This is a genomic window from Variovorax sp. UC122_21, from assembly GCF_044056785.1.
GTDB lineage: Bacteria > Pseudomonadota > Gammaproteobacteria > Burkholderiales > Burkholderiaceae_C > Variovorax.
Map to the genome: position 1 here is coordinate 4,149,547 of NZ_CP172004.1, position 57,012 is coordinate 4,206,558.

At 69.7% G+C, this 57,012-nt stretch carries 44 protein-coding genes and 11 pseudogenes (2 of these 55 cut by a window edge); 34 read left to right on the plus strand and 21 right to left on the minus strand.

The genetic code is table 11. From position 1 onward, the window contains the following. The 8 genes from ACHMXE_RS32175 to ACHMXE_RS32210 all read right to left on the minus strand — a co-directional run. Window positions 1–634: the 5' portion of an ABC transporter ATP-binding protein gene (locus tag ACHMXE_RS32175; RefSeq protein ID WP_203205255.1), read on the minus strand. The gene continues 71 nt to the left of window position 1, outside the view; 634 of the gene's 705 nt are visible here — the first part of the coding sequence; its start codon is at window positions 632–634; the stop codon falls past the left edge of the window. Beyond that, complete coding sequence (locus ACHMXE_RS32180) at window positions 627–1,397, minus strand: ABC transporter ATP-binding protein (RefSeq protein WP_395348077.1); 771 nt, start codon at window positions 1,395–1,397, stop codon at window positions 627–629. Before ACHMXE_RS32180 ends, ACHMXE_RS32175 begins: the two co-directional genes overlap by 8 nt. Further along, entirely contained in the window at window positions 1,394–2,392 is a 999-nt protein-coding gene (locus tag ACHMXE_RS32185; RefSeq protein ID WP_395348078.1) for a branched-chain amino acid ABC transporter permease, read from the minus strand. Before ACHMXE_RS32185 ends, ACHMXE_RS32180 begins: the two co-directional genes overlap by 4 nt. After that, entirely contained in the window at window positions 2,392–3,264 is an 873-nt protein-coding gene (locus tag ACHMXE_RS32190; protein ID WP_057595671.1) for a branched-chain amino acid ABC transporter permease, read from the minus strand. Before ACHMXE_RS32190 ends, ACHMXE_RS32185 begins: the two co-directional genes overlap by 1 nt. Window positions 3,265–3,430: 166 nt before the next feature. Further along, the gene (locus ACHMXE_RS32195; protein ID WP_209540961.1) at window positions 3,431–4,615 is read right to left on the minus strand and encodes an ABC transporter substrate-binding protein; all 1,185 of its coding nucleotides are present in this window, start codon (window positions 4,613–4,615) and stop codon (window positions 3,431–3,433) included. Between the two features lie 267 nt (window positions 4,616–4,882). After that, window positions 4,883–5,872: a PDR/VanB family oxidoreductase gene (locus ACHMXE_RS32200; protein ID WP_395348080.1), complete on the minus strand. Its 990-nt coding sequence runs from the start codon at window positions 5,870–5,872 to the stop codon at window positions 4,883–4,885. 35 nt (window positions 5,873–5,907) lie between these two features. Further along, complete coding sequence (locus ACHMXE_RS32205) at window positions 5,908–6,684, minus strand: GntR family transcriptional regulator (RefSeq protein WP_395348081.1); 777 nt, start codon at window positions 6,682–6,684, stop codon at window positions 5,908–5,910. Next, window positions 6,681–7,787, minus strand: a complete 1,107-nt coding sequence (locus tag ACHMXE_RS32210; protein WP_395348082.1) for a Rieske 2Fe-2S domain-containing protein — start codon at window positions 7,785–7,787, stop codon at window positions 6,681–6,683. The genes ACHMXE_RS32205 and ACHMXE_RS32210 overlap by 4 nt, the downstream gene beginning before the upstream one ends. A 156-nt stretch (window positions 7,788–7,943) precedes the next feature. Between ACHMXE_RS32210 and ACHMXE_RS32215 the strand changes: the two are divergent. The 3 genes and pseudogenes from ACHMXE_RS32215 to ACHMXE_RS32225 all read left to right on the plus strand — a co-directional run bounded on the left by ACHMXE_RS32215 (window position 7,944) and on the right by ACHMXE_RS32225 (window position 11,185). Continuing rightward, window positions 7,944–9,066: pseudogene (locus ACHMXE_RS32215) on the plus strand (5-methyltetrahydropteroyltriglutamate--homocysteine S-methyltransferase). A 27-nt stretch (window positions 9,067–9,093) separates the two neighbouring features. Continuing rightward, window positions 9,094–9,759, plus strand: a complete 666-nt coding sequence (locus tag ACHMXE_RS32220) for a glutathione S-transferase family protein (RefSeq protein WP_395348083.1) — start codon at window positions 9,094–9,096, stop codon at window positions 9,757–9,759. 46 nt (window positions 9,760–9,805) lie between these two features. Then, a complete protein-coding gene (locus ACHMXE_RS32225; RefSeq protein WP_395348084.1) occupies window positions 9,806–11,185 on the plus strand; it encodes a phospholipase D-like domain-containing protein in 1,380 nt (459 codons plus the stop codon). On the opposite strand, the gene ACHMXE_RS32230 is transcribed toward ACHMXE_RS32225, so the two are convergent. Continuing rightward, entirely contained in the window at window positions 11,163–11,804 is a 642-nt protein-coding gene (locus ACHMXE_RS32230; RefSeq protein ID WP_395352894.1) for a TetR/AcrR family transcriptional regulator, read from the minus strand. The genes ACHMXE_RS32225 and ACHMXE_RS32230 overlap by 23 nt on opposite strands. A 209-nt stretch (window positions 11,805–12,013) precedes the next feature. Between ACHMXE_RS32230 and ACHMXE_RS32235 the strand changes: the two genes are divergently transcribed. The 6 genes and pseudogenes from ACHMXE_RS32235 (at window position 12,014) to ACHMXE_RS32260 (ending at window position 18,791) form a co-directional block, all read left to right on the plus strand. Continuing rightward, complete coding sequence (locus ACHMXE_RS32235) at window positions 12,014–13,030, plus strand: HlyD family efflux transporter periplasmic adaptor subunit (RefSeq protein ID WP_395348086.1); 1,017 nt, start codon at window positions 12,014–12,016, stop codon at window positions 13,028–13,030. 240 nt (window positions 13,031–13,270) lie between these two features. Beyond that, entirely contained in the window at window positions 13,271–14,974 is a 1,704-nt protein-coding gene (locus ACHMXE_RS32240; protein WP_395348088.1) for an ATP-binding cassette domain-containing protein, read from the plus strand. After that, a pseudogene (locus ACHMXE_RS32245) lies at window positions 14,971–16,102 on the plus strand (ABC transporter permease). The gene ACHMXE_RS32240 and the pseudogene ACHMXE_RS32245 overlap by 4 nt, the downstream one beginning before the upstream one ends. A 13-nt stretch (window positions 16,103–16,115) precedes the next feature. After that, window positions 16,116–17,234, plus strand: coding sequence for an ABC transporter permease (locus tag ACHMXE_RS32250; protein ID WP_395348089.1), 1,119 nt, complete (start codon window positions 16,116–16,118; stop codon window positions 17,232–17,234). 32 nt (window positions 17,235–17,266) lie between these two features. Further along, window positions 17,267–17,902: pseudogene (locus ACHMXE_RS32255) on the plus strand (TolC family protein); the annotation flags it as partial. Between the two features lie 79 nt (window positions 17,903–17,981). Beyond that, the gene (locus ACHMXE_RS32260; protein ID WP_395348091.1) at window positions 17,982–18,791 is read left to right on the plus strand and encodes a TolC family protein; all 810 of its coding nucleotides are present in this window, start codon (window positions 17,982–17,984) and stop codon (window positions 18,789–18,791) included. An 897-nt stretch (window positions 18,792–19,688) separates the two neighbouring features. Here ACHMXE_RS32260 and ACHMXE_RS32265 read toward each other — a convergent pair. Continuing rightward, window positions 19,689–19,871, minus strand: coding sequence for a hypothetical protein (locus ACHMXE_RS32265; RefSeq protein WP_395348093.1), 183 nt, complete (start codon window positions 19,869–19,871; stop codon window positions 19,689–19,691). 77 nt (window positions 19,872–19,948) lie between these two features. Here ACHMXE_RS32265 and ACHMXE_RS32270 point away from each other — a divergent pair, with 77 nt between their 5' ends. Next, entirely contained in the window at window positions 19,949–20,770 is an 822-nt protein-coding gene (locus ACHMXE_RS32270) for an Ig-like domain-containing protein (protein WP_395348094.1), read from the plus strand. A gap of 34 nt (window positions 20,771–20,804) precedes the next feature. Here the strand turns inward: ACHMXE_RS32270 and ACHMXE_RS32275 are convergent, their stop codons facing one another. Continuing rightward, window positions 20,805–21,005, minus strand: a complete 201-nt coding sequence (locus ACHMXE_RS32275) for a hypothetical protein (RefSeq protein WP_395348095.1) — start codon at window positions 21,003–21,005, stop codon at window positions 20,805–20,807. Between the two features lie 131 nt (window positions 21,006–21,136). Then, window positions 21,137–21,706: a LysR family transcriptional regulator gene (locus ACHMXE_RS32280; protein WP_395348096.1), complete on the minus strand. Its 570-nt coding sequence runs from the start codon at window positions 21,704–21,706 to the stop codon at window positions 21,137–21,139. A 94-nt stretch (window positions 21,707–21,800) separates the two neighbouring features. Between ACHMXE_RS32280 and ACHMXE_RS32285 the strand changes: the two genes are divergently transcribed. From ACHMXE_RS32285 to ACHMXE_RS32295, 3 genes are all read left to right on the plus strand, one after another. Continuing rightward, entirely contained in the window at window positions 21,801–22,925 is a 1,125-nt protein-coding gene (locus tag ACHMXE_RS32285; protein ID WP_395348098.1) for a TauD/TfdA family dioxygenase, read from the plus strand. A 56-nt stretch (window positions 22,926–22,981) separates the two neighbouring features. Beyond that, window positions 22,982–23,935: a tripartite tricarboxylate transporter substrate binding protein gene (locus ACHMXE_RS32290; RefSeq protein WP_395348099.1), complete on the plus strand. Its 954-nt coding sequence runs from the start codon at window positions 22,982–22,984 to the stop codon at window positions 23,933–23,935. A 127-nt stretch (window positions 23,936–24,062) separates the two neighbouring features. Continuing rightward, complete coding sequence (locus ACHMXE_RS32295) at window positions 24,063–25,472, plus strand: MFS transporter (protein WP_395348100.1); 1,410 nt, start codon at window positions 24,063–24,065, stop codon at window positions 25,470–25,472. On the opposite strand, the gene ACHMXE_RS32300 is transcribed toward ACHMXE_RS32295, so the two are convergent. After that, a complete protein-coding gene (locus ACHMXE_RS32300; RefSeq protein ID WP_395348102.1) occupies window positions 25,456–26,589 on the minus strand; it encodes an ROK family protein in 1,134 nt (377 codons plus the stop codon). The genes ACHMXE_RS32295 and ACHMXE_RS32300 overlap by 17 nt on opposite strands. A 109-nt stretch (window positions 26,590–26,698) precedes the next feature. On the opposite strand from ACHMXE_RS32300, the gene ACHMXE_RS32305 reads away from it, so the two are divergent. Beyond that, complete coding sequence (locus ACHMXE_RS32305; protein ID WP_395348103.1) at window positions 26,699–28,270, plus strand: glycine betaine ABC transporter substrate-binding protein; 1,572 nt, start codon at window positions 26,699–26,701, stop codon at window positions 28,268–28,270. On the opposite strand, the pseudogene ACHMXE_RS32310 reads toward ACHMXE_RS32305, so the two are convergent. Beyond that, a pseudogene (locus ACHMXE_RS32310) lies at window positions 28,260–29,159 on the minus strand (LysR family transcriptional regulator); the annotation flags it as partial. The gene ACHMXE_RS32305 and the pseudogene ACHMXE_RS32310 sit on opposite strands and share 11 nt — an antisense overlap. A 104-nt stretch (window positions 29,160–29,263) precedes the next feature. Between ACHMXE_RS32310 and ACHMXE_RS32315 the strand changes: the two are divergent. After that, entirely contained in the window at window positions 29,264–30,469 is a 1,206-nt protein-coding gene (locus ACHMXE_RS32315; protein WP_395348104.1) for a CynX/NimT family MFS transporter, read from the plus strand. Between the two features lie 22 nt (window positions 30,470–30,491). On the opposite strand, the gene ACHMXE_RS32320 is transcribed toward ACHMXE_RS32315, so the two are convergent. The 7 genes and pseudogenes from ACHMXE_RS32320 to ACHMXE_RS32350 all read right to left on the minus strand — a co-directional run bounded on the left by ACHMXE_RS32320 (window position 30,492) and on the right by ACHMXE_RS32350 (window position 37,765). After that, on the minus strand, window positions 30,492–31,928 hold the full coding sequence (locus tag ACHMXE_RS32320) for an aldehyde dehydrogenase family protein (protein WP_395348105.1): 1,437 nt from the start codon (window positions 31,926–31,928) through the stop codon (window positions 30,492–30,494). 56 nt (window positions 31,929–31,984) lie between these two features. After that, the gene (gene gudD / locus ACHMXE_RS32325; RefSeq protein WP_395348106.1) at window positions 31,985–33,331 is read right to left on the minus strand and encodes a glucarate dehydratase; all 1,347 of its coding nucleotides are present in this window, start codon (window positions 33,329–33,331) and stop codon (window positions 31,985–31,987) included. A gap of 150 nt (window positions 33,332–33,481) precedes the next feature. Then, a pseudogene (locus ACHMXE_RS32330) lies at window positions 33,482–34,460 on the minus strand (Bug family tripartite tricarboxylate transporter substrate binding protein). Window positions 34,461–34,476: 16 nt separating this feature from the next. Next, a pseudogene (locus ACHMXE_RS32335) lies at window positions 34,477–34,931 on the minus strand (nuclear transport factor 2 family protein). Window positions 34,932–34,935: 4 nt separating this feature from the next. Continuing rightward, window positions 34,936–35,895: a 5-dehydro-4-deoxyglucarate dehydratase gene (kdgD, locus tag ACHMXE_RS32340; RefSeq protein WP_395348107.1), complete on the minus strand. Its 960-nt coding sequence runs from the start codon at window positions 35,893–35,895 to the stop codon at window positions 34,936–34,938. 55 nt (window positions 35,896–35,950) lie between these two features. Continuing rightward, window positions 35,951–36,940: a tripartite tricarboxylate transporter substrate binding protein gene (locus ACHMXE_RS32345; RefSeq protein WP_203205227.1), complete on the minus strand. Its 990-nt coding sequence runs from the start codon at window positions 36,938–36,940 to the stop codon at window positions 35,951–35,953. A 96-nt stretch (window positions 36,941–37,036) separates the two neighbouring features. Then, complete coding sequence (locus ACHMXE_RS32350) at window positions 37,037–37,765, minus strand: FadR/GntR family transcriptional regulator (RefSeq protein WP_395348108.1); 729 nt, start codon at window positions 37,763–37,765, stop codon at window positions 37,037–37,039. Between the two features lie 244 nt (window positions 37,766–38,009). Between ACHMXE_RS32350 and ACHMXE_RS32355 the strand changes: the two genes are divergently transcribed. From ACHMXE_RS32355 to dnaK, 19 genes and pseudogenes are all read left to right on the plus strand, one after another. After that, entirely contained in the window at window positions 38,010–38,759 is a 750-nt protein-coding gene (locus tag ACHMXE_RS32355; RefSeq protein WP_209540985.1) for an amino acid ABC transporter permease, read from the plus strand. Further along, window positions 38,756–39,413, plus strand: a pseudogene (locus ACHMXE_RS32360) (amino acid ABC transporter permease). Before ACHMXE_RS32355 ends, ACHMXE_RS32360 begins: the two are co-directional and overlap by 4 nt. Window positions 39,414–39,432: 19 nt before the next feature. Next, window positions 39,433–40,212 carry an amino acid ABC transporter ATP-binding protein gene (locus ACHMXE_RS32365; protein ID WP_395352896.1) on the plus strand — a complete coding sequence of 260 codons (780 nt, stop codon included), beginning with the start codon at window positions 39,433–39,435 and terminating at the stop codon, window positions 40,210–40,212. Window positions 40,213–40,269: 57 nt separating this feature from the next. After that, on the plus strand, window positions 40,270–41,064 hold the full coding sequence (locus ACHMXE_RS32370; protein ID WP_395348110.1) for a transporter substrate-binding domain-containing protein: 795 nt from the start codon (window positions 40,270–40,272) through the stop codon (window positions 41,062–41,064). A 13-nt stretch (window positions 41,065–41,077) separates the two neighbouring features. Further along, window positions 41,078–41,890: an NAD(P)-dependent oxidoreductase gene (locus ACHMXE_RS32375; RefSeq protein WP_296778278.1), complete on the plus strand. Its 813-nt coding sequence runs from the start codon at window positions 41,078–41,080 to the stop codon at window positions 41,888–41,890. Between the two features lie 14 nt (window positions 41,891–41,904). Next, window positions 41,905–42,794: pseudogene (locus ACHMXE_RS32380) on the plus strand (SMP-30/gluconolactonase/LRE family protein). A gap of 64 nt (window positions 42,795–42,858) precedes the next feature. Further along, the gene (locus tag ACHMXE_RS32385) at window positions 42,859–43,836 is read left to right on the plus strand and encodes a TRAP transporter substrate-binding protein (protein WP_209540988.1); all 978 of its coding nucleotides are present in this window, start codon (window positions 42,859–42,861) and stop codon (window positions 43,834–43,836) included. A gap of 142 nt (window positions 43,837–43,978) precedes the next feature. Beyond that, window positions 43,979–44,467, plus strand: coding sequence for a TRAP transporter small permease (locus ACHMXE_RS32390; protein WP_395348111.1), 489 nt, complete (start codon window positions 43,979–43,981; stop codon window positions 44,465–44,467). A gap of 9 nt (window positions 44,468–44,476) precedes the next feature. Next, window positions 44,477–45,772: a TRAP transporter large permease gene (locus ACHMXE_RS32395; protein WP_209541015.1), complete on the plus strand. Its 1,296-nt coding sequence runs from the start codon at window positions 44,477–44,479 to the stop codon at window positions 45,770–45,772. Further along, the gene (gene garD, locus ACHMXE_RS32400) at window positions 45,772–47,331 is read left to right on the plus strand and encodes a galactarate dehydratase (protein WP_203205220.1); all 1,560 of its coding nucleotides are present in this window, start codon (window positions 45,772–45,774) and stop codon (window positions 47,329–47,331) included. The genes ACHMXE_RS32395 and garD overlap by 1 nt, the downstream gene beginning before the upstream one ends. 2,165 nt (window positions 47,332–49,496) lie before the next feature. Next, window positions 49,497–50,258, plus strand: a complete 762-nt coding sequence (locus ACHMXE_RS32405; RefSeq protein ID WP_395352898.1) for an SDR family NAD(P)-dependent oxidoreductase — start codon at window positions 49,497–49,499, stop codon at window positions 50,256–50,258. A 30-nt stretch (window positions 50,259–50,288) separates the two neighbouring features. Further along, window positions 50,289–51,269, plus strand: coding sequence for a Bug family tripartite tricarboxylate transporter substrate binding protein (locus ACHMXE_RS32410; RefSeq protein ID WP_395348112.1), 981 nt, complete (start codon window positions 50,289–50,291; stop codon window positions 51,267–51,269). Continuing rightward, window positions 51,266–52,351 (plus strand): lactonase family protein, encoded by a 1,086-nt coding sequence (locus ACHMXE_RS32415; protein WP_395348113.1) that lies wholly within the window; start codon window positions 51,266–51,268, stop codon window positions 52,349–52,351. The genes ACHMXE_RS32410 and ACHMXE_RS32415 overlap by 4 nt, the downstream gene beginning before the upstream one ends. Window positions 52,352–52,384: 33 nt before the next feature. Further along, window positions 52,385–53,374, plus strand: coding sequence for a Bug family tripartite tricarboxylate transporter substrate binding protein (locus ACHMXE_RS32420; protein WP_395348114.1), 990 nt, complete (start codon window positions 52,385–52,387; stop codon window positions 53,372–53,374). Window positions 53,375–53,520: 146 nt separating this feature from the next. Further along, window positions 53,521–54,372, plus strand: coding sequence for an archaetidylserine decarboxylase (asd, locus tag ACHMXE_RS32425; protein ID WP_209541022.1), 852 nt, complete (start codon window positions 53,521–53,523; stop codon window positions 54,370–54,372). Window positions 54,373–54,567: 195 nt separating this feature from the next. Beyond that, window positions 54,568–54,870 (plus strand): annotated as a pseudogene (locus ACHMXE_RS32430) (winged helix-turn-helix transcriptional regulator); the annotation flags it as partial. A 277-nt stretch (window positions 54,871–55,147) separates the two neighbouring features. Next, window positions 55,148–55,498, plus strand: a complete 351-nt coding sequence (locus ACHMXE_RS32435; protein WP_057594512.1) for an FKBP-type peptidyl-prolyl cis-trans isomerase — start codon at window positions 55,148–55,150, stop codon at window positions 55,496–55,498. A 237-nt stretch (window positions 55,499–55,735) separates the two neighbouring features. Next, window positions 55,736–56,300, plus strand: a pseudogene (gene grpE, locus ACHMXE_RS32440) (nucleotide exchange factor GrpE). Window positions 56,301–56,426: 126 nt separating this feature from the next. Next, window positions 56,427–57,012: pseudogene (dnaK, locus tag ACHMXE_RS32445) on the plus strand (molecular chaperone DnaK); it runs 1,357 nt beyond the window's last position.

Below are 57,012 nucleotides of genomic sequence, written 5' to 3' on the forward strand. Positions count from 1 at the left end.
GCACGACGGTTCCGTGGTCGAGCACCACGGCCTCGTCGGAGATCGCGAGGATCGCCTGCGGATGCTGTTCGACCACGATCGCGGCCAGGCCCTCGTCGCGCGTGATGCGGCGGATGGCGCGCAGCAGCTCCTCCACGATGATCGGCGCCAGGCCCTCGAGCGGCTCGTCGAGCAGCAGCAGCCTCGGGTTCAGCACCAGCGCGCGGCCCACGGCCAGCATCTGCTGCTCGCCGCCCGAGAGCTGGGTGCCGAGGTTGGTCTTGCGCTCGGCCAGGCGCGGGAACATCTCGTAGACGCGGCGCGGATTCCACGGCCCGGGCCGCTCCACGGCCGTGAGGTTCTCGTGCACGGTGAGCGACTTGAAGATGTTGCGCTCCTGCGGCACCCAGCCGATGCCGGCCGCCGCGCGCTGGTGCGGCGCGAGCCGGTGCAGCGCCTGGCCGCCGAGCGCGATGCTGCCGCCATGCTGGCGCGTGGCGCCCGCCAGGGTGTTGATCAGCGTGGTCTTGCCGGTGCCGTTGCGGCCCAGCAGCGCGAGCGTGCGGCCCTCGCCGAGCGCGAAGGACACGTCGTGCAGCACCACGGCCTCGCCGTAGCCGGCGCTGAGGTTCTCGATGCGCAGCAGCTCAGACATGGGCGGCCTCCGCGGACTGGCCATGGCCGAGGTAGACCTCCTTGACCCGCGGGTCGTTGGCGATGGCCTCGGGATCGCCCTCGGTCAGCAGGGTGCCGTTGACCAGCACCGTCATGCGGTCGGCGAAGCTGAACACCAGGTCCATGTCGTGCTCGATCAGCAGCACCGACACGTCGGTCGGCAGCGCGGCCACGGTCTGCAGCAGCTCCTCGCGCTCGCCCGCGGGCACGCCGGCCACGGGTTCGTCGAGCAGCAGCACGCGCGGCTCGCAGGCCAGCGCGATCGCGATCTCGAGCAGCCGGCGCTTGCCGTAGGCCAGGTGCTTCGTCTGCTGGTGCGCCACGTCTGCCAGGTGGAACTGCTCGAGCAGCTGCCCCGCGCGCTCGGCCACCGCCTGGGTCGCGCCGAGCGGGCGCCACCATTGCGCGCCGATGCCCTGGTGCTGCGACACGACCAGCGCCAGCGTCTCCAGCGGCGTCATCGAGTCGAACAGCTGGTTGATCTGGAAGGTGCGCACCAGCCCGCGCGCCACGCGCTTGTGCGGCGCGAGGCGCGTGATGTCCTCGCCGAGCAAGGTGATGCGGCCCTCGGAGGGCGTGAGCACGCCCGTGAGCTGGTTGATCAGGGTGGTCTTGCCGGCGCCGTTCGGGCCGATCAGCGCATGGCGCGCGCCGCGCCTGAGCTCCATCGAGACGTTGTTGGTGGCGGTGATGCCGCCGAAGCGCATCACCAGGCCATGGGTGGAAAGCACGGTGTCGGTCATGCCGCACCGCCCTTCTTGCCGGCACCGAACCAGGTCCAGGGCTTGAGCAGCCGATCGCGGCCCACGAGCACCAGCAGCACCAGGATCAGGCCGATCCAGAACATCCAGTACTGCGGCGTCACCGACGACAGCCAGGTCTGCAGCAGCTTGAAGACGATGGCGCCCGCGACGCCGCCGTAGAGCCAGCCCACGCCGCCGATCACCAGCATCAGCAGCACGTCGGCCGAACGGTCGAAGGCCAGCACGTCGAGCGAGGCGAAGCCGGTGGTCTGCGCGAGCAGCGCGCCCGCGGCACCGGCCACGCCGGCCGCCACGGTGTAGATCACCGCGAGCCGCGACACCACCGGGATGCCGATCGCCATGGCGCGCAGCCGGTTGTCGCGGATCGCCTTGAGCGTGGCGCCGAAGGGCGAATGCACGAGCCGGCGCATGACGAGGAACAGCACCAGCATCACGGCGAGCGAATACCAGGCGGCCGTGCGGCCGTAGAGATCGAACTCGAACAGGCCGAGCACCGGCCCCATCACCACGCCCTGCAGGCCGTCGGCGCCGCCGGTCAGCCAGTCGAGCTTGTTGGCGAGCTCGAGCAGCAAGAGCGCGGTGCCGAGCGTGACCATCAGCCGCGTGAGGTCGCTGCCGCGCAGGATGGTGACGCTGGCCACCAGCCCGAGCAGCGCCGACAGCACGATGGCGAACAGCAGGCCCACAGTCGGGTCGGGCATCACCAGCTTGGCGAACAGCGCCGCGGCATAGGCGCCGAAGCCGAAGAAGGCCGCATGGCCCAGCGAGACGATGCCGGTGTAGCCGAGGATCAGGTCGAGCGACATCGCGAACAGCGCGACGATGGCGATCTCGTTGACCAGCAGCGAGTGCGAGGGCGTGATCAGCGGCAGCGCGAAGGCCACGGCCCACACGACGAACTCGACCGGATGCCAGCGCGCCTTGCGCAGCAGCGGCGACTGGAAGTCGGAGGAGGAAGAAGCAGGCGCGCCCATCAGCGGCCTCCCTTGCGCGTGAACAGGCCCTGCGGGCGCCACATCAGGATCAGGATCATCAGCAGGTAGACGGTGAAGGCGCCCATCTTCGGAATGAAGTACTTGCCGGCCACGTCGGCAATGCCCAGCAGCAGCGCGGCCGCGAGCGGGCCGGTGATCGACGAGGTGCCGCCGACCGAGACCACGATCAGGAAATAGATCATGTACTTGAGCGGGAAGGTCGGATCGAGGCCGAGGATCTCGGCGCCGAGCGCGCCGCCCAGCCCCGCGAGCCCCGAGCCGACCGCGAAGGTCAGCAGGAACACCACGTTGACGTTGATGCCCAGGCCCGCGGCCACGCGCGGGTCGTCGACCGCGGCGCGCAGCCGGCTGCCGAAGCGGGTCTTCGAGAGGATCAGCTGCAGCACCACGGTGAGCACCGCGCAGACCGCGATGATGAACAGCCGGTAGTGGCCCATGCCCAGCATCAGCGCGCCGTCGCCGAGCTCGGTGCGCCCGCGCAGCCACTCGGGCAGCTGCACGTTCTGCTGCGAGGAGCCGACGAAGTAGTCGATGGCGGCCACCGCCATGAAGGCCAGCCCGATCGAGAACAGCACCTGGTCGAGGTGCGGCTTGCCGTACATGGGCCGGTAGAGCGTGCGCTCGAGCAGCGCGCCGGCCAGCGCCACGACCACGAAGGCCAGCGGCAGGCACAGCATGAACGGCACGCCGAACTTCTGCATCGCGAACACGGTGAGATAACCGCCCGCCATCGCGAAGGCGCCGTGCGCGAGGTTGATGAAGTTCATCAGCCCCAGCGTCACGGCCAGCCCCACGGCGAGCACGAACAGCAGCATGCCGTAGGCGATGCCGTCGAAAAGAATGGTGAGCATGGGAGTTCTGAAAACCGCCGGTTCTCTCTATCGCCGTTTCGGATTCGCGCCCCCACCGTTCAGGCTGAGCCTGTCGAAGCCGGGGCGCCGCCTGCGCAAGCCTTCGACAGGCTCAGGCCGAACGGCCCGGGGGCTCCGAGCGGCCGGGAATCCGGCCGGTCGGACCTTACTTCGCCTTTCCCGGGTCCTTCACGCCCTTGATCACGTCGAACTCGACGTTGTAGAGCTGTCCGTCCTTCTTCTCGACCTTGCGCAGGTACACGTCCTGCACCACGTCGCGGGTCTGGGCGTCGATCAGCACCTGGCCGCGCGGGCTTTCGAAGACCTGGCCCTTCATGCCGGCCAGGAGCGCCTCGCCGCCGCCCTGGCCCTTGCTGGTCTTGAGCGCCTCGTAGATCACGCGCATGCCGTCGTAGCCGCCCACGGCCATGAAGTTGGGGCGCAGCTTGGGGTTGGCCTTCTCGAAGGCCTCGACGAACTTCTTGTTGGCGGCCGAGGGATGGGCGGCCGAGTAGTGGTGCGAGGTGACCACGCCGAGCGCGCCGTCGCCCATGTCGTTGAGCTGGTCGTCGTCGGTCACGTCGCCGGTGGCGATCAGCTTGATGCCGGCCTTGTCCATGCCGCGCTCGAGGAACTGCTTCATCACGGCCGCGCCCGCGCCCGAGGGCACGAAGACGAACAGCGCGTCGGGCTTGGCGTCGCGCACCTTCTGCAGGAAGGGCGCGAAGTCGGGGTTGCGCAGCGGCACGCGCAGCTTGTCGATCACCTTGCCGCCGTTGAGCGCGAAGCGCTCGCTGAAGAACTTCTCGGCATCGTTGCCGGGGCCGTAGTCGCTGACCAGCGTGACCACCGTCTTGATGCCGTTCTTCGGCGCCCAGTCGCCCATCGGCACCGAGACCTGCGGCAGCGTGAAGCCGCTGCGCACGATGAAGGGCGAGGCCTCGGTGATGCTCGAGGTGGCCGCGGCCATCACGACCTGCGGCGTCTTCGACTGGGTGGCGATCGGTGCCACCGCGAGCGCCAGCGGCGTCAGGCCGAAGCCCGCGAGCACATTCACCTTGTCGTTCACCACCAGCTCCTGCGCCAGGCGCTTGGTGACGTCGGGCAGGCCGGTGTCGTCCTTGACGATCAGCTCGATCTTCCTGCCGGCCACGGTGTCGCCGTTCTGCGCCATGTACAGGCGCGCGGCGGCCTCGATCTGGCGGCCGGTCGACGCCGACTGGCCGGTCATCGGCAGGATCAGGCCGATCTTGAACTTGTTGTCCTGGGCCTGGACGGCCGTCACGGACAGCGCGCCGGAAAGCGCGAGCGCGGCGAGGCTCGCGGACTGGATGAGTTGACGCCTTTGCATGAGTTCTCCTTTGGGGGCGACGAGCGGAATCGGCCTATTTTTCAACACTTTGCAACATTCCTTGTCGCGGACCTTCACCTAGGCGCGGGCCCGCGCGGCGCTTTGTTGCGCGATAGACAAATGAACTGCGCGATGATCGCGCAACGGGGGGTGAGTCGGGATCTCGCACCACCGTTCAGGCTGAGCTTGGCCTGTCCTGAGCTTGTCGAAGGATCGAAGCCTTGCACCCGGCTTCGACAAGCTCAGCCCGAACGGTTGGGGGAGCGATCAACCATCCGCGCGGTACGCGGAATCGAGCGTGAGCGTACCCACCGCGCGCGACACGCAGGCGCAGATGCGGGTGGTGGCCTGCTTCTCGTGCGCGCTGAGGAACACGTCGCGGTGGTCGATCTCGCCGTCGACGGCCAGCACGTCCATCGCGCACAGCCCGCATTCGCCGCGCCGGCAGTCCCACAGGGTCTGCACGCCGGCCGCGTCGAGCGCATCGAGCAGCGAGCAATCGGCCGGCACGGTGATCGCGAGGTCGTGCCGCGGCACGCGCACGGTGAAGGCCTGCGCGGCCAGCCGGCCGCTGCTGCCGAAGGTCTCGAAGCGCAGGTCGGCCGCCGCGCGGCCGGCCGCCGCCCAGGCGCGCTGCACGGCCTCGAGCATCGGCGCCGGGCCGCAGGTGTAGAGCTGGCCGCCCGCGGGCAGCGCGGCGATGGCGGCCGCGAGGTCGATGGCCGCGGCGCCTTCGTGGGTCTGCAATGCCGTCTCGCCCAGCGATGCACGCAGTTCGTCGAGGTAGGCGAACTCGCCCGCGTGGCGCGCGCCGTAATGCATGGCCAGCGGCACGCCGCTGCGCCGCGCATGCGCGCCCAGCCGCTGCGCCATGCCCACCAGCGGCGTGATGCCGATGCCGCCCGCCACCAGCAGATAGCCCGGCGCCGACAGGTCGAGCGCGAAGTGGTTCTGCGGCGCGCTGACCTGCAGGCGGTCGCCCACGGCCAGCCGCCACATCGCGAGCGAGCCGCCACGGCCGTCGTCGAGCCGCTTGACGGCGATGCGCCAGCCGCCGTGCTCGCCCTGCCCCACGAGCGAATACGAGCGCGTCTGCAACTGGCCCTGCGCGCTCGTCACCTGCACCTGCAGATGGGCGCCGGGCTCGTGGCCGCCGGCCGTGCCCACCTCGGGCCGCAGCTCGAATTCGCGCACGGTGGGCGTGAGGTCGCGCAGCGCCACCACCTGCGCCTGCATCCATTGGAGATCGCTTTTCATCGGGGAACCAACGCCGGAAAGAAGAAGGAAGCCGCTCAGCCGCGGCGGCGGATCAGCTGCACGCCGGGCAGCGGCCGCTGCTGCTCGGTGGGCGCGCCATGCAGCGCCTCGCGCAGGTTGCGCCGCGCGATGCGGCTGTGCTCGCGCATCAGCGCCTCGGCGCGCGAACCCTCGCCGGACTCGATGGCATCGAGCACCTGCACGTGCTGGTCCTGCGCGATCACCAGCATGTCGCGCGCGGCCGGCGAATTGGCCTGCACGATCACGAAGCCCGAGGGCGAGGCGAACGGCAGGTTGATCACGCGCTCGAGCTGCTGCGCGATGACCGGGCTGCCGGCCATCTCGCACAGCAGCGCATGGAAGCGTTCGTTGTGCGTCACGTAGCGCGAGAAGGCGGCGTCGTCGAGCGCGGGCTCGCGCAGCAGCTCGTCGATGCGCTGCAGGCAGCCGCGCGCCTCGCGCAGCACCACGGGCGCCGCGCCGCGTTCGGCCGCGAGCCGCGCGACCAGCCCCTCGAGCGTGCCGCGCAGCTCGATGGCGTCGGCCACGTCGCGTTCGGAAAAAGTGCGCACCGCGTAGCCGCCGTTGGGCAGGGCCTCGAGCAGGCCTTCCTGCTCGAGCCGCATCAGCGCGGTGCGCACCGGCGTGCGCGACACGCCGAGCTGCTCGGAGATCGCGACCTCGGCGATGCGCGCGCCGCCCGGCAGCTCGCCGGCCAGGATCATCTCGCGCAGCCGCAGCTGCGCCTTCACGGCCTGCGAGGCGCCGCTGTCGCCGGGCTCGCCGGCGCTGCCGCTGGCGGCGACCTTCATGCGGCCTGCCGCTGGTCGACGTGGATTGGGATCGCGGCGCGCGCGGGCCGCTCCTTGTCGACCATGCGGTCGATCAGCCGCCGCGCCCACATCGAGCCGGCGTCGATGTTGAGGTTGTAGAAGCGGTGGTCGGGATGCTCGTCGATCGCCTTCTGCTGCGCCTCGAGCACCAGCTCGTCCTCGCGGAAGATGCCCGAGACGCCCTCGCGCAGCTCGTGCGTGAGGCGCTGCTCGCCCAGGCAGTAGTTGCGCGCGAAGGCCCAGAAGTAGAGGCAGGTCTTGTCGGTCTCGGGCGTGATGGTGTTGAGCACGTAGCCGTTGACGCCCTTGCCGCGGTCGCCCGGGTTGCCGTTCTTCGGCACCGCGCCGCTGCCGGCCTCGGCCACGCCGACGTCGATGTTGACGGTGCACGGCGCCTCGAAGCGAATGATCTGCCAGCGGTCGACCTTGCCCGCGTAGCCGCGCGCATGGCGGATCTGGCCGCCCCAGAACGGCGGTGCCTCGATGTTCTCCATCCAGCGCGTGACGGTGGCCGAGCGGTCGCCATGGGTGGCGACGAAGGGCGCCTCGGCCACCTCGCGGTTGCCGATCGAGGAGCCGTGCACGAAGGTCTCGTGCGTCAGGTCCATGAGGTTGTCGACCACCAGCCGGTAGTCGCAGTTCACGCGGATCATCTTGCCGTCGCCGGCCCAGGCCGGGTCGTCGTTCCAGTGCATGTCGGGCACCAGCGCGGGATCGGCCAGCGCCGGATCGCCGGGCCAGATCCAGATGAAACGGTGCTTCTCGGCCACCGGGAAGCTGCGCACGCAGGCCGAGGGGTTGAGCGTCTCCTGGCTCGGCATGTGGGTGCATCGGCCCTGGCTGTTGTAGACCAGGCCGTGGTAGCCGCAGACCAGCTCGTCGCCCTCGAGCCGCCCCATCGACAGCGGCAGCAGCCGGTGCCAGCAGGCGTCCTCGAGCGCGGCCACCTGCCCATCGGTGCGGCGGAACAGCACCAGCTTCTGGTTGCAGACCGTGCGCGGCAGCAGCGCATGGCGCACCTCCACATCGTAGGCGGCGGCATACCAGGCGTTGAGCGGGAAATGGGGCGATCGCGTGTCCATGGATACTCAATGTATACAGAAACACGAGAATTTCCAGCCAATTCGGGCAATTCAAGGGAAAACACCGATCTCCCTGTACACATCAACGTCGCCAAACAAGGCGATACGATGTTCCGTTCCACCCCTTTCGTTCAGACAAGCCGGAGTTCCATCCTCATGTCACAGCACGCCACCCTGCCCGCCCGCTACGACCACGTGGGCAGCTTCCTGCGTCCCCAATACCTGCTCGAAGCCCGCGAGCAGAAGGCCAGGGGCGAGATCACGCCCGAGCAACTGCGCACGGTCGAGGACAAGGCCATCGCCGAGATCGTCAAGTTCCAGGAAGACATCGGCCTCAAGAGCATCACCGACGGCGAATTCCGCCGCACCTACTTCCACATCGACTTCCTCGACCAGCTCGGCGGCGTGAAGACCGACATCCCGGTCACGATCCGCAAGCCCGACGGCAGCGAGGAACTGGCGCCGCCCGCGATGCGCGTCATCGACAAGGTGCGCCACGTCAAGAACATCCAGCTCGCCGACTTCGAGTACCTCAAGAGCCAGGTCTCGGCCGGCCGCACGCCCAAGGTCACGATCCCCTCGCCGACCATGCTGCACTTCCGCGGTGGCCGCGCCGGCATCAGCAAGGAGGCCTACCCCGAGCTCGACCCCACGTTCTACGACGACGTGGCCCAGGCCTATGGCGACGAGCTGCGCTCGCTGGCCGCGGCCGGCTGCACCTACGTGCAGATGGACGACACCAACCTCGCCTACCTCTGCGACGAGCACATGCGCGAGGCGGCCCGCAAGCGCGGCGACGACCCGAACGAGCTGCCGCACCGCTACGCCGCCTTCATCAACAAGGTGGTGGCGCAGAAGCCGCCGGGCATGCTGCTGGCCATGCACCTGTGCCGCGGCAACTTCAAGAGCACCCATGCCCGCGGCCGGCAACTACGAGCCGGTGGCCGAGGCGCTGCTCAAGGAAATGGACCTCGACGCCTACTTCATGGAGTACGACGACTCACGCTCGGGCGACTTCAAGCCGCTGCGCTTCCTGCCCAAGGGCAAAACCGTGGTGCTGGGCCTGGTGACCACCAAGTTCGGCCAGATGGAGGACAAGGACGAGCTCAAGCGCCGCATCGAGAACGCCGCCATGTACGCGCCGCTCGAGCAGCTCGCGCTGTCGCCGCAGTGCGGCTTCTCGAGCACGGTGCACGGCAACAACATCGCGGTCGAGGCGCAGCGCGCCAAGCTGCGGCTGGTGGTCGAGACCGCGCAGGAGGTCTGGGGATCGACCTGAGCCGCGCTTTCTGCTGAACTCGGGGCCATGACGACCCACATCTTCTCCGGCCCCCTCAGCATGTTCGGCGCCAAGGTGCAGATCGCGGCGCTCGAGAAAGGCATCGCCTTCGAGCTCGTGATGGTGCCCTTCGACCGCGACGACAACTACCGCCCCAGGCACCCCGAGGTGCTGCGCATCAACCCCAAGGGCCAAGTGCCGGTGCTGATCGACGACGCGGTCGAGCTGTTCGACTCGACCCAGATCTTCGAGTACCTCGAGGACCGGCATCCACAGCCCGCGCTGTGGCCCGCCGAACCGGCCGCGCGGGCCCGCGCGCGCCAGCTCGAGCACCGCTCCGACGAGGTCTTCTTCCCGCAGGTGGTCAGGCTCTTCGGCCTGCAGGAGGCGATGCAGAGCCCGCCCGCGGTGGAGGCCTGCGCCGCCTGCGCGCGCTTCTACGGCCAGCTCGACACCCTGCTGGCCGACGGCCGCGCGTTTCTGGCCGGCGACTACGGCTATGCCGACATCGCCTTCTACATGGCCCATGTGTTCGCCGACCGCAAGGGCGCGGGCATGACCGCCGAGACGCCGCGGCTCGTGGCCTGGCGCGACCGCGTCGGCGAGCGGCCCGCGGTGCGCGCGGTGGTCGATCCGATGATGGACTTCCTGGCCTCGCAGGGCCGCGGCGTGCCGGCCTTCCTTCGGCGCTGAGGGGGCAAGCGCGGCGGCGCGCGGCGGCCTCAGGCATCATCGGCCCATGCCGAAAAACGGGTTCGACTGGCTCCCCTCTCCGTCCCAGCATTTCCTCGTCGTCACCTTCGCGCTGCTGGTCTACGTGCTGACCACCCGCGCACGCCGCGAGCAGCGCGCGCCCACCACCGCCATCGCGTGGGTCATGGGCCTGGTGCTGCTGCCCTACCTGATCCTGCCGATGTACCTGCTGTTCGGCCAGCGCAAGCTGCGCCCCGCGGGTTCGCCGCGGCCGCCGCGCTCGGCGCCGGCCGGCCACTGGGCCGCCGACCTGATCGAGAGCTTCGGCCTGGCGGCGCCCGGGCGCAGCGCGATCCGACTGCATGCCGACGGCGAGCATGCGCGGCTCGCGCTGTTCGAGGTGATCGACGGCGCGCGCGAGCGGCTCGACGTCTGCACCTTCATCATCGGCAACGACGAACTCGGCCGCTCGGTGATCGAGCGGCTCGCGCGGCGCGCGCGCGAGGGCATCAAGGTGCGCGTGCTGCTCGACGGCTTCGGCGCGCTCACGCTGCCGCGCCACCACTTCGACCGGCTGCGCGCGGCCGGCGGCGAGGTGGCGGTGTTCCGGCCCTTCTTCAGCCTGCGCCGCATCGGCCCGCGCAACCTGCGCAACCACCGCAAGTTCACCATCGCCGACGACGGCTGGCTCTGGTCGGGCGGGCGCAATCTCGCCTGCGAGTACTTCAACGGCGACGCCGCCCATCCCGAGGCCTGGCACGACCTGTCCTTCGACCTGCGCGGCAGCGTGGCGGCCGCCGCCGCGCGCCAGTTCGATCACGACTGGGCCTCGGTGCGCAGCCGCAAGCCGCGCGCGATCACGGCCGAGGACGTGCCCGAAGGCCCCGGTGCCGCGATGGCGCAGTTCCTGCCGAGCGGCCCCGACCAGACCGAGGACACCGCGCATGCGCTGCTGATCGACGCCTGCTTTCGTGCCGAGCACCGGCTGCTCGCGATCACGCCCTACTTCGTGCCCGGCGACGGCCTGCGCGACGCGCTGCGGCTGGCCGCGCGGCGCGGGGTGCAGGTCACGATCGCGATCCCCGCGCAGTCGAACCACCGGCTGGCCGACTTCGTGCGCGCGCGTGCCATGCGCGACCTGGCGCGCGCCGGCGTGAGCTTTCGCATGCTGCCGTTCATGGCCCATGCCAAGGCGGTGGTGGTCGACGACCAGCTCGCGATGTGCGGCTCGATCAACCTCGACCTGCGCAGCCTGCTGCTGAACCACGAGGCCAATGTCGTGTTCTACGGCGAGCACGAGATCGAATGGCTGGCCGAGTGGATCGAGACCACGGCCTCGGCCGGCGAGGCCTATCGCGCGCGGCGCCCGGGCCTGCTGCGCGACGTGGCCGAGGGGCTGCTGCTTACCGTCGCCTTCCAGCTCTGACGGGCGCGGCGGGCGCGGCGGCGGTCTGGCCGCCCGCCTCCCGCGCCACCGCCTCGAGGCCCGCGAGCACGTAGCGCATCAGGTCGTCGACCAGCGCCTCGGTGTCGCGCACCGCGGGCAGCACGCGCTGGCCCAGCTCCTTGGGCGCGACCATCATCACGATGCACGGCAGCACCGTGAACATCACGCTGCGCTGCACCGAGGGATGGTCGTCGGGCAGGCCCATGATCTCGCCGATCAGCCCGCGCACCACCTTGGCCTTGGGCAGCACCGCCTTCTGGATCAGCACCGGCAGCGCGCTCGACGGCGACAGCGCCTCGCGCAGCATCACGCGAAAGCCCCAGGGCGCCTGCGGCTGGTGGCCCATCTCGACCAGGTGGCCGAGGAAGGCGCGCAGCCGCTCGCGCGGATCGGCGCCGCTGCCGGCCTGCGCCACCAGTTCGTCGACGCTGACGATCTGGCGGTGCGCCTCGACCAGCACCGCCTCGTAGAGGCCGTCGCGGCCGCCGAAGTGGTAGTTGACCGCCGCCATGTTGGTGCCGGCGCGGGTGCAGATCTCCTTGCTGGTGCTGGCCGCGAAGCCGCGTTCGGCGAACAGCCGGCCCGCGGTCTCGAGGATGTGGGCGCGGGTCGTGTTGCCGTCGGTGCGCGGCGCGCGCGCGCGGTCGGTTCGGCCTCGGCGGCAGACGGTGCGGAGGAAGCGGTCGGACGAGGAGAACGGGAGCGGCTGGCCATGGCGCGAGCCTACCCCAACTTTCGGCCTACTTCAAATTCAAATTTGAATTTGATACGATCCCGGCCGCTCCTTCCGCTTTCGCCCAAAACGCCATGACCCAAAAACCCCTGATCGCCCTCGCCGTCGTCGTGCTGGCCGCCGCGGCCGCCGGCGCCTGGTACTTCGGCCGCTCGCCGGCACCGTCCGACCGCATCGTGCTCTACGGCAACGTCGACCTGCGCCAGGTGTCGCTGGCCTTCAGCGGCAGCGAGCGCGTGGCCGAACTCGCGGTGCGCGAGGGCGATCGGGTGCGCGCCGGCCAGGTCATCGGCCGGCTCGACACCCGCACCCTGGCGCTGCGCGTGGCGCAGTCGCAGGCGCGCATCGGCGTGCAGGAACAGGCGCTGCTGCGGCTGAAGACCGGCAGCCGGCCCGAGGAGATCGCGCAGGCCGAGGCCCAGGTGAGCGCCGCCCAGGCCGATGCCGAGCTCGCGGCGCAGCAGCTCGCACGGCTGCAGGCCATCGGCCAGTCGACCGCGGGCCGCGCGGTGAGCCAGCAGGACCTCGAGAGCGCGCAGGCGCGGCGCAAGGTCGCGCAGGCCCAGCTCGACAACGCGCGCAAGGCGCGGCAACTGGTGGTGAGCGGGCCGCGCAAGGAGGACATCGGCCAGGCCCAGGCCCAGCTCGAGGCGGCGCGCGCCGAGCTCGCGCTGATGAAGCACGAGCTCGAGGAGGCCGAGCTCAAGGCGCCGATCGACGCCGTGGTGCGCGCGCGGCTGCTCGAGCCCGGCGACATGGCCTCGCCGCAGCGCCCGGCCTTCACGCTCGCGATCACCGATCCCAAGTGGGTGCGGGCCTACGTGGCCGAGCCCGATCTCGGCCGCATCCAGGCCGGGCAGGAGGCCAGCGTGACCACCGACAGCCAGCCCGACCAGACGATCGCGGGCAAGGTGGGCTACATCGCCTCGGTGGCCGAGTTCACGCCCAAGACCGTGCAGACCGAGGAGCTGCGCAGCAGCCTCGTCTACGAGATCCGCGTGATGGTCGACGACAGGGAGGACCGGCTGCGGCTGGGCATGCCGGCCACCGTCACGCTGCGGCTGGACGCCGCTTCGACGACGGGCCGGTGATGCCGTTCGCCGACCACCGCTGCGCATTCCTCCCTCCCCCGCTGGGGGAGGGCCGGGGGGGGGGCTCCGGGCCGCACCATCGCTGCGAGCCGTTCCACCGCCCACGGCCCCCATCCCGGCCTTCCCCCAGAGGGGGAAGGAGCAAGACCCGGAAGGGACGCTGAATGCCGAGCCCCTTCCCCGCCGTCCTCGGCGCGCGGCCTGCACAAGCGCTTCGTCGTCAAGCCCGCGAAGAAGACCGTGCACGCGCTCGACGACATCGCGCTCGAGGTGCCGCCCGGCACGCTGACCGCGCTGGTCGGCCCCGACGGCGCCGGCAAGACCACGCTGCTGCGGCTGATGGCCGGCCTGCTGCGCGTCGATGCCGGCGAGCTGCGCGTGCTCGGCATCGACGTGGCCGCCGACCCGCAGGCGGTGCAGGACCGCATCAGCTACATGCCGCAGCGCTTCGGCCTCTACGACGACCTCAGCGTGCAGGAGAACCTCGACCTCTATGCCGACCTGCACGGCGTGCCGCGCGACGAGCGGCGCGCGCGCTACGGTCGGCTGATGGAGATGACCGACCTCGGCCGCTTCACCGACCGGCCCGCGGGCAAGCTCTCGGGCGGCATGAAGCAGAAGCTCGGGCTGGCCTGCACGCTGGTGCGCTCGCCCGAGCTGCTGCTGCTCGACGAGCCCACGGTGGGCGTCGATCCGCTGTCGCGGCGCGAGCTGTGGCAGATCGTGCAGCAGCTGGTGGACGACGAGAAGCTCTCGGTCATCGTGAGCACCGCCTACCTCGACGAGGCCGAGCGCTGCGCGCGCGTGTTCGTGCTGCGCGAGGGACGGCTCGTGGCGCAGGGCGCGCCCGAAGAGATCCGCGACCGCGCGCAGGGCCTGTGCTTCGTGGCGGCGCCGCCGGCCGGCGAGGCGCCGCGGCGGCTGCAGGCGCGGCTGCTTGATGCGCGCGCCCAGATCGTGGACGCGGTGCCGCAGGGCGGCGAGGTGCGCTTCGTGCGGCGCGACAACACGGACCAGGCAGGCATCGAAGCACTGCTCGAGGGCGCGGCCGCCGAACCCGTGGCGCCGCGGCTCGAAGACGGCTTCATGACGCTGCTGCGCACGCAGGAAAAGCCGGCGCCGAAGCCCGCCGAGCCGATCGCGCGGCAGCCGGCGCCCTCCTCCTCCACGCCCGGCGACACCGTCATCGCGGTCAAGGACCTGGTGCGCCGCTTCGGCGACTTCACCGCCGTCGCCAGCACCAGCTTCAGCGTGCGCCGCGGCGAGATCTTCGGACTGCTGGGCCCCAACGGCGCGGGCAAGACCACCACCTTCCGCATGCTCTGCGGCCTGCTGCCGGCCAGCGGCGGGCAGCTGCGCGTGGCCGGCGTCGACCTGCGCCATGCGCGCGCGCAGGCGCGCCGGCGCATCGGCTACGTCTCGCAGAAGTTCGCGCTCTACGGCAACCTCAGCGTGCGCGAGAACCTCGAGTTCTTCGGCGGCGCCTACGGCCTGCGCGGGGCGCGGCTGCGCGAGCGCATGGACGCGGTGCTGCGCCAGTTCGACCTGGCGCGCGAGATCGACGCGCCCAGCGGCCAGCTGCCCGGGGGCTACCGCCAGCGCCTGGCGATGGCCACCGGCCTGCTGCACGAGCCCGAGATCCTGTTCCTCGACGAGCCCACCAGCGGCGCCGACCCGCTCGCGCGGCGCGAGTTCTGGCGCCGCATCACCGCGCTGGCCGAGACCGGCACCACGGTCGTGATCACCACCCACTTCATGGAAGAGGCCGAGTACTGCGACCGCATCGTGATCCAGGACGCGGGGCGGCTGCTGGCCATCGGCACGCCGCGCGAGGTGCGCGCGCAGGCGCTGGGCGACGCACACGGCGAGCACGATGCGCGCCGCATCGACATGGAGCAGGCCTTCATCGGCATCGTCGAGAAGGCGCGCAAGGAGAAAACATGAGCGGCTTCTGGTCCCGCCTGGTCTCGCTCACGCGCAAGGAGTTCCGGCAGCTGCTGCGCGACCGCAGCAACCTCGCGATCGGCATCCTGCTGCCGATGGTGCTGATCCTGATCTTCGGCTACGGCATGTCGCTCGACGTCAAGCATGCGCCGGTGGCGATCGTGTTCGAGGACGCCTCGCCCGGCGCGCAGGAGGCGATGGCCGGGCTGCAGCTCTCGCCCACGCTCGCACCGATACCGCTGGCCTCGATGCACGATGCCGAGCAGCTGATGCGCGAGCGCCGCATCGACGCCATCGTGCGTGTGCCCTCGGACTTCTCGCGCACGCTCGCGGCCGGCCAGGCGCGCGTGCAGGTGATTGTGCATGGCGCCGACGCGGGCCGCGCGACCATCGTGCTGCAGTACCTCAACGCGGCCATCGGCCAGTCGGCGCTGCGCCAGGCCGACCGCGGCGGCAACGCCAGCGCCGCGCCCGCCATCGGCAGCGTGACGGTCGAGCAGCGCATGTGGTTCAACGCCGCCAACACCAGCACCTGGTACCTGGTGCCGGGGCTGATCGTGCTGATCATGACGCTGGTCGGCGCCTTCCTCACCGCGCTGGTGATGGCGCGCGAATGGGAGCGCGGCACGCTCGAGGCGCTGTTCGTCACGCCGGTGCGGCCGGTCGAGATCCTGCTGGCGAAGATCGTTCCCTACTTCGCGGTCGGCATGCTGGGGCTGGCGCTGTGCCTGCTGGCCGCGCGCTTCCTGTTCGCGGTGCCGATGTACGGCTCGCTGGTCGTGGTGGTGCTGAGCTCGATGCTCTACCTGGTCGTGGCGGTGAGCCTGGGCCTGGTGATCTCTTTCGATCACGCGCAACCAGTTCCTCGCCAGCCAGGTGGCGCTGATCGCCACCTTCCTGCCCTCGATGATGCTGTCGGGCTTCCTGTTCGACCTGCGCAACACGCCGCTGGCGGTGCAGGTGATCGGGCATGCGCTGCCGGCCACCTACTTCATGGAGCTGGTCAAGACGCTGTTCCTCGCGGGCGACGTCTGGCCGCTGATCTGGCGCGACTGCGCCATCCTCGCCGCCTATGCGGTGGGCCTGCTGGCGCTGGCGCGCGCGGTCACGCGCAAGCGCCTGGACTGAAAGGACCCGCACCATGTTCGACTTCCTGCTGCGCATCGCCAACCTCTGCCGCAAGGAACTGCTCGCGATCCTCAAGGACCCCGCGAGCCGCGTGATCCTGGTCGTGCCGGCGCTGATGCAGAGCCTGATCTTCGGCTATGCCGCCACCTACGACCTGAGCAACGTGCCCTATGCGCTGCTCGACCAGAGCCATGGCGGCGCGGCCACCGAGCTGGTCGCGCGGCTCGACGGCACCGGCGTGTTCCACCGCGTCGCCACGCTGCGCACGCAGGCCGACATCCGCGAGGTCATCGACACGCAGAAGGCGCTGCTGGTGGTGCAGCTCGGCCCCGACTTCGAGCAGCGGCTCGCGGCCGGCCAGCGCGCGCCGGTGCAGCTGATCCTCGATGCGCGCAACTCCAACACCGCGGGCTCGGCCGCGGGCTACGTGGGCGCGGTGGTGGAGCACTACAACGCCGAGCTGCGCAGCCGCGCGGGCCTGGCGCCGGCGCCGCTGGCCGTGGAATCGCGCGCCTGGTTCAACCCCAACCTCGAGACGCGCTGGAACCTGCTGCCCGGCATGATCGCCGCGCTCAGCATGGTGCAGACGCTGCTCTTGACCGCGCTGTCGGTGGCGCGCGAGCGCGAACAGGGCACCTTCGACCAACTGCTGGTGACGCCGATGTCGCCGCTCGAGATCATGGTCGGCAAGGCGCTGCCGCCGGTGCTGGTGGGGCTGGTGCAGTCCTCGCTGGTGCTGCTGGTGGCACGCTTCTGGTTCGGCATCCCGATGGCGGGCTCGCTGTTCACGCTCTACACCGGGTTGGTGTTCTTCACCGTCGCGAGCGTGGGCATCGGGCTGTCGATCTCGGCCGTGTCGGCCAACATGCAGCAGGCCATGCTCTACACCTTCGTGCTGCTGATGCCGATGATGCTGCTGTCGGGCCTGACCACGCCGGTGCGCAACATGCCCGAGCTGCTGCAGATGGCCACGCTGGCCAACCCGCTGCGCTTCGCGATCGACCTGGTGCAGCGCGTCTACCTCGAGGGCGTCGGGCTCTCGACGGTGGCGGCCAATCTCGTTCCGCTCTCGGTCATCGCCGTGGTCACGCTGCCGCTGGCCGCCTGGTTGTTCCGGAACCGGCTCGCCTGAACGCGCGCCATCCCACGTCTGGAGAAGAAGACATGTCCATCCCTCATGCCCTCGCGCCGCTGGTGCTCGCCCTCGCGCTGTCGGGCTGCGCGGTCGGCCCCGACCATCGGCCCGCCGAGCCGCAGGCCCCCGCCGACTGGTCGGCCTGGCACGGCGGCGCCGATGCGCTGCTGGGCGCCGAACGGCGCGCCGGCGCCTCGGCCGCCACCAGCGACTGGCAGGCCTTCGGCGATCCGCTGCTCGAGCGCCTGCAGGCACGCGCGCTCGCGGCCAACCACGACCTGCAGACGGCCGCCTTGCGCTTCGCGCAGAGCCGCGCCCAGCGCAGCGCGACCGCGGCGCAGCGGGGACCGCAACTCGAGGCGAGCGCGGGCGTGAACCGCCAGCGGCAGAGCGAGAGCGGCGCGGCCACGCGCATGATCGACGCGATCGGTTCGTCGGCCAGCAACCGCGAGCAGCTGATCCGCTCGCTGTCGCAGCCCTTCGACCTCTACCAGGCCGGCTTCGACGCCTCGTGGGAGATCGACCTCTGGGGCCGCGTGCGGCGCGCGGTCGAGGCCGCCGATGCCGACAGCGCCGCCTCGGCCGCGCTGCTGCGGCAGGCGCAGCTCAGCGTGCAGGCCGAGGTCGCGCGCAACTACGTCGAGCTGCGCGGCAGCCAGCGCGAGCTGCAACTGGCGCGCGCCGACCTCGCGGCCGCCGGCGAGTCGCTCGAGCTGGTGCAGGCCCCGCGCGCGCGGCGGCCTCGTGACCGAGCTCGACCCGGTGCGCCAGCGCGGCCTGCTGGCCGAGCTGCGCGGCCGCATCCCGGCATTGCTGCAGCAGGAGGCGCAGGCGATGAACCAGATCACGCTGCTGCTCGGCGCCGCGCCGGGCGCGCTCAATGCCGAGCTCGCGGCGCCGGCCGATGCCACCGCGCAAGACCGCGCCCTGCCCGAACTCGCGCTGGGCCTGCCGGCCGAACTCGCGCGGCGGCGGCCCGACATCGCCGCGGCCGAGGCCCAGCTGCATGCGGCCACCGCGCGCGTGGGCGTGGCGGTGGCCGAGCTCTATCCGCGCGTGACGCTGGGCGCGCGCTTCGGCAACGAATCGGTGGGCCACGAGCGCTTCGGCGACTGGGGCAGCCGGCAGTGGCAGGTCGGCCCCTCGCTGAGCCTGCCGATCTTCGACATGGGAAGGCGCCGCAGCACCGTGACCCTGCGCGAGTTGCAGCAGCAGGAAGCGGCGGTCGCCTTCCAGCAGACGGTGCTCAAGGCCTGGCACGAGATCGATGGCGCGCTCAGCGCCTATGCGGCCGAGCGCCGCCGCCAGGCCGAGCTGGCCGAGCGCGAGCGCGAGAGCGCCGATGCGCTGGCGCTCGCGCAGGCGCGCTACGCGGGCGGGCTCACCGATTTCGGCGTGGCGCTCGATGCCCGCCGCACCCTGCTGCAGGCCCAGCGCGACCGGGCCCAGAGCCGCAGCCGGCTGGCCGTGGACTGGGTCGCGGTCTGCAAGGCGCTGGGCAGCGCGCCGCCCCAGGAAGCGGTCGCCGCGGCGGCATCGGGGCCGCCAATTTGATACATTGCAACAACGTTTGAAACACAAACACACAATCCATCTAGAATTACTACCGGTTTCGGTAGTTGACGGATGGGTCTTGCCCGCGCGCCCCTGAGGCGCGGCCCGATCGGCGCTCCCGGCACCCCCTGCATCGCAGGGCCGCCCGACGGGGGTCGCGCACGGCGAACGGCCGGCTCCCGGCGCCGACCGTTCGCGCTTTGCGCCCCCGCCGCGGGGAAGACCGATGCGAGCCTTCTCCTCGCTGCAAGCCGGCGCACGCCGGCTGTGCGCCGCCCTGCTGGGGGCGGTGACCCTGCTGGTCGCATCGCCCTCGGGCGCGGTCGTGCTCGACGAGATCGGCCGTGGCACCGCCAGCGTCCACCGGCTGAAGTTCTTCGTCGATCCGCAGCTCGCGGCCGAGATCGGCGGCGCCGAGGCCGGCCGCCGGCTGGCGCAGTACGTGGCCGACGTGAACACCGTCTTCACGCGCGAATCGGTGCGCGGCTTCGGCTTCGATCCCGCCGCCGACCTGCAATGGATCGCACCGGCCCAGGCACCGCAATGCAGCCTCAACGGCCTGGTCAACGGCGAGATCGCGGTCTGCATCAACAAGTCGACGCGCGGCTACAGCCACGGCGGCCTGACGATGAGCTGGACCTTTCCGGCGCGCGGCGCGACCTGGAACCTCAACTGGACCGCGATCCACGATCCGCTGCGCCTGTCGCGCGCCATCGCGCCCGGCGCCGTCGAGTCGACCGAGAAGGACTACCTCGGGCGCCAGCTCAAGACCCTGCTGCACGAGCTCGAGCACGTGTTCGGCGCCGGCTCGGGCGAGTACTACAACGCGATCGCGGTGGCCGACACCACCGACGTCGCGCCCAAGGCCGACCTCGACCTCACCAAGCCCGCCGACCGCTACTGGTGGCCGCGCCAGCACTGGCGGCTCGATCCGCTGCTGGGCACGGTGTTCGAGGAACGCTTCGACCCCGCGGCCAACCGCGTGGCCACGCTCGAGATGATCCGTTTCACCGAGGGCACGAAGGCCAACCTCGACACCGACTGGAGCAACTGGCCCAAGCTCGGCAGCTCGAAGTTCATGGCCGGCACCACCGCCACCCAGGTGCGCGTGAGCGAGCGCGAAGGCGGCGCGGCGCTGCCTGGCGCGCAGGTCTCGGGTGTGGCGCGATCCGGGCGCGGGCAAGCCGCTGGAGCCGATCGCGCAGGGCGTGTCGGACGCGGGCGGGCGCTTCGTCTTCGACTGGCGCTGCGGCTTCACCTGCTTCGCGGTCGGCAAGACCAACCTGCTGGTGAAGGCGCAGGCACCGGGCCGCGCGCCGGGCGCGAGCTGGTTCACCATCTTCGATGCCTTCGAGCAGAAGGCGGTGCGCGGCCAGGCCATGTTCTCCATCGACCTGCCGCTGGGCCTGCCCGACGAGCACAAGCCGGTGGTCTCGCTGGCCGCCCCGGCCATGGCCACCGTGGGCCAGCCGGTGACGCTGGCGCCGGTGGCGGTCGACAACGTGGGCGTGTGGGGCCTCAAGGTGATGGGCGCGCAGAGCCTGCCGATCTGCAGCTTCACCGCCCCGCCCTACACCTGCAGCTGGACGCCGACCGCGCCCGGCATGCAGACCATCCGCGTGATCGCGATGGATGCGGCCGGCAACACGGCGGTGGCCTCGGCCAACGTGATGGTCAACCCGCCGGCCGACACGCTGCCGCCCGCCGTGGCCTTCGTCGCGCCGCCGACCGCCGCCGCCGGCCTGCCGCTGCGCCTGGCCGCGAGCGCGGCCGACAACGTGGCGGTGGCCGAGCTCAAGTTCATCGCCGACGGCCGCACCGTCTGCACGCTGCGCGCCGCGCCCTACGTGTGCAACTGGACGCCGGCGCGCGCCGGCCATGCGGTGATCGAGGTGCGTGCCTCGGACGCGGCCGGCAACATCGCGGCGGTGTCGGGCGGCGTGCGCGTCGAGGGCGGCTTGCGGCCCGAGGACTTGTAGGGCGGCTTGCGGCCCGAGGACCTGTAGCGCGGCCCTACATGCCGCGGTCGCTGCGCTGCCGCTGCGCCGTCATCAGCGCCGTGTGCATCGCCTCGCGCATGGCCGCCAGCGTGCGGCTGTCGTCGTCGGTCTTGCGCGTGACCAGCGACAGCTGCAGCATCGGCGCGCCGCGGCCGAGCCGCACGATGCGCACCGGGTAGGTCGCCACCAGCCCCGGGTCCGCGATCTGCACCACCGAGATGCCCGAGACCGCCGCTGACCATGGCCACGATGGCGGGCGTGCTGTCGAACTCCAGCGTGCCGCGCTTCTCGCGCACCTGCGTGCTCACGAAGCGCGCGGCCAGCGTGCCGGTGACGGTGGAGCGGTCATAGCGGATCCAGTCGTACTGCTTGAACAGCGCGGCCACGGAGCTTTCGGTGGCCGTGGGCGGCGCCACCCAGCACCAGCTCGCGCCGCAGCATCGGCTGCCAGCGCAGCCGTGCCGAACCGCCGCTCTCGGGCTGCGCCACCAGCGCCGCATCGAGATCGCCGGCCTTCACCGCCGCGATCAGCGACGCGCTGCGGCCGCGCGCCGGGCGCAGCTCCAGCCGCGGATAGCGCTCGCGCAGCAGCCGCATGGTGGCGGGCAGCACGATGGGCTGCATCGACTCGATGACGCCCAGCCGCACGCTGCCCTCGATGCTCACGGTCGCGCGCTTGCGCAGCGACTCGAGTTGCTGCAGCGCATCGCGCATGACCGAGGAGACCTCGTGCGCCAGCTTCATCGGCTTGACCTGCAGGCCCGAGCGGTCGAACAGCGGCTGGCCCAGGTAGGCCTCGAGCTGCTTCATCTGCATGCTGATGGCGCTGGGCGTGAGGTTCATCTCGTGCGCGGCAGCCGCCAGGGTGCCGCCGCGCAGCACGGCGTCGAGCGTGGAGAAGGCATCGATCTTCATCAAATTTCCTTATCTAAGACTTGAAATAGTGTCGCTTTTTCTTTGCATCGTGCGGTCCTAGACTTTTTCGAACGACACCCGAGGACCCGATCGAATGAAAGACACGCAACCCGCCGCCCCCCTTGCCTGGACCGCCGAAGAGGTGCGCCAGGACAGCTCCTGGATCCAGCGCCTCAGCGAGACGGAGGTCGACGGCTTTCGCTCGGCGCTGCGGCATGCGGCCGCGCTCGGCAAGCCGCTGCTCTCGATGACGCAGGCCGACTTCCCGCTGCCCGCGGCCTCGCGCGAAGCGCTGGCCCGCGCCATCGCGACCACGCAGGGCCGCTGGGGCATGTGCCTGCTCAAGGGCTTCCCGGTCGACGAATGGAGCGAGGACGAGACGCGCACCGCCTACTGGGGCATGAGCCTGCACATGGGCGTCGGCCGCACGCAGAACCGCGCCAGCCAGGTCATGAACGACGTGCGCGACGAAGGCGGCGACTACAAGGTCAAGGGCGGCCGCGGCTACAACACCAGCGCCGGCCTCGACTTCCACCAGGACTCGTGCGACGTGGTGGGCCTGCTGTGCCGGCGCACGGCCAAGAGCGGCGGCACCAGCAAGGTCATCAGCTCGATCCGGCTGCGCGACGAGGTGCAGCGCCTGCGCCCCGACCTGATCCCGGTGCTGCAGCAGCCCTTCTTCCACAGCTACCAGGGCACGCAGGATCCGTCGCAGCCGCCGTTCTACCGCTGCCCGATCTTCGGCAGCGACCCGGTGCATTTCGCCGCGCGCACCAACCGCAAGAACACCGATGCGGCGCAGCGCGACTTCCCCGAGGTGCCGCGCCTCACGCCGCTGCAGGTCGAGGCCCTCGACCTGCTCGACGAGCTGATGCCGAGCCCGCTGCTGTGCTATTCGATGACGCTGGAGCGCGGCGACCTGCAGCTGCTCAACAACTACGTGACCCTGCATTCGCGCACGCCCTTCGAGGACTTCGAGGCGCCCGACGACAAGCGCCACCTGCTGCGCCTGTGGCTCGCGATCCCCTCGTCGCAACCGCTGCCCGCCGCCTTCGAGGAGTACTACGGCGACGTGCGCGCCGGCGCGGTGCGCGGCGGCGTTCGCGGCAGCGCGATCACGTCCGAGTTCCTGGCCTACGAGCAGCGGCAGGCCCAGGCCCTGAACATGCGGCTCGAGCCCTGGCGACCGAAGCGGCTGGCGGCGGACGCCCTGGCCTGAACCGCGCGCCGGCACCGGCCGGCCCGGCCCCCGATGACAACGAAAGAGAGACAAGCATGCTTCGACGCAGATTCATCGCCGCGGGCGCCAGCGCCTCGGCACTCGCGAGCTTCGGCGTTCGCGCGCAGCAGGTCACGCGCCTGCTCGTGGGCGCGACACCGGGCGGCGGCACCGACATCGTGGCGCGCGCGCTGGCGCAGGAGCTCACCACGCGCCTGGGCCACCAGTTCATCGTCGACAACCGCCCGGGCGCGGCCGGCAACATCGCGGCACTGGCCGTGGCCAAGGCGCCCACCGACGGCAGCACGCTGCTGCTGAGCTACACCAGCCACGCCATCAATGCCTCGCTGTACTCGAACCTCCCCTTCGATCCGCTGAAGGACTTCACGCCGCTCGCCGGCATCGCCAGCCTGCCGGCCATCCTGATCGCGCGGCCCACGCTCCAGGCCAACGACGTGCGCGAGCTGATCGCGCTGGCGAAGCGCGAACCGGGCAAGCTCAACGTGGCGATCGCGGGCATGGGCAGCGCCAACCACCTGGCGGGCGAGATGCTCAAGCGCGACGCGGGCATCGACATCGTGGGCGTGCCCTACAAGGGCACCGGGCCGGCCATCGCCGACGTGGTGGCGGGACAGATCGACCTGGCCTTCGCGGGCGTCGCCACGGTGCAGCAGCTCGTGAAGGCGAAGCGCCTCAAGGCCCTGGGCGTGACGAGCGAGAAGCGCCTGGCTGCCTTTCCCGACGTGCCGGCCGTGGCCGAGGTGTTGCCCGGCTATGCGTACAGCTCGTGGTATGGCCTGTTCGGGCCGGCGCAGATGCCAGCGCCGCTGGTGGCGCGCATCGCCGACGCCGCGCGCGCCGCGCTGGGCTCCGAGCTCATGCGCGCGCGCTTCAGGGACGAGGGCCTGGTGCCGATGGGCACCGGCCCCGACGAGTTCGGCGCCTTCGTGCGCAGCGAGATCACGCGCTGGGGCAAGGTGGTGGCGGCGACCGGCGCCAAGCCCGAGTGAGCGGCGAGCGGGCGCCGCGGGCCGCGACGCGCTTCTCCGAGCGCCTGCAAGGGTTTCCCCTTAAGACTAGCCTTCGCATCCTCCCACGGCGTCGCCGGACGCCGCAGCCCTCTTCTTTCCGCGAGCGATGGCCTCCCTGTTTTCCCGTCAAGAGATCCATGCGGTCGGCCCGGGCCTGCCGGCCCACGAACGCTTCGGTTCGCTGCTCGCCGTCATGCTGGGCGTGTGCGTGGCCAGCCTCGACACCGCGATCGCCAACACCGCCCTGCCCACCATCGCCAACGAACTGCGCGTGAGCGAGGCCGCCTCGACCTGGGTCGTCAGCGGCTACCAGCTCGCGATGGTGGCCGCGCTGCTGCCGGCCGCAGCGCTCGGCGACGTGCTCGGCCACCGGCGCGTGTTCCTCTGGGGCCTGGTGCTGTTCACCGTGTCCTCGCTGGGCTGCGGCCTGGCCGATTCGCTGCCCGCGCTGGTCGGCTGGCGCGTGGTGCAGGGCCTGGGCGCCGCCGGCGTGATGGGCGTGAACGGCGCGCTGGTGCGCGTCATCTACCCCTCGGGCATGCTGGGGCGCGGGCTGGGCGTGAACGCGCTCGTCGTGGGGCTGGCCTTCGCGGGCGGGCCCACGGCGGCATCGCTGGTGCTGCTGCTGGGCTCGTGGCACTGGCTGTTCCTGATCAACGTGCCGATCTGCGCCGTGGCGGTGTTCTACGGCCTGCGCTTCCTGCCGGCCACCGAGCGCCACGGCCACGGCTTCGACGGCCTGGCCGCGCTGCTGTGCGCCGCCGCGCTCGCGCTGCTGGCCTCCACGCTCACCGAGGCCGCGCACCAGGCCACCGCCGAATCGGTGGTCGTGCAGGCGGTGCTGGGCTTCGGGCTGCTGGCCTGGCTGCTCAAGCGCCAGTCCGGGCATCCGGCGCCGATCCTGGCCGTGGACCTGCTGCGCAATCCCGTGTTCGCGCTGTCGGCGGCCACGGCCGTGTGCTCGTTCGCGGCGCAGGCGCTGGCCTTCATCTCGCTGCCCTTCCTGTTCCAGGCGCTGCTCGGCTATTCGCAGGTCGAGACCGGCTTCCTCATCACGCCGTGGCCGCTGGTGGTGGCCGCGATGGCGCCCGTGGCCGGGCGCCTGTCGGGACCGTTACGAGTCGGGCATGCTCTGCGGCGTCGGTCTGGCGCTGCTCGCGCTGGGCCTGCTGTCGCTGGCGCTGCTGCCGCCGCACCCCACGGTGGCCGGCATCGTCTGGCGCATGGCGCTGTGCGGCGCGGGCTTCGGTTTCTTCCAGTCGCCGAACCTGCGCGCCATCATGGGATCGGCACCGGCCTCGCGCAGCGGCGGCGCCAGCGGCATGGTCGGCACGGTGCGCCTGCTGGGCCAGTCCTCGGGCGCGGCGCTGGTGGCGGCCTGCTTCCATGTGTCGAGCACGAATGGCGCGGTGTACGCGCTGTGGCTGGGCACCGCGTGCGCGGCGAGCGCCGCCGTGTTCAGCTTCATGCGGCTCCGGCGGCGGGCGCTGGCGGTCTAACTACTTCCGGTTGGTGAAGCTGGCGTTGCCCAGCCCGGTGCCGATGGTCAGCACCGCCCAGTGGCCGACGTCGCGCATGAACGGCAGTTCGCTCAGGCCCTGCACCACCGCGTCGTTGTGCATCAGCACCAGCGTCGGCCCCGAGCCGATCATCGGCATGCGGCGCCACAGCGCGCTCGGCAGATGGAAGTTCTCGCTCTCCCAGTCGCCCGGCAGGTTCTGCGCGCCGCGCGCGATCGAGCCGTCCTTGCGGATCAGGCCCGGGCAGGCGATGCCGATGAAGGGCGCGAGCCGGATCTTCTTGCGCTCGGCATAGCGCACCATGTCCTCGAGCATGCCGGCCACGTGCTCGACGAAGTTGGTGCGGCTGGGCTTCTCGTCGGCATGGCGCCACTTCTCGCGCCGCACCACCTTCGCGAGCGAGAAGTCGCGCGCCTTGCGGTGGCGCGTCTTCACGATGCCGCAGCGCACGTTGGTGCCGCCGATGTCGATCGCGAGAATCGCGTCGTGCTTCTTGAGCATCTCGGGCGGCGTCAGGTGCACCCAGCCGATCAGCCCGCCGTCGTCGACCTCGTGCGAGAGCCGGCCGAGCTGCACGTGCACGCCCATCTCCTCGAGGATGGCGCCGGCCTCTAGGATCGCACGCTCGCCGGCCTCGCTCTCGGGAAAGCCGCCGCCCACCACGATGCGCTCGACCTTCTCCCACGAAGGCTGGCGCAGGAAGCGCTGGATCACGGCCGCGAGCTCCTGCGCGAACTCGCCGATCGCGCTGTGCATCACGTTGGCCGCGTCGCTGACCTTCTGGCCGCGCAGCAGCCGGTCGAGCTCCTTCTTGCTCATGTCGCGCGAATGCCGCAGGCCCAGCGGATCGGTGCCGTCGCTGCGATGCTTGCGGCGCCAGCGCTCGAGCAGCGCGCGGAACGCGGTCTGGCTCGCCTGGTCGCCGATGAAGCCCTCGTTGTCGCGCAGCTGCAGGCTGTAGCCGTCGACCTGCAGCTTGGGCAGTTCGCGCAAGCCGTGGACGTCGGGGCCGGGAAGATCGATGCGCGACGCGGACTCGCCGGCCTCGCGCTTGCTCCTGGGCGTTGCCGTTTCGGGCTTCGGCTTCTTGTTCGCGGTCGTGGACTTCTTCATGGACCCAGTGTGGCCGCGCCCAGGGCCGCGCCGCATCGGCGCCGCGCACGGCAGGCTGTAGGACGCCGACGGGTACGCCGCGCACGGGCTTGTCTATACACTGCCCGCGATGCACCCGCCCCACTCCCTCCGGCGCGTCGCGCTGCCCCTCGTGCTCGTGCTGCTGGCAGTCATCGCCTGCCTGTGGTCGGCGGCACCGGCCCGCGCGGCCACCGACGACGGCACGCTGCGCGTCGGCTCCAAACGCTTCACCGAGTCGTACATCCTGGCCGAGCTGCTCGCGCAGACCGCCGCGCCGCACCTCGCGAACAAACCGGTGGTGCGCCAGGGCCTGGGCAACACGGCGATCGTCTACGAGGCGCTGCGTTCGGGCGCGATCGACCTCTATGCCGAATACACCGGCACCATCGCGCTCGAGATCCTCAAGGGCTCGCCCGCGGCCACGCGCGAGCAGATGAACGCCTCGCTCGCGCCGCTGGGGCTGGGCGTGGCGATACCGCTGGGCTTCAACGACGGCTATGCGCTCGCGGTGCGCGCGGCCGATGCCGACCGGCTCGGGCTGCGCAGCCTCGGCGACCTCGCGAAGCATCCCGAGCTGAAGCTAGGCCTGTCGAACGAATTCATCGGCCGCGCCGACGGCTGGAAGGGCCTGGCCGCGCGCTACGGCTTCACGCAGACGCCCACCGGCCTCGACCATGGCCTGGCCTACGACGCGATCGGCGCGAAGCAGGTCGACGTGATCGACATCTACACCACCGACGCCAAGATCGACCACCTGGGCCTGCGCGTGCTCGAGGACGACCGCCAGTACTTCCCGCGCTACGACGCGGTGGTGCTCTACAAGCTCGACCTGCAGCAGCGCCTGCCGCAGGCCTGGGCCGCGCTGCAGAAGCTCGAGGGCCGCGTCGACGAGCACGCGATGATCGCGATGAACGCGCGCGCCGAGCTGCAGAGCGTGCCCTTCGACACCATCGCGCGCGACTTCCTCGCGAGCGCCGGCAAGGACGGCGCCGCGCCGCAGGACACGCGGCGCGGCTTCACGGCCAAACTCTTCGGCCCCGATCTCTGGCAGCTCACGCGCCAGCACCTGCTGCTGGTGGCGCTGTCGGTGGGCGTGGCGATCCTCATCGGCGTGCCGATCGCGATCCTGGTGTTTCCGCACCTGCGGCTGCGCGCCCTGGTGCTGGGCGTGGCGAGCCTGATGCAGACCGTGCCCTCGCTGGCGCTGCTCGCGGTGCTGATCTCGATGCTCGGCGCCATCGGCACCCTGCCCGCGCTGATCGCGCTCACTCTCTATTCGCTGCTGCCGATCATGCGCAACACCGTGACCGGCCTGGCCGAGGTGCCCAACGGCCTGCGACTGGCCGGCACCGCGCTCGGCATGACCTCGAAGCAGAGCCTGCGGCTGGTGCTGCTGCCGCTGGCGCTGCCCACGCTGCTCGCGGGCGTGCGCACCGCCACGGCGATCGCCATCGGCACCGCGACCATCGCGGCCTTCATCGGCGCGGGCGGCTTCGGCGAACGCATCGTGACCGGGCTCGCGCTCAACGACCGCGAACTGCTCGTGGCGGGCGCGCTGCCGGCGGCGGCGCTGGCGCTGCTGAGCGAGGGCGTGTTCGAGCTGGTGGAGTTCTGGCTGCGCCGGCGCCGCCGCGCGCCGCCGGCATCGTCAGTGCCTTGAGACCCTCGCGCAGCAGCCGCGCGCCCACGCCCAGCGGCTTGTCGGCGCGGTGGCAGAAGTAGGCACGGTGGCCGGTCTCGCCGTCCACGCCGAGGCGGCCCACGGGCAACTGCACCAGCGTGCCCGCGGCGATGTCGGCCGCCACCAGCCATGACGGCATCTTTCCCCAGCCGAGCCCGGCGCGCAGCAGCGCGAGCTTGATCTGCATGTCGCCCGCGCGCCAGGTGGTGGGCGAGAGCACGTCGAAGTCCTGGCCCGCGCTGAGCGCGCTCGCATCCTCCACCACGATCTGCAGGTGCCGCGCGGCCGCGTCGTCGAGCGAGCCGCGGGCCTTCTTCCTCGCGAGCATCGCCAGCGGATGCGCGGCGGCCGCCACCGCCACCATCGACAGCGGCATCAGGAACTCGCGCGCGATGCGCTCGTCGAGCTGCGAGAAGGCCGAGATCGCGATCTCGCAGCGGCCGCTGTGCAGCGCCTCGATCGGCGCGCCCATCGAGCCGTACTCGATGCGCATCGCGATGCCCGGATGCACCGCATGCACGCCGCGGATGGCGGCCGCCACGAGGTCGATCGGGAACAGCGTGTCGACCGCGATCGAGAGGCCGAGCTCGATGCCCTGCTCGATCCCCTGCGCACGGGCGCGCAAGGCATCGACCTTCGCGAGGATCTGCCGCACGTCGCCCAACAGCGCCTGGCCCGCGGGCGTGAGCACCGGCTTGTGGCCCGAGCGGTCGAACAGCCGCACCTGCAGCTGCTGCTCGAGGTTGGCGACGGCCTGGCTCACGGCCGACTGCACGCGGTGCAGCCGGTCCGCGCCCGCGCGGAAGCTGCCGGTCTCGGCCACCACCACGAACATCTGCATCTGGGACAGCGTGAGCGCATCCAGCATGGGCGTCTCCTTTCTCGAGCAATGCGAGTCGATCGGTTTGATCGATGAAGTCGACCAATATTATTTGCTTTCATCGATCGGGTCCGAAGGCCAGACTGGCGCCCATGCATTCCACGTCCGCGCCGCTGCCCTCCTCCGCCTCTTCCTCCACCACCACCGCCTGGACCGGCGTCGCCCTGGTCGTTGCCACGGGCGTGATGGCCGCGCTGCAGGTCGGCAAGGTCGCGATCGCGGTGCCGCAATTGCGCGAGGACTTCGGGCTCGGCCTGTCGGCGATCGGCTGGCTGATGGCGGTGTTCTCGCTGCTCGGCGTGTTCGGCGCGGTACCGGTCGGCGCCTGGATCGCGCGCGCGGGCGACCGTCGGCTGCTCGCGACCGGCCTGCTGGCTCTCGCGGTCGGCAGCACCATCGGCGCGCTCGCCGGCAGCCTGGCCGCGCTGCTGTTCGCGCGCGTGGTCGAGGGCCTGGGCTTCCTGCTGATTGTGATCGCCGGGCCCGCGCTGCTGCAGCGCATCGTCGCGCCCGCCGCCAAGGACCTGGCCTTCGCCATCTGGAGCTGCTTCATGCCGGTCGGCATCGCGATCGCGTTCTTCGTGGGCTCGGTGCTCGAGGGCTGGCGCGGCTTCTGGCTCGCGAACGGCGTGCTTGCGCTGGTGCTGCTGGCGCTGGTGCTGGCGGCCGTGCCGCGCGGGGAGCGCGACGCGCGCCGGCTGTCGTGGCGCGATGTGGCCGGCGACACGGCCCGCACGCTCGAAGCGCGCGCGCCGCTGCGGCTCGCGCTGTGCTTCGCGATCTACAGCCTGCAGTTCTTCGCGCTGTTCAATTTCCTGCCGGTGCTGCTGATCGAGCGCATGGGCGCGAGCGTGGCCACGGCCGGGCTGCTGAGCGCGCTGGCCTGCCTCGCGAACGTGGGCGGCAACCTCGCGGCCGGCCTGCTGCTGGCGCGCGGCACGCCGCGCTGGCGGCTGGTGGCGGTCGCGACCGCCACCATGGGCATCGCCGCGCTCGGCATCTTCCTGCCGCTGCTGGCGGCGCTGCCGACCTTCTTGCTGTGCCTGCTGTTCTCGGGCGCCGGCGGGCTGCTGCCCGCGACCCTGCTGGCCTCGGCCGAACGGGCCGCGCCACAGCCTCGGCTCGCGCCGCTCACGGTCGGCCTGCTGATGACCGGCAACAACGTCGGCCAGATGATCGGCCCGGTGCTGGTCGGCGGCGCGGTCGAGGCGCTGGGCTGGCCGGCCGCCGCCGCGATCGTGGCGCTCGCGAGCGTGGCGGGGCTGTGGGTGGCGATGGGGTTGCGGCCGCTGCGCTGAAGGCGCGGCCGCGAACGCTGCCTCAGGCCAGCGTGTACGCCGTCTTCACCGTGGTGAAGAACTCCTGCGCATAACGCCCCTGCTCGCGCGGGCCGTAGCTCGAACCCTTGCGACCGCCGAAGGGCACGTGGTAGTCCACGCCCGCGGTCGGCAGGTTCACCATCACCATGCCGGCCTGGCTGTGGCGCTTGAAGTGCGTGGCGTACTTGAGCGACGTGGTCGCGATGCCCGCCGACAGGCCGAACTCGGTGTCGTTGGCCGTGGCCAGCGCCTCATCGTAGTTCTTCACGCGAATCACGCTCGCGACCGGGCCGAAGATCTCTTCCTTGTTGATGCGCATCGCCGCGGCCGATTCGCTGAAGAGCGCGGGCGACATGTAGTAGCCGTCGGTGTCGAGCTTCAGGCGTTCGCCGCCGGCGGCCAGCACCGCGCCCTCGGCCTTGCCGATGTCGACGTACTCCAGGTCCTGCTCGAGCTGCGACTTCGAGGACACCGGGCCCACGTCGGTGCCCTGCGCGAGCGCGTCGCCGACCTTGATCTTGGCCATGCGTTCCTTCATCGCCGCGATGAACTTCGGGTAGATGCCTTCGGTGACGATCAGCCGGCTCGATGCCGTGCAGCGCTGGCCGGTCGAGTAGAAGGCGCTCTGCGTGCTCAGCTCCACCGCCTGCGCGAGGTCGGCGTCGTCGAGCACCACCTGCGGGTTCTTGCCGCCCATCTCGAGCTGCACCTTCTTGCCGTTCTTCACGCACTGCACCGCGATGTTGCGGCCCACGCCCACCGAGCCGGTGAAGCTGATCGCATGGATGCCCGGGTGGTTGACCAGCGCATCGCCGATCACGCTGCCGCGGCCCATCACGAGGTTGAACACGCCGGCCGGAATGCCCGAACGGCTGATGATCTCGGCCAGCGCCCAGGCGCAGCCCGGCACCAGGTCGGCGGGCTTGAGCACCACGCAGTTGCCGAATGCCAGCGCGGGCGCGATCTTCCAGGCGGGAATGGCGATCGGGAAGTTCCACGGCGTGATCAGGCCGACCACGCCCACGGGCTCGCGCGTGATCTCCACGCCGATGTTGGGCCGCACCGAGGGCAGCAGCTCGCCCGACAGGCGCAGGCACTCGCCCGCGAAGAACTTGAAGATCTGGCCGGCGCGCGTGGCCTCGCCGATGCCCTCGGCCTTGGTCTTGCCTTCCTCGCGCGCGAGCAGCGTGCCGAGTTCCTCCCTGCGCGCGAGGATCTCGGTGCCGATCTTGTCGAGCGCGTCGGAGCGTGCCTGCACGCTGCCCGTGGCCCAGGCCGGGAAGGCGGCGGTGGCGGCAGCCACGGCCGCCTCGACATGGCTCGCGTCGCCCTGGGTGTAGTGGCCCAGCACGTCGCCGAGGTTGCTGGGGTTGATGTTGGGGCTGTAGCTCGCGCCGGCGCGCCATTCGCCGCCGATCAGGTTGTCGTGGTTCTGCATGGAATGCATCCTTGTTGCTGCGGAAAGAACGGAATGAGGGTGTGAAGCCGGCGCGCTCAGCGGACCATGCAGGGCCGTTTGTTGTCGAAGCGCCAGTTGGGGATCAGGTACTGCATCGCCTGCGCATCATCGCGCGCGCCCAGGCCATGCTTCAAGTAGAGGTCGTGAGCTTTTTTGACTTCGTCCATGTCGAGTTCCACGCCGAGGCCGCCGCGCGTGGGCACCTTCACGAAACCACCCTCGATGCGCAGCGGCGCCTTCGTCAGGCGCTGGCCGTCCTGCCAGATCCAGTGCGTGTCGATGGCCGTGACCTTGCCCGGCGCGGCCGCCGCCACGTGCGTGAACATGGCCAGCGAAACATCGAAGTGGTTGTTCGAATGCGAGCCCCAGGTCAGGCCCCAGGCCTGGCACAGCTGGGCCACGCGCACCGAACCGGCCATCGTCCAGAAATGCGGATCGGCCAGCGGGATGTCGACCGACTGCAGCGACAGGCTGTGGACCATCTCGCGCCAGTCGGTGGCGACCATGTTGGTGGCCGTGGGCAGGCCGGTGGCGCGGCGGAACTCGGCCATCACCTCGCGGCCCGAGAACACGCCCTCGGCGCCGCACGGGTCCTCGGCATAGGCCATCACGCCATGCAGGTCGCGGCACAGCCGCACCGCGTCGGCCAGCAGCCAGCCACCGTTGGGGTCGAGCGTAACGCGCGCCTGCGGAAAGCGCTCGTGCAGCGCGCGGATCGCCTCGACCTCCTCCTCGCCGCGCAGCACGCCGCCCTTGAGCTTGAAGTCGGTGAAGCCGTAGCGCGCGTGCGTAGCCTCGGCCAGGCGCACGATGGCCTCGGGCGTCATGGCCTCCTCGTGGCGCAGGCGGAACCAGTCGTCGGCGGCGCCGGGGTCGCTGTCGTAGGGCAGGTCGGTCTTGGCGCGGTCGCCCACGTAGAACAGGTAGCCGAGCATCTGCACCGCGTCGCGCTGCTGGCCCTCGCCGAGCAGCGCCGCCACCGGCACCTCGAGGAACTGGCCCAGCAGGTCGAGCAGCGCGGCCTCGACGGCCGTGACCGCATGGATGGTCACGCGCAGATCGAAGGTCTGCAGGCCGCGCCCGCCGCTGTCGCGCGCGGCGAACTCGCGGCGCATGGCGTTGAGCACGGCGTTGTGGTTGCCGATCGGCTGGCCCACGACCAGGGGACGCGCGTCCTCCAGCGTCTGGCGGATCTTCTCGCCGCCGGGCACCTCGCCCACGCCGGTGCGCCCGGCGCTGTCGGTGAGGATCAACAGGTTGCGCGTGAAGAAGGGACCGTGCGCGCCGCTGAGGTTCATCAGCATGCTGTCGCGGCCCGCGACCGGGATCACCTGCATCTCGGTGACGACGGGGGTGGAGGAACGGGAGTCCGGGAGCGTCATGGGTGTGGTGTCAGTTCAGGACAGCAGGCTCATGCGGAGCTGCATTCGAATGGACAGGACCGTTCACGCCGAGTTGGTCGAAGCGCCGCGCGCGGGCTTCGACAGGCTCAGCCTGAACGGATGTGTGGGCCTGGTGCAATTCGGCACGCGTCAATCGGCGGTGATGTGGCGCGTCTCGATCAGGGTCTTCCAGCGCGTCCATTCGCGCGCCTGGAAGGCGGTGAATTCCTCGGGTGTGCTCGCGACGATCTCGAGGCCCTGCTCGAGCATGCGCTTCTTCGTCTCGGGATCCTGCATCGCGGCCACCACGGCATCGGCCAGCTTCTTCTTCGTGGCCGGCGGCAGTCCGCGCGGCGCGGCCACGCCCTGCCACGAATAGACCTCGGCGCCCCCTCACGCCAGCCTCGGCCAGCGTGGGCACATCGGGCAGCACCGGCGAGCGCTTGTCGCCGGTGACGGCGATGGCGCGCAGCTTGCCGGCACGGATGTGCGGCAGCACGGCATTGACGTTCTGGAACGAGAAGTCGACCTGGTTGCCGAGCAGGTCGTTGACCGCCGGCGCGCCGCCTTTGTAGGGCACGTGCACGCCCTCGGTCTTCGTCTGCTGCCAGAACAGCTCGGCCGACAGATGATCGGACGAACCGTTGCCCGAGCTCGCGAACGAGACCTTGCCCGGCGTCTTGCGCAGCAGCGCGAGCACCTCGTCGACGGTCTTCTCGGGCCGCGCGACATTGGCCACCAGCACGTTGGGCGCCTGCACCGGCACGCTGATGTAGTCGAAGTCTTTCGTCGCGTCGTAGGGCACGCTCTTCTGCAGGTGCGGCGTGACGACGAAGGCGCCGAGCGAGGACACCAGCAGGGTGTAACCGTCGGGTGCGGCGCGCTTGACGAAGCCGGTGCCGATGGTGCCGGTGGCACCGGGGCGGTTGTCGACGACGAAGCTGCCGCCGAGTTTGGTCTGCAGCTGCAGCGCCAGCGCGCGCGCCACCATGTCGGTGGAGCCGCCCGCGGGGAACGGCACGATGACGGTCACGGGCTTCTGCAGCGGCCAGTCGCCTTGGGCGGATGCGGCCATCGGCAGCCAGGCCGCACCGGCCAGGCCGGCCGCGAGCAATGCTCTGCGCTTCATGCGTGCCTCTCGCACATCAGGAGGCGCGCACGGCCTGGCGCGCGAGCAGCTTCCAGTTGCCGCCCTGCTTCTGCCACACGCCGAGGATCTTCAGCGCCACCTTGCCGGGCTTGCCGAGTCGTTGGTGTCGGCGGCCAGCGCATGGCGCACGATGGCGGTACGGGCATCGACCACCTTCACGGTCTGCTCGGTGATGGTGATGGTCACGAAGTCGGACTTGCCGTCGAGCAGGTCGGCGATGAAGCTTTCCTTGGTGTCGACCTTGCCGCCCGAATGGCCGTAGCTGAGCTCGTCGGCCACCAGCGCCGACAGCGCGGGACGGGTCGGGTCGACCATCGCGATGCGCAGACGCTCGGCGGCCGCGGCCACGTCGGCCGCATCGGAGGCGCTGCCGCCACCCGTCGGCATGACGTTGGCGCAACCCGAGAACAGGGCCGCGGCGGCGGCAACGAGGAACAGTTTCTTCAGCATGTCGTCATCTCCGGTGTTTTGTCTTTGCTTCTCGTTCGACAGCGGCGCCGCTTACCGCGGGGCCCAGCTTCTCGATCAGCGCGGCGAGCTGCGCGACCTCGTCGGGCTTGAGGTCGGTCAGCGGCGCGCGCACCGGGCCGGCGTCGTGGCCGACGATCTTGGCGCCGGCCTTCACGATGCTCACCGCGTAGCCCGGCACGCGGTTGCGCAGCTCGAGGTAGGGCATGAAGAAGTCCTTCAGCAGGCGGTGCTGGGTCGGCAGGTCGTCGTTGGCGACGGCGTTGTAGAAGTCCATCGCGGTCTTCGGGATGAAGTTGAAGACGGCCGACGAATACACCGGCGTGCCCATGGCCTTGTAGGCCGCGGCATAGACCTCGGCCGTGGGCAGGCCGCCCAGGTAGGCGAAGCGGTCGCCCATCTTCTGGTAGATGGCGACCATCGCCTCGATGTCGCCCACGCCGTCCTTGAAGCCCACCAGGTTCGGGTTGCGTTCGGCCAGGCGCGCCAGCGTGTCGGGCTTGAGGCGGCTGGTGGCGCGGTTGTAGACGATCACGCCGAACTTCACGCTCTTGCACACGGCCTCGACGTGCGCGGCGATGCCGTCCTGGCCGGCTTCGGTCAGGTAGTGCGGCAGCAGCAGGATGCCGTGCGCGCCGGCCTTCTCGGCCGCCTGCGCGCACTGGATCGCGAAGCGCGTGGGGCCGCCGGCGCCCGCGATGATCGGCACCTTGCCGCGGCAGGTGTCGACCGCGGTCTGGATGACGCCGGGGTACTCCTCGCCGGTCAGCGAGAAGAACTCGCCCGTGCCGCCGGCCGCGAACAGCGCGCTGGCGCCGTAGGGCGCGAGCCATTCGAGGCGCTCGATGTAGCCCTTCTTGTCGAAGTCGCCGTTGGCATCGAAGTCGGTCAGCGGGAACGAGAGCAGGCCGGAGCCCATGATGTTTTTGAGTTCTTGCGGGTTCATCGAAGAAAACGTCCAGTGAAAGAAATGAAGAAAGGGTTGGAAGCGGCGAGCGCGTTCAGTCGAGCTTGATGCTGGCGTCGGCCACCACCTTGGCCCAGCGCGCGCGTTCCTTGTTGAAGAACTGCTCCTCCTCGGCCGGGGTCATGGTCACCACCTCGGCGCCCTGCCCCGCGAGCCGCGAGCGGATGTCGGCCGTGCGGATGACGGCGATCAGTTCCTTGTTGAGGCGCTGCACGATGGCCTCCGGCGTGCCGCGCGCGACGCGCACGCCCTGCCAGGTGCCCGATTCGTAGCCGGGCACGCCCTGCTCGGCGATGGTCGGCACGTCGCCGATCAGCGGCATGCGCGTGGCCTTGGACACGCCCAGCACCTTGAGGCGGCCGCCCTGCACCTGCGGCAGGGTGGCGAGCATGCCGTTCATCAGCACCTGGGTCTGGCCCGAGACGGTGTCCTGCACCGCCTGCACGCCGCCCTTGTAGGGCACGTAGGTCCACTTGGCGCCGCTGGCGCGCTCGAGCGCCACGCCGGCCAGGTGCGGCGCGCTGCCGGTGGCGGTCACGGCGAAATTCAGTTCGGAGGTCTTCGACAGCGCGACCAGTTCCTTGAGGTTGTTGGCCTTCACCGACGGATGCACCACCAGCAGGTGCGGCGAATAGGCCAGCATGGTCACGCCGCGCAGGTCCTTCGACGGATCGAAGGACAGCTTGGTGTAGACCGAGGGGCTGATCGCCAGCGCGCCCACGTCGCACAAGAGCAGCGTGTAGCCGTCGGGCGCGGACTTGGCGACGAAGTCGGCGCCCAGGTTGCCGTTGGCGCCGGGCTTGTTCTCGACGATCACCGGCTGCTTCAGCGCCTCCGACAAGGGCTGGCTGATGGCGCGCGCGATGATGTCCGACGAACCGCCGGGCGGGTACGGCACCACGATGCGCAGCGGCTTGGCGGGCCAGTTGGCGGCGCCGGATTGCGCCAGGGCGAACCCCGGCAGGCTTGCGGCCAGCGTCGTGGCCAGTGCGGCGCTGAGCGCGCCGCGGCGTTTGATGGTCATCCTCTGCCTCCAGTTGTCTCGGTCACTTGATCGCCTCGCTCGTGAATCTCGCGAGTTATCAGTCATCGTACAACTAGAAAAACAAGTTGTCCAGCATCACGAACCCCGAAAGGGGTTCAATGGACTAGTTATCGGAGGACTGGCGGCTTCCGCCTTCTTCTGCGCGGCTTCCTGCGCCATGCGCAGCCGTTCGCGGCTGTTGGTCAGGTGGATGCGCATCGCGGCGCGGGCCGACTCGGGGTCGCGCCGCGCGATCGCCGCATAGATCTCCTCATGCTCGCGATTCACGCGGCTGAGGTAGGCCCCGCCCTCCTGGTGGCGGATCGCGCTGATGCGGGTGCGCGGGATGATCGTCGTGCCCAGGTGCCGCATGATGTCGGCGAAATAGGGGTTGCCGGTCGACTGGGCGATCTGCAGGTGGAAGCGGAAGTCGGGCGCCACGGTGTCGCCCGAGACCGTCACGTTGTGCTCGAAATCGTCGAGCGCCTGGCGCATCGCGACCAGCTGCTCCTCGGTGCGGCGGCTCGCCGCCAGCCCCGCCGATTCGGTCTCGAGGCTGATGCGCAGCTCGAGCACGGCCAGCACGTCGACCGAGGTCGCGATCTCGCCCGGCTCGAGCCGGAACACCCCGCCCGGGCGTGGCTGCAGCACGAAGGTGCCGACGCCGTGCAAGGTCTCCACCAGCCCGCCGGCCTGCAGCTTCGACAGCGCCTCGCGCACCACGGTGCGGCTCACGCCATAGGCCTGCATGATGGCCGACTCGGTCGGCAGCTTGTCGCCCGGCCGCAGCGCTTGGCTGCGGATCTTCTCGCCCAGGTCTTCCACCAGGCCGTGCGCCAGCCGCGCGCGCGCGCTGGCGCGGCCGCCCCACGAAGGCGCCGGCGCCTCTCGTGGCGGAGGCGCCGGCTTCCGGCGCTTCGGAAACCAAGGGATTACCCGCAGTCGTCTGGTCCATGGCCACGATCATAATCTCCCGTCAGTTGTACGACAACAGATAACCTATCACTCAAAAATTGTCCAAGCGCCCTTTTCGCACCGCCGCGGGTGGTGTTCCGGAAGCGGCTTTCGCATGAAGTATTCGCTCGATTTCTCTCCGCTGGCATCGTACTGGCCCGTGTTCGTCAACGGGGCATGGCTGACCCTGAAGATGACCGCGCTGGCCGTCGTGATCGGCGTGTGCGTGGGCACGCTGGTGGCTTTCGCCAAGCGCAGCCGCATCCGGCCCCTGTCTCGCGCCTGCTCGATCTACATCGAGGTGGTGCGCAACACGCCGTTCCTGGTCCAGATCTTCCTGCTGTACTTCGGCCTCGCGAGCTTCGGCCTGCGCATGCCGACCTTCGCGGCCGCGGTGCTGGCGATGGTGATCAACATCGCGGCCTACGCGGCCGAGATCATCCGCGCCGGCCTCGAGTCGGTGCCGCGCGGCCAGATCGAGGCGGCCGAATGCCTGGGCCTGTCGAAGTGGCGCATCGGCTGGCACGTGATGCTGCAGCCGTCGATCGAGAAGGTCTATCCCGCCCTCACGAGCCAGTTCCTGCTGATGATGCAGGCCTCGGCGATGGCCTCGCAGATCTCGGCCGAGGAGCTCACGGCGATCGCCAACACCGTGCAGTCCGACACCTTCCGCTCGCTCGAGACCTACATCGTGGTCGCGGCCCTCTACCTGGTGCTGTCGCTGTTCATCAAGCTCGTGACCTGGGCGCTCGGCGAATACATGTTCCGCCGTCGCCGCGTGGTGCGCCGCGCGGCCGCGCAGGCCGGCAAGGTGCAGCCGGCCGCCGGCGCCGCCGCCGTCGCGATCCATGGGGGTGCGGCATGAGCATCGGTCATTTCACCTTCACGCACCTGATGTACCTGGTGCAGTCCATCGGCTGGACCCTGGTGCTCTCGGCCATCGCCTTCGCGCTCGGCGCCATCGGCGGCTTCGGCCTGATGCTCGCGCGCATCTCGCCGCGGCCCTGGCTGCGCTGGTTCGCGCTGGTCTACATCGAGTGCATCCAGGGCATCCCGCTGCTGATCCTGCTGTTCATCGTCTACTTCGGCCTCTCGGTCTACGGCCTCGCGCTGCCCTCGCTGATCGCGGCCGGCATCGCGATGATGATCTACGTCAGCGCCTACCTCGGCGACATCTGGCGCGGCTGCGTCGAGGCCATGCCCAAGCCGCAGTGGGAGGCCTCCGAATGCCTGGCCTTCACGCGCTGGCAGACCTTGCGGCTGGTGATCATTCCGCAGGCGGTGCGCCTGTCGCTGCCGCCCACGGTCGGCTTCCTGGTGCAGATCATCAAGATGACCTCGCTGGCCTCGGTGATCGGCTTCGTCGAGCTCACCGCGCGCCGGCCAGATCATCAACAACACCATCTTCCAGCCCTTCCTGGTCTTCCTCCTGGTCGGCGCTTTCTATTTCGCCCTGTGTTATCCGCTGTCGCGCTGGAGCGAAGCGATGGAGAAGAAGCTCAATGTCGCCAATCGTTGAATCCCTGCGCACCCCCTACATGGACGCCAGCGTCGGCACGGCCGGCGGCGGTGCCGCGCGGGTCCCGGGCGCCTCGCCCATCGTGCGCCTGGACCAGGTCTACAAGAGCTTCGGCGCGAACCAGGTGCTCAAGGGCGTCTCGTTCGAGGTCGCCAAGGGCGAGATGATCGCCATCATCGGCGCCAGCGGCTCGGGCAAGAGCACGGCGCTGCGCTGCATCGACCGGCTCGAGGTGATCGACCGCGGCAGCATCGAGGTCTGCGGCATCCGCGTCGACGATCCCGCGGTCGACCTCAAGCGCCTGCGGCTCGAGGTCGGCATCGTGTTCCAGAGCTACAACCTGTTCCCCCACCTCACGGTGCAGGAGAACATCATGCTGGCGCTGCGCCACGTGAAGAAGCTCTCGCGCGGCGAGGCCGCCGAGGTGGCGATCCGTGTGCTCGACCAGGTGGGCCTCAAGCAGAAGGCCGACGCCTATCCCGAGCAGCTCTCGGGCGGCCAGCAGCAGCGCGTGGCCATCGCGCGCTCGCTCGCGATGTCGCCCAAGGTCATGCTGTTCGACGAAGTGACCTCGGCGCTCGACCCCCAGCTCACCGGCGAGGTGCTGCGCGTGATGGAGGACCTCGCGGCCGGCGGCATGACCATGCTGCTGGTGACGCACGAGATGGCCTTCGCCAAGCGCGTGGCCGACCGGATCATCTACATGCACCAGGGCACCGTGTGGGAAACCGGTCCCGGCGAGATGCTCGACGCGCCCCGCACGCCGGAGCTGCATGCCTTCCTGAACAACGGGCTGTAAACAGGCAGCCCGGGTCTTTCGCTTCACTCCCATACCAAACCACTCCAGGAGATATTCATGAAACTCGGCAAAGCCTTCACCCGCAGCTGCATCGCGCTGGCCCTCGTGGCCGGCGTGGCACAGGCCGCCATGGCCGACCAGCTCGACGACATCAAGAAGGCCGGCAAGATCCGCGTCGCGATCGCCATGGGCACGCCGCTGTTCAGCTTCGCCGACGCCAACCTGCAGCCCACCGGCTCCGACGTCGACACCGCCACGCAGCTGGCCAAGGACCTCGGCGTGAAGCTGGAGATCGTCTCGGTCACCAACGCCGCGCGCGTGCCCACCCTGCAGGCGCAGCGCGCCGACATCGTGGTGGCCGACCTGTCGATCACGCCCGAGCGCGAGAAGGTGGTCGACTTCTCGACGCCCTACGCCGTCATCAGCATCATCGTGGGCGGCCCCAAGAGCATCAAGGTCACCGATTACGCCGACCTCAGCGGCAAGCGCATCGGCCTGACGCGCGCCACCGTCAACGACACGCTGACCACGCAGCAGGCCAAGGGCGCCGATATCGTGCGCTACGAGGACGACGCCACGCTGATCACCTCGATGGTCACGGGCCAGATCGACTTGTTCTCGAGCACGCCCTCGAACCTCAGCGAAATGATCAAGCAGGCCCCGGCCAAGAACCTCGAGCTGAAGTTCTCGCAGAAGGACTTCGACCTGGGCATCGCGCTCAACAAGGAGCAGCCCAAGCTCAAGGAGTGGATCAACAACTGGGTCGTGACGAACCAGAAGAACGGCAAGCTCAACGCGATCTACAAGAAGTACCACGGCCGCGACCTGCCGGAACGCATCACCAAGCTGTAAGGACGAGCGACGGATGGAATCGAACAAGAAACTCGACCGGCTGCTCCTGACCGGCGCGGCCGGCGGCCTCGGCAAGGTGCTGCGCGAGCGGCTCAAGCCCTATGCGGGCGTGCTGCGCGTGTCCGACATCGCGGCGCTCGCGCCGGCCGCCGACGCGAGCGAGGAAGTGGTGCCCTGCGACCTCGCGGACAAGGCCGCGGTGCATGCGCTGGTCGAGGGCTGCGATGCCATCGTCCACCTGGGCGGCGTGTCGGTCGAGCGGCCGTTCGAGGAGATCCTCGAGGCGAACATCAAGGGCATCTTCAACGTCTACGAGGCCGCGCGCCGCCACGGCGTGAAGCGCGTGGTGTTCGCGAGCTCGAACCACGTGATCGGCTTCTACCGGCAGGACGAGCACATCGACGCCCATGCAGCGCGCCGGCCCGACGGCTACTACGGCCTGTCGAAGTCCTTCGGCGAGGACATGGCGCAGTTCTACTTCGACCGCTGGGGCATCGAGACCGTGAGCATCCGCATCGGCTCCTCGTTCCCCGAGCCACTGAACCGCCGCATGATGAGCACCTGGCTCAGCTACCGCGACCTCACCACGCTGATCGAGAAGTCGCTGTTCACGCCCGGCGTGAAGCACACGGTGGTCTACGGCATGTCGGCCAACCGCGACGTGTGGTGGGACAACTCGGCGGCTGCGCACCTGGGCTTCGTGCCGCAGGACGGCTCCGAGGTGTTCCGCGACAAGGTCGAGCAGCAGCCGCCGGTGGCCCCCACCGATCCCAACGCGATCTACCAGGGCGGCGCCTTCACGGCGCAGGGCCCGTTCGGCGATTGAGCGGCACGCCCAGCATGCAGGCCGAACTCGTTCTCGACGCGCGCAACGGCACCGGCGAAAGCCCGGTCTGGCATGCGGCCGAACAGGCGCTCTACTGGGTCGACATCCCGGCGCGCGCGCTGCACCGCTGGCATGCGAGCGAGGGCCATGCGAGCTGGACCGCGCCCGAGATGATCGCCTGCATCGCACCGCGCGCCGACCGGCCCGGCACCTGGATCGCGGGCATGGAGAGCGGCCTGTTCTCTCTTGAACCGCGGGCCGACGGCACGCTGGCCGCCACGTCGATCGCGCCGGTCGAGCATGCGGCTCCCGCGATGCGCTTCAACGACGGCCGCTGCGACCGCCAGGGCCGCTTCTGGGCCGGCACCATGCTGCTGGACATGGCTGCCGGCGCGCGCGTCGGCCGCCTCTACAGCCATGGCCAGGGCGATGCGGGCGCCGCCTCGCGCCTCGACGACCTGATCGTGCCCAACGGCCTGGCCTGGAGCCGGACGGCCGCACGATGTATCTCTCCGATTCGCACCCGAGCGTGCAGGCCGTCTGGTCCTTCGACTACGACACCGCCAGCGGCACGCCGTCGAACCGCCGCCTGTTCGTCGACATGAAGCCCCTGCCCGGCCGCCCCGACGGCGCCGCGATGGATGCCGAGGGCTGCTACTGGATCTGCGGCAACGATGCCGGCCTGGTCCACCGATTCACGCCCGGGGGCCGGCTCGACCGCTCGCTCGCGGTGCCGGTGAAGAAGCCCGCGATGTGCGCCTTCGGCGGCCCGGGCCTCGACACCCTGTTCGTCACCTCGATCCGGCCGGGCAACACCGACCTGTCGGACCAGCCGCTGGCCGGCGGGGTGTTCGCGCTGCGGCCGGGCGTCACGGGGTTTCCCGAGCCGATGTACGGCACTTGATTGGGTACTTGAGTCTTTGCGCTTTCATTTTCACGACAACCAACGATCAGAGGACGAGACAGACATGAAACTCCAGAAGACACTCATCGCACTTGCAGTCGGCGCCGCGGCCATGCTGACCACCCTGGCCGCCAGCGCCACCGAGTTCCGCTCGGCCGACATCCATCCCGACGACTACCCCACCGTCACCGCCGTCAAGTTCATGAGCGAGCGCCTCAAGGCGCTGTCGGGCGGCAAGCACAGCATCAAGGTCTTCAACAACAGCGCGCTCGGCAGCGAGAAGGACACCATCGAGCAGACCAAGATCGGCGCGCTGCAGATGGTGCGCGTGAACATCGCACCGATGAACAACATCTGCGCCGAGACGCAGGTGCCCACCATGCCCTTCCTGTTCCGCTCGGTCGACCACCTGCACAAGGTGCTCGACGGCCCGATCGGCGAGGAGATCCTCAAGTCCTGCGAGAAGCAGGGCTTTGTCGGCCTGGCCTACTACGACAGCGGCGCGCGCTCGATGTTCACCGCCAAGAAGCCGGTGCGCAGCTTCGCCGACATGAAAGGCCTGAAGGTGCGCGTGCAGCAGTCGGACCTGTGGGTCTCGATGCTCGAGGCGATGGGTGCCAACGCCACGCCGATGCCCATGGGCGAGGTCTACACCGGCCTGAAGACCGGCCTGATCGACGCCGCCGAGAACAACTACCCCACCTACGAGAGCGCGCGCGCCTTCGAGGTGGCCAAGTACTACAGCAAGACCGAGCACTCGATGGCGCCCGAGATGCTGCTGTTCTCCAAGCGTGTGTGGGACAAGCTCTCGGCCGAGGAGCAGGGCTGGATCCGCCAGGCCGCCAAGGAGTCGGTGCCCTACATGCGCAAGCAGTGGGAAGAGCGCGAAGTGAAGTCGCTGGCCACCGTGAAGGCCGGCGGCGCCGAGATCATCGAGGTCGACAAGGCCCCGTTCCAGGCCGCGATGAAGCCGGTGTACGACAAGTTCATCACCGACGCGAAGCTCAAGGACCTGGTGAAGCGCGTGCAGGACACGAAGTAACCCGCCTCGCGGCATCGGCCTGTTGATCGGCTCCTCCCCACTGGGGGAAGGCCGGGATGGGGGCACCGCGGCGCCCGACGGAGGCGCCGCCTGCCCCCTCCCCTGCCCTCCCCCAGAGGGGAGGGAGAAGAAGGAAGACCTCATGTACACCAAACTCTGCCGCACGCTCGCGCGTGCCTGCATGTGGCTGGGCATCCTCGGACTCGTCGCGGTGATCTGCGCGGTGAGCTGGCAGGTGTTCGGCCGCTACGTGCTCAACAACACACCGACCTGGGCCGAGAGCCTGGCGCTGCTGCTGGTGCTCTACGTCACCATGCTCGGCGTGGCCGTGGGCGTGCGCGACGCCGGCCACATCGGCCTCGAATCCTTCCTCGTGCTCGCGCCCGACTGGCTGCGGCTGAAGATGGAATACCTGATCCACGTGCTGATCCTGATCTTCGGCGCCGCCATGGCCTGGAACTGCGCCGAGCTGGCCGCCTCGGTCTGGGACTACCGGCTGCCCACGCTGTGGATCTCCGAAGGCTGGAAGTACGTTCCCGCCACCGTCTCGGGCGTGCTGATCGTCCTGTTTTCCATCGAACACCTCATCGCGCTCGCACAGGGCCGCGAAGTCGAACCCGCCTGGGGATAAGCCGCCATCATGACGATCCCGCTCCTCATCCTCTGCCTCTCGTTCACGCTGTTCCTGCTGCTCGGCGTGCCGGTGGCGTTCTCCATCGGCCTGTCCGCGCTCGCCACCCTGCTCTACGAAGGCCTGCCGCTGGCGGTCGGCTTCCAGCAGATGACCTCGGGCATGGGCATCTTCTCGTTCCTCGCGATCCCGTTCTTCATCTTCGCGGGCGAGCTCATGCTGTACGGCGGCATCGCCGATCGCATCGTCAACTTCGCGCGCGCGCTGGTGGGCCACGTGCGCGGCGGCCTCGGCATGTCGAACGTGGTGGCCTGCACGCTGTTCGGCGGCGTCTCGGGCTCGCCGGTGGCCGACGTCTCGGCCATGGGCGCCGTGATGATCCCGATGATGAAGAAGGAGGGCTACCACGCCGACTACGCGGTCAACGTGACGACCCACGCGGCCCTGGTCGGCGCGCTGATGCCCACCAGCCACAACCTGATCATCTATTCGCTCGCCGCGGGCGGCAAGGTGTCGATCGCGGCGCTGATCCTCGCGGCGCTGCTGCCGGCGGCGGTGCTCACCATCAGCAACCTCGCGGCCGCCTACCTGGTGGCGGTGAAGCGCGGCTACCCCGCGGGCACCTTCCCGGGCTGGGACATCGTCTGGCGCTCGCTCGCCGCGGCGCTGCCGGGCCTGTTCATCGTGGTGCTGATCCTCGGCGGCATTCTCTCGGGCGTGTTCACCGCCACCGAGTCGGCGGCCGTGGCGGTGCTCTACGCGCTGGCGCTCACGATCTTCGTCTACCGCACGCTGAAGTGGGAGCACTTCATCAAGGCCGCCTCGAAGGCGGTGCGCACCACCGGCGTGATCCTGCTGCTGATCGGCATCTCGAGCACCTTCGGCTACCTGATCAGCCTCTACGGCGTGGCCGAGCTCACGGGCCAGATGCTGTCGCAGGTCACGACCACGCCATGGATGATCTTCCTGCTGATCAACATCATCCTGTTCGTGCTCGGCACCTTCCTCGACATGGCGGCCACCATCCTGCTGTGCACGCCGATCTTCCTGCCGATCGCGCAGCACTACGGCATGAGCTCGGTGCAGTTCGGCGTGGTGATGCTGATCAACTGCGCGCTCGGCCTCAACACCCCGCCCGTGGGAACCACCCAGTTCGTGGGTTGCGCGATCGGCGGCGTGTCGGTGGGCCAGGTGATGCGGACCATCTGGCCGTTCTACGGCGCGCTGATCTTCGCGCTCGGCGTCGTGACCTTCGTGCCGGCCTTCTCGACCTGGCTGCCCAGCCTGTTCATGGTCGTGCGCTGATGACCGAGCCCGTGCGCCCTCCCCTGTACATCCGCATCCATCCGGCGGACAACGTCGCCATCGTCGCCAACGACGGCGGCCTGAAGGCCGGCGCGGTGTTCGCCGACGGCCTCGCGCTGGTGGACAACGTGCCGCAGGGCCACAAGGTGGCGCTGGTCGATCTCGCCGAAGGCGAGGCGATCCGGCGCTACGACGTGGTGATCGGCTATGCGCAGAAGGCGCTGCCGCGCGGCAGCTGGGTGCACGAGCGCGTGATGCGCATGCCGACCGCGCCCGAGCTCGACGGCCTGCCGATCGCCACCGTCAAGCCGCCGCCGATGGCGCCGCTCGAGGGCTTCAGCTTCGAGGGCTACCGCAACGCCGACGGCTCGGTGGGCACGCGCAACATCCTCGCGATCACGCAGACGGTGCAGTGCGTGGCCGGCGTCACCGAGTTCGCGCTGCAGCGCATCAAGCGCGAGCTGCTGCCGAAGTATCCGAACGTCGACGACGTGGTCGCGCTCGCGCACGGTTATGGCTGCGGCGTGGCGATCGACGCCCCCGACGCGATCGTGCCGATCCGCACCTTGCGCAACATCAGCCTCAATCCGAACTTCGGCGGCGAGGTGATGGTGGTGAGCCTGGGCTGCGAGAAGCTGCAGCCCGAGCGCCTGCTGCCGCCCGGCAGCATCCCGATCGCCGACGGGCGCGATGCCGACCTCGACGTGGTCTGCCTGCAGGACGACGAACACGTGGGCTTCATGTCGATGATCGATTCGGTCATGCGGCAGGCCGAGCAGCACCTCGCGCGGCTGAACGCGCGCCGGCGCGAGACCGTGCCCGCGAGCGAGCTCGTGGTGGGCGTGCAGTGCGGCGGCAGCGACGCCTTCTCGGGCGTCACCGCCAACCCGGCCGTGGGCTTCTGCACCGACCTGCTGGTGCGCGCGGGCGCCACCGTGATGTTCTCGGAGACCACCGAGGTGCGCGACGGCATCGACCAGCTCACCGCGCGCGCCAGCACGCCCGAAGTGGCCGAGGCCATGATCCGCGAGATGGCCTGGTACGACGACTACCTGCAGAAGGGCCGCGTCGACCGCAGCGCCAACACCACGCCCGGCAACAAGAAGGGCGGCCTGTCGAACATCGTCGAGAAGGCGATGGGCTCGATCGTGAAGTCGGGCTCGGCGCCGATCTCGGGCGTGCTCGCGCCCGGCGAGAAGGCCACGCACAAGGGCCTGATCTACACCGCCACGCCGGCCAGCGACTTCATCTGCGGCACCTTGCAGCTCGCGGCCGGCATCAACCTGCACGTGTTCACCACCGGCCGCGGCACGCCCTACGGGCTGGCCGAGGTGCCCGTCATCAAGGTCGCCACGCGCAGCGACCTCGCGCGCCGCTGGCACGACCTGATGGACGTGAACGCGGGCCGCATCGCCGATGGCGACGCCACGATCGAGGAGGTGGGCTGGGAGCTGTTCCGCCTGATGCTCGACGTCGCCAGCGGCCGGAAGAAGACCTGGGCCGAGCACTGGCAGCTGCACAACGCGCTGGTGCTCTTCAACCCGGCTCCCGTGACCTGAAAAAAAAAGAGGCAGGCGCGGGCATTCCGGACGACCCGGCAAAGGGAGCCGGGCGTCCTTCTTTCAACCGAGAGAGGAGACCGAGGATGCAAAGAACCCGTTTGGTGGCGAGCATGATCGCAGGCGCCGCCCTGCTGGCCGCGTGTGGCGGCGGCGGTGGTGGCGCTTCGTTCGTGCCGCTGCCGCCGGCGGCGAACAGCCCGCCGCCCGAGGCCCCCGAGACACCGGTGCCGCCCGAAGTGCAGGCGGCGCAGCCGAAGCTGTCGAACACGCCGATGGACGAGATCGTGGGCAGCCATCTGCTGCCGACGCTCGACCGGCTGTTCGAGCAGGTGCGCGCGCAAGGCGAGAACACCAAGATACTCGACGTGGAGGTGTTCAAGGGCGGCGACAAGTTCCTGCCCGGCAAGGTGGCGATCGGCTTCTCGTACCTGTTGCTCAACACGCCCGCCAGCGATCCCAAGTACGCGTCGTACCTCGACGGCTACCGCGAGATCGCCGACACCACGGTCGACATGACCAACGACAGCTGGGGCATCTACTACTACATGTCGGCGCTGTGGAAGCTCAAGAAGGCCGGCCTGCTCGATGGCGCCAAGCCGGCCATCGGTGCGGCGACGCTCGCCAAGCTCAAGACCCAGCTCAACTGGACCGCCTTCGTACGCCCCGCCGACTACTCGCTGATCGATCTGCCGACCAACTACTACGGCGTCGCCTTCAGCATCGCGCGCCTGCGCCACCTCATGGGCTGGGAAGGCCCCGAGGCCAGCGAGGCGCTGCTGCAGAAGATGATCAACCACTACAAGACCTTCTCGGCCTTCGGCTTCTCCGACGAGACCGACGGCAGCGGCCGCTTCGACCGCTACAGCGTGCTGCTGATCGGCGAGATCATGCAGCGGCTGATCGAGACCGGCATGACGGTGTCGGCCGAGGACGAGGCCTCGCTCAAGGGCTGGCTGCGCCAGTCGGTGGACCTGATCAAGGTGCGGCTGAACCCGGCCGGCAACGGCGTGGACTACGGCCGCAGCCTCGCGGGCTATGCCGACACGGCCTTCGCCGAGGTGCTGTCGGCGGCCGAGCACATGAACGTGCTGAACGAGGAGGAGAAGCAGATCGCCTATGCCTTCGCCACCCGCGTCACGGCCAAGTACGTGGAGTTCTGGTACGACGCCGAGCTCGGCTCGCTCAACATGTGGCAGAAGGGCCGGCGCGTCGACAGCTACCGCGGCATCGACCGCGTGCTCGGCGAGAACCTGAGCCTGTCGCACCAGCTGATCTACACCAACAACCTCTGGAAGTCGGCCGGCTACGCGCAGAAGGCGCCGGTGTCGACGCAGACCTTCCTGGCCTACCTCGACAAGCAGCCGCGCGCCACGCTCACGAAGTTCGCGGGCTTCGACGGCGGTGCCTCGACCTACGACCGCGGCCTGGTGACCTACCGCGACGGCCTGCGCGTGATCAGCCTGCCGGTGGTGAACGGCGCGAAGACCTACCACTACACCAACCCCTACTTCGCGATCCCCCACTCCTACAACATGCTCTCGGGCGTGGCCGACACCCAGTGGCCGCAGCTGCAGCCGCGCTTCACCGTGGCGACCGGTTCGCAGCCGCTGATCCCCGCGGCCTACCAGAAGAACCTGAAGATCGCCGAGGCCGGCCAGGTGCTGACCGTGAGCTACGACCAGGATGCGATGGACCGCGCCACCTCGGGCAACGACCCGATCAAGGACACGCGCATCACCTCGCGCACGCGCTACACCTTCGAGCCCGGCCGGATCACGCGCGTCGACACCTACACGCCCGCGGCCGCGCTCGACATCGCGAAGCTCGAGCTCGAGTTCGGCAGCTATTCCGACGGCGCCAGCGCGCTCGGCGGCAATCGCTTCGCGTTCGCGAACGGCGACGTGCAGGGCTTCGAAGTCGAGGGCCTGCAGGACTGCGCCGCGGTCGATGTGCGCGAGAACGTGGACTACAACACGCCGACCGGCGCGCTGAAGACCAGCATCCGCTGCAGCACGCCGGCCTTCAGCCTGGCCGCGCCGCTCACGATCAAGTGGGTGCTCAAGTACCGCTCGCCGAGCGTGGCGGGCATCGCACCCGAAGTGACCCACCGCCCGGCCGCCGCGAGACGGCCGGGCTTTTTTTCTCCAACGACGACAAGCCCCATGGAAGACCTCAGAAACAAGACCGCCCTCGTGACCGGCGCCAGCACCGGCATCGGTGCCGCGGTGGCCATCGCCTTCGCCGCGCGCGGCATGCGCGTGGCGGTGCACTACAACAGCTCGGCCGACGCCGCGAACCAGGTGGTCGAGACCATCCGCGCCGCCGGCGGCAGCGCCTTCGCGGTCAAGGCCGACGTGCGCGACACGGCCGCGATCCGCGACTGCGTGCGGCGCACCGCCAGCGAGTTCGGCCGCATCGACGTGCTGGTGAACAACGCCGGCAGCCTGGTCAAGCGGGTGCCGATCGCCGAGTTCGACGACGCGCTGTTCGACGAGGTGCTGCATGTCAACGCGCGCTCGGTGCTCGCGTTCTGCCGCGAGACGGTGCCGCTGATGCGCCAGCAGGGCAGCGGCAACATCATCAACGTGACCTCGGTCGCGGCACGCACCGGCGGCGGCCCCGCCGCCTACCTCTACGCGGGCGCCAAGGGCTTCGTGAGCACGGCCACCCACGGGCTGGCCAAGGAACTGGTGGGCGACCGCATCCGCGTCAACGCGGTGGCGCCGGGCGTGATCCAGACGCCGTTCCAGGACCGCTTCTCCACGCCCGCGATGCTCGAGAACTTCAAGGCCGGCATCCCGATGGGCCGCCTCGGAGAGCCCGAGGAGTGCGTGGGCGCCTTTCTCTTCCTCGCTTCGGAGCAGCTCTCGGGCTATGTCACGGGGCAGGTCATCGAGGTGAATGGCGGGCAGTACATGCCCTGAGTTTTTGAGACGACAACCACTGGAGACAACATGAAAAGAAGCGACTTCCTCCGCGGCCTCGCCGCCCTCTCGGCGACGGCAGCGCTCTCGCTGGGCCTGGCCGCCACGGCCTCGGCGCAGGCCAGCGACTATCCGAACCGCACCATCGAGCTGCTGGTGCCTGACCAGCCCGGCGGCGGCACCGACGGCCTGGCGCGCGCCTTCGCGGACGCGAGCCGCAAGCACATCTCGCAGCCGATCGTGATCGTCAACCGCCCCGGCGCGGGCGGCGCCATCGGCTGGACCGAGGTGATCAATTCCAGGCCCGACGGCTACAAGCTCGCGGTGCTCACGGTCGAGCTGCTCACGCTGCCGCACCTGGGTCTTGCGAAGTTCAACTACGACGACTTCCAGCCGATCGCGCAGCTCAATGCCGACCCAGCCGCGATCACGGTGAAGGCCGACTCGCCGTGGAACACGATCGAGGACTTCCTCGCCGCCGCGAAGAAGGACCCGGGCAAGGTGAACGTCGGCAACTCGGGCAACGGCTCGATCTGGCACCTGGCCGCGGCCGCGCTCGAGGACAAGACCGGCACCAAGTTCGGCCACATCCCGTTCCAGGGCGCGGCGCCCGCGGTGCTCGCGCTGCTCGGCGGCCACATCGACGCCGTGGCCGTGAGCCCGGCCGAGGTCACGACCCATGTGCAGGGCGGCAAGCTCAAGGTGCTGATGGTGATGGCCGACCAGCGCGTGAAGGGCTTCGAGAAGGTGCCGACCGCGAAGGAGCGCGGCATCGACCTCACGATCGGCACCTGGCGCGGTCTGGGCGCGCCGAAGAACACGCCGCCCGAGGTGATGGCGCGGCTGCGCGAGATCACGGCCAAGACCGCGGCCGAGCCGCTGATGCACGAGGTGATGGACAAGCAGAACCTCGGCTACGTCTACACCGACGGCGCGGCCTTCAAGGAGACGCTGGCCAAGGACAACGCCTATTTCAAGGCGTTGATCACCAAGCTCAACATCAAGCCATGAGCTTCGCGACGCATTGCGCGCGGTTCATCGCCGCGGCAGCGCTGCTGTCGGCGGCCGCGTGGCAGGCCCAGGCCGCGACCTGGGTCTACGTGGCGAACGCCGACAGTCAGGAGATCTCGGTGCTCGCGCTCGACCGCGACAAGGGCACGCTGGCGCCGGTGCAGACGCTCGCCGTCGGCGGCACGGTGATGCCGATGGCGGTGAGCCACGACAAGCGCCTGCTCTACGCTGCCTTGCGCTCGCAGCCGTTCCGCGTGGCCACGCTGGCGATCGACGCCGCCACCGGCCGGCTGCAGAAGCTCGGCGAGGCGCCGCTGGCCGACAGCATGGCCAACATCGACCTCGACGCCAGCGGCCGCTGGCTGTTCGCGGCCTCCTACCAGGGCGGCAAGATCTCGGTCAACGCGATCGGCAAGGACGGCACGGTGGGCGCGATCCAGCAGCTGGTGCAGACGGCGCCGAACGCGCACGCGATCCATGCCGACGCCAACAACCGCTTCGTGCTCGCGACCAGCCTGGGCGGCGACAACCTCTCGGTCTGGCGCTTCGATGCCGAAAAGGGCCTGCTCTCGCCGAACGATCCGCCGCTCACGCGCACGGCGGCGCAGGCCGGGCCGCGCCACTTCGTCTGGGACAAGGCGCAGCGTCACCTGTACCTGCTCGACGAGCTCGACGCGGCACTGCACGTGTACGCCTGGGATGCCGAGCGCGGCACGCTGAAGCTCGAGCAGAGCACGACCACGCTGCCCGCGGGCTTCGCGGGCAAGCCCTGGGCCGCCGACCTGCACCTCACGCCCGACGGCCGCCACCTCTACGCCTCGGAGCGCACCTCGAGCACGCTGTCGGCGTTCCGGGTCGACGCGGCGAGCGGCCGGCTGCAGCCGCTGGGCCAGACGCCGACCGAGAAGACGCCGCGCGGCTTCGCGATCGACTCGAGCGGACGCTACCTGATCGCGGCCGGACAGGAATCGCACGGCCTGACCCTGCACACCATCGATCCCGCGACCGGCGCGCTCGGCACCGCGCAACGGCTCGCGGTGGGCAAGAACCCGAACTGGATCGAGATCGTCGATCTGCCCTGAACCCTTTCGCCACAACCATAAGGAGACATCGCCATGCAACGCCGCACGCTGATCCGCAGCGCCTTCGCCACCCCGCTGCTCGCCGCCCTGCCCCACGCCTTCGCCCAGGGCAACTGGCCGACGGGCAAGGCCATCACCTACCTCGTGCCCTTCCCGGCCGGCGGCACTACCGACGTGCTGGGCCGGCTGATCGGCCAGAAGCTCGGCCCGGTGCTCAACACCAGCGTCATCATCGACAACAAGGGCGGCGCCGGCGGCAGCGTCGGCTCGGAGATCGGCGCGCGCGCCGCGCCCGACGGCTACACGCTGGTGGGCGGCACCATCAGCTCGCACGCGATCAACGTGAGCCTCTATCCGAAGCTCGGCTACGACCCGCAGAAGTCCTTCGCGCCGGTCACGCTGATCGGCACCAACCCGGTGGTGCTGGTGGTGAACCAGGCGAGTCCGCACAAGACGCTCAAGGACGTGCTCGAAGCGAGCAAGGCCAAGGCCGGCGGGCTCTCGTCGGCCTCGGCCGGCACCGGCACCTCGCAGCACCTGGCGCTGGAACTGCTGGCCTACAAGTCGGGCGTGAAGTTCACGCACATCCCCTACAAGGGCAGCGGCCCGGCGATCCAGGACGTGATCGGCGGCCAGGTCGACATGATGTTCGACACCACGGTGGTGGCCGGCCCGCACATCCAGAGCGGCAAGCTGCGCGCGATCGCCGTCACCTCGGCGAAGCGACTGGCCTCGATGCCCGACGTGCCGACGGTGGCCGAGTCGGGCATCGCGGGGCTGCAGGACTTCGAGGTGGTGTCGTGGCAGGCGATCTTCGTGCCCGCGGGCACGCCCGCGCCGGTGGTGCAGCGGCTGCACACGGAGATCCGCACCATCCTCGCGACCCCGGAGATGCAGGACAAGCTCAAGGGCTTCGGCATGGAGCCCACCGACCTCGGCACGGCGCAGATCGCGGCCTTCCAGAAGGCCGAGGTCGAGAAATGGGCGCAGGTGATCAAGGCGGCGGGGATCAAGCCCGACTAGCAGGCAGAAAAACGGCCTTCGGCGGCGCGGCCGCCGAATTCCGCGCAATTCGCTCCCCGCGAAATCCCGAGGGAAGTTTCCTACGCCCCGGGCCGGGGCCCGCTTTATAGAATGCCCCTCCCATCCAAGAACCAGAAGCTCCGCACGTGTCTGATCGCTCCGCTGTCCTGCCCCAATACCTGTTCCCCAAGCAGGCACTGACCAATTTCGCCGGCTGGGTCGCGGGCAAGGAGCGGGGAGCGGTCACCACCTGGATCATCCGGCGCTTCGTCGACAAATACGGCGTCGACATGAACGAGGCGCTCGAACCCGATATCGCGCACTACAAGAGCTTCAACCAGTTCTTCACGCGCGAGCTCAAGCCCGGCGTGCGCCCGCTCGCCGACGCCGACCTGATCTGTCCCGTCGATGGTGCGATTAGCCAGTTCGGTGCGATCGAGGGCGACCAGATCTTCCAGGCCAAGGGCCACAACTACAGCACCACGGCGCTCGTGGGCGGCGACGCGGCGCTCGCGTCGCAGTTCGCGCACGGCAGCTTCGCCACGCTGTACCTGAGTCCGCGCGACTACCACCGCATCCACATGCCCTGCGACGGGCGGCTGCTGCGCATGATCCACGTGCCGGGCGAGCTGTTCTCGGTCAACCCGACCACCGCGCGCGGCGTGCCGGGCCTGTTCGCGCGCAACGAGCGTGTGGTCTGCGTCTTCGAATCGGCCCACGGCCCCTTCGTGCTGGTGCTGGTCGGCGCCACCATCGTCGGCAGCATGGCGACCGTGTGGCACGGCGTGGTCAACCCGCCGCGCGGCGGCGAGTTGCGCGAATGGCGCTACGACGACCGTCGGATCGAACTGCGCAAGGGCGAGGAGATGGGCCGTTTCTTGCTCGGCTCGACCGTCGTCATGCTGTTCCCCGCGCCCGCGGTGGCGTTCAATTCCGAATGGGCGCCCACGCGCGCCATCCGGCTGGGCGAAGCCATGGCGAATTTTTCGAAGATGTGACGCTTTGTCTCTGGAGCCGCATGCAGCGTACGCCCACAGCTATAAAACTAGTAGCATCGTAATCATTTGAGCTATAGTCCCCGGCCGGAGCGAAGGCCGGACAGCGGTCCGCCAACCATCAAAAAAGAGCGAGGCCGAGGCACTGCCCACCAGCCGGCCTCCCGCGCAGCACAGATCGCAGAGGAGATGATGACGATGAGTTCCAAGGAAAACGCAGCCATCAGCCAGTTGCTCGCGCTGCTCGAGGCCCGCTATGCGCTGCGTGTGCTCTGGGCCCTGCGCGACGGCCATGCCCAGACCTTCCGGCTGCTGCAGGACAGCGTCGGCGGCATCACTCCCAACACCCTCAACACCCGGATCAAGGAACTGCGCGAAGCCGGCGTGGTGAGCCACGGCGGCGACGGCTACAGCCTCACGCTCAGCGGCCAGGACCTGCTCAAGCGGCTGTCCGACCTGCAGGCCTTCGCGAGCAAGTGGCAGCTCGGCCAGGCCAAGAAGGCGGCGGCGCAACCGGCCGCCGCGCTGCCCGCGGCCGCGGCGCCGCCGGCCGCGCCCGCGCCCGCGCCGCAACCGAGCTCGCCGCCGCTGCCTTCGCCCGCCTCGCCGCCGCCCTCTCCGCCCTCCTCGCCGACCCCGCCGCCAAGCGCGGACTGAACCCCGCGGCGCCCCGTCCGGCAAGCGCCGTCCTCCGGCCTCGGTAAACTCCGCGCCTTCGATCCCCGGATCGATGCCCTTCTTTCATCTCGCGAACATACCGACGCAAGGAGCGTTCACCATGCCCACCACTCCCTCCGGCCTGCAATACGAAGACACCGTCGTCGGCGACGGCGCGGAAGCCAAGCCCGGCCACCACGTGCACGTGCACTACACCGGCTGGCTCTACAACGACGGCGTGCAGGGCGCCAAGTTCGACTCGAGCCGCGACCGCAACGACCCGTTCGCGTTCTCGCTCGGCGCCGGCCAGGTCATCAAGGGCTGGGACGAAGGCGTCGCCGGCATGAAGATCGGCGGCCAGCGCACGCTGATCATTCCGGCCTCGCTGGGCTACGGTGCCCGCGGCGCCGGCGGCGTGATCCCGCCGAACGCCACGCTGAAGTTCGACGTCGAGCTGCTCGACACGCACTGATCGAGCGCGGGCCCTGGCTCGAAGGCCCTGCGAAGGGCCTTTTTCATCGCCGGGCCGCCCCCAAGATGAAAACGCCCCCTTGGGGGGCAGCGACCCCACGCAGTGAGGGAGCTCGGGGGCCATCTTTCATGCCCATGCGGCCCTTTTGGCCGCATTTTTTCGCTTGAAAAGCCTTCGGAGGGCCCCAACTGGCCCGCAATCGTTTGTTTCCAGCCCATCGATCAATCCGCTTCAAAGATGTCCGATCCGCAACAATCCGCCCCGAATTCGCAAACCCTGCAAGGCGAACCCAGCCCTGAAGAGCTGGAGGCCGCGCAAGCCGCCAACGAGGCGGACGCACTGGCCGCGGCCCAGGGCGAGCTCGCCGCCCTGCAAGCCAAGAATGCCGAACTGGCCGACCAGTACCTGCGTGCGCAGGCCGACGTGCAGAACGCCCGCCGCCGCGCCGACGACGAAATTTCCAAGGCCCGCAAGTTCGCGGTCGAAGCCTTTGCCGAAAGCCTGCTGCCGGTGACCGACAGCCTCGAGGCCGGTCTCGCCATCAAGGACGCCACCCCCGAGCAGATCCGCGAAGGCGCCGAAGCCACCTTGCGCCAGCTCAAGAGCGCGCTCGAGCGCAACAAGGTGATCGAGATCGCGCCGGCCCCCGGCAGCAAGTTCGATCCGCACCAGCACCCAGGCGATCTCGGTGGTGCCCGCCGACCAGGAACCGAACACCGTGGTGGGCGTGCTTCAGAAGGGCTACACCATCGCCGAGCGCGTGCTGCGCCCCGCGCTGGTCACCGTCAGCGCCCCGAAGTAAGCCGCTGCGTCCCTCCCCTCTCGTCCACACGAATTCCACAGGAAAACCCCGTTTCTTCCCTTGAATAGACCCGGGTTATCCACAAGTTCATAACAACATATTTTTCAGGTTTCAGGAGTACAGAACATGGCAAAGATCATCGGCATCGATCTCGGCACCACCAACTCGTGCGTGTCGATCATGGAAGGCAACACCACGCGCGTGATCGAGAACTCGGAAGGCGCGCGCACCACGCCTTCGATCGTCGCGTACCAGGAAGACGGTGAAGTGCTGGTCGGTGCCTCGGCCAAGCGCCAGGCCGTCACCAACCCCAAGAACACGCTGTACGCGATCAAGCGCCTGATCGGCCGCAAGTTCGAGGAGAAGGAAGTCCAGAAGGACATCGACCTGATGCCCTACACCATCGCCAAGGCCGACAACGGCGACGCATGGGTGGAAGTGCGCGGCAAGAAGATGGCGCCGCAGCAGGTCAGCGCCGACATCCTGCGCAAGATGAAGAAGACCGCCGAAGACTACCTCGGCGAAGCCGTGACCGAAGCCGTGATCACGGTGCCGGCCTACTTCAACGACGCCCAGCGCCAGGCCACCAAGGACGCCGGCCGCATCGCGGGCCTCGACGTCAAGCGCATCATCAACGAGCCCACCGCCGCGGCGCTGGCCTTCGGCCTCGACAAGCAGGACAAGGGCGACCGCAAGATCGCCGTGTACGACC

Bases quoted from the DNA above. Each gene is read 5' to 3' on its own strand.
- ACHMXE_RS32180 (WP_395348077.1), bottom strand. From the start codon at position 1,397: ATGACCGACACCGTGCTTTCCACCCATGGCCTGGTGATGCGCTTCGGC.
- ACHMXE_RS32185 (WP_395348078.1), bottom strand. From the start codon at position 2,392: ATGGGCGCGCCTGCTTCTTCCTCCTCCGACTTCCAGTCGCCGCTGCTG.
- ACHMXE_RS32190 (WP_057595671.1), bottom strand. From the start codon at position 3,264: ATGCTCACCATTCTTTTCGACGGCATCGCCTACGGCATGCTGCTGTTC.
- ACHMXE_RS32195 (WP_209540961.1), bottom strand. From the start codon at position 4,615: ATGCAAAGGCGTCAACTCATCCAGTCCGCGAGCCTCGCCGCGCTCGCG.
- ACHMXE_RS32200 (WP_395348080.1), bottom strand. From the start codon at position 5,872: ATGAAAAGCGATCTCCAATGGATGCAGGCGCAGGTGGTGGCGCTGCGC.
- ACHMXE_RS32205 (WP_395348081.1), bottom strand. From the start codon at position 6,684: ATGAAGGTCGCCGCCAGCGGCAGCGCCGGCGAGCCCGGCGACAGCGGC.
- ACHMXE_RS32210 (WP_395348082.1), bottom strand. From the start codon at position 7,787: ATGGACACGCGATCGCCCCATTTCCCGCTCAACGCCTGGTATGCCGCC.
- ACHMXE_RS32220 (WP_395348083.1), top strand. From the start codon at position 9,094: ATGACGACCCACATCTTCTCCGGCCCCCTCAGCATGTTCGGCGCCAAG.
- ACHMXE_RS32225 (WP_395348084.1), top strand. From the start codon at position 9,806: ATGCCGAAAAACGGGTTCGACTGGCTCCCCTCTCCGTCCCAGCATTTC.
- ACHMXE_RS32235 (WP_395348086.1), top strand. From the start codon at position 12,014: ATGACCCAAAAACCCCTGATCGCCCTCGCCGTCGTCGTGCTGGCCGCC.
- ACHMXE_RS32250 (WP_395348089.1), top strand. From the start codon at position 16,116: ATGTTCGACTTCCTGCTGCGCATCGCCAACCTCTGCCGCAAGGAACTG.
- ACHMXE_RS32265 (WP_395348093.1), bottom strand. From the start codon at position 19,871: ATGAACTTCGAGCTGCCGAGCTTGGGCCAGTTGCTCCAGTCGGTGTCG.
- ACHMXE_RS32280 (WP_395348096.1), bottom strand. From the start codon at position 21,706: ATGAAGATCGATGCCTTCTCCACGCTCGACGCCGTGCTGCGCGGCGGC.
- ACHMXE_RS32285 (WP_395348098.1), top strand. From the start codon at position 21,801: ATGAAAGACACGCAACCCGCCGCCCCCCTTGCCTGGACCGCCGAAGAG.
- ACHMXE_RS32290 (WP_395348099.1), top strand. From the start codon at position 22,982: ATGCTTCGACGCAGATTCATCGCCGCGGGCGCCAGCGCCTCGGCACTC.
- ACHMXE_RS32295 (WP_395348100.1), top strand. From the start codon at position 24,063: ATGGCCTCCCTGTTTTCCCGTCAAGAGATCCATGCGGTCGGCCCGGGC.
- ACHMXE_RS32300 (WP_395348102.1), bottom strand. From the start codon at position 26,589: ATGAAGAAGTCCACGACCGCGAACAAGAAGCCGAAGCCCGAAACGGCA.
- ACHMXE_RS32305 (WP_395348103.1), top strand. From the start codon at position 26,699: ATGCACCCGCCCCACTCCCTCCGGCGCGTCGCGCTGCCCCTCGTGCTC.
- ACHMXE_RS32315 (WP_395348104.1), top strand. From the start codon at position 29,264: ATGCATTCCACGTCCGCGCCGCTGCCCTCCTCCGCCTCTTCCTCCACC.
- ACHMXE_RS32320 (WP_395348105.1), bottom strand. From the start codon at position 31,928: ATGCAGAACCACGACAACCTGATCGGCGGCGAATGGCGCGCCGGCGCG.
- gudD (WP_395348106.1), bottom strand. From the start codon at position 33,331: ATGACGCTCCCGGACTCCCGTTCCTCCACCCCCGTCGTCACCGAGATG.
- kdgD (WP_395348107.1), bottom strand. From the start codon at position 35,895: ATGAACCCGCAAGAACTCAAAAACATCATGGGCTCCGGCCTGCTCTCG.
- ACHMXE_RS32345 (WP_203205227.1), bottom strand. From the start codon at position 36,940: ATGACCATCAAACGCCGCGGCGCGCTCAGCGCCGCACTGGCCACGACG.
- ACHMXE_RS32355 (WP_209540985.1), top strand. From the start codon at position 38,010: ATGAAGTATTCGCTCGATTTCTCTCCGCTGGCATCGTACTGGCCCGTG.
- ACHMXE_RS32365 (WP_395352896.1), top strand. From the start codon at position 39,433: ATGGACGCCAGCGTCGGCACGGCCGGCGGCGGTGCCGCGCGGGTCCCG.
- ACHMXE_RS32370 (WP_395348110.1), top strand. From the start codon at position 40,270: ATGAAACTCGGCAAAGCCTTCACCCGCAGCTGCATCGCGCTGGCCCTC.
- ACHMXE_RS32375 (WP_296778278.1), top strand. From the start codon at position 41,078: ATGGAATCGAACAAGAAACTCGACCGGCTGCTCCTGACCGGCGCGGCC.
- ACHMXE_RS32385 (WP_209540988.1), top strand. From the start codon at position 42,859: ATGAAACTCCAGAAGACACTCATCGCACTTGCAGTCGGCGCCGCGGCC.
- ACHMXE_RS32390 (WP_395348111.1), top strand. From the start codon at position 43,979: ATGTACACCAAACTCTGCCGCACGCTCGCGCGTGCCTGCATGTGGCTG.
- ACHMXE_RS32395 (WP_209541015.1), top strand. From the start codon at position 44,477: ATGACGATCCCGCTCCTCATCCTCTGCCTCTCGTTCACGCTGTTCCTG.
- garD (WP_203205220.1), top strand. From the start codon at position 45,772: ATGACCGAGCCCGTGCGCCCTCCCCTGTACATCCGCATCCATCCGGCG.
- ACHMXE_RS32405 (WP_395352898.1), top strand. From the start codon at position 49,497: ATGGAAGACCTCAGAAACAAGACCGCCCTCGTGACCGGCGCCAGCACC.
- ACHMXE_RS32410 (WP_395348112.1), top strand. From the start codon at position 50,289: ATGAAAAGAAGCGACTTCCTCCGCGGCCTCGCCGCCCTCTCGGCGACG.
- ACHMXE_RS32415 (WP_395348113.1), top strand. From the start codon at position 51,266: ATGAGCTTCGCGACGCATTGCGCGCGGTTCATCGCCGCGGCAGCGCTG.
- ACHMXE_RS32420 (WP_395348114.1), top strand. From the start codon at position 52,385: ATGCAACGCCGCACGCTGATCCGCAGCGCCTTCGCCACCCCGCTGCTC.
- ACHMXE_RS32435 (WP_057594512.1), top strand. From the start codon at position 55,148: ATGCCCACCACTCCCTCCGGCCTGCAATACGAAGACACCGTCGTCGGC.